50 protein-coding genes (1 of these 50 running past the window's edge) are annotated in these 57671 nt (G+C 56.6%); 32 read left to right on the forward strand and 18 right to left on the reverse strand.

Annotation, left to right across the window (positions count from 1 at the left end):
* Nucleotides 1–26: 26 nt before the first annotated feature.
* Together Mag101_RS13885 and Mag101_RS13890 are read left to right on the forward strand one after the other, a co-directional pair.
* Nucleotides 27–932 (forward strand): peptidyl-prolyl cis-trans isomerase, encoded by a 906-nt coding sequence (locus tag Mag101_RS13885; protein WP_077406241.1) that lies wholly within the window; start codon nucleotides 27–29, stop codon nucleotides 930–932.
* Nucleotides 929–1942, forward strand: coding sequence for a HupE/UreJ family protein (locus Mag101_RS13890; protein ID WP_157520386.1), 1014 nt, complete (start codon nucleotides 929–931; stop codon nucleotides 1940–1942). Before Mag101_RS13885 ends, Mag101_RS13890 begins: the two co-directional genes overlap by 4 nt.
* 77 nt (nucleotides 1943–2019) lie before the next feature.
* Here Mag101_RS13890 and Mag101_RS13895 read toward each other — a convergent pair whose 3' ends face one another.
* The 6 genes from Mag101_RS13895 to Mag101_RS13920 all read right to left on the reverse strand — a co-directional run bounded on the left by Mag101_RS13895 (nucleotide 2020) and on the right by Mag101_RS13920 (nucleotide 9473).
* Nucleotides 2020–2496, reverse strand: coding sequence for an Lrp/AsnC family transcriptional regulator (locus tag Mag101_RS13895; RefSeq protein WP_043317624.1), 477 nt, complete (start codon nucleotides 2494–2496; stop codon nucleotides 2020–2022).
* Nucleotides 2497–2622: 126 nt separating this feature from the next.
* A complete protein-coding gene (locus tag Mag101_RS13900; RefSeq protein ID WP_232325032.1) occupies nucleotides 2623–3828 on the reverse strand; it encodes a pyridoxal phosphate-dependent aminotransferase in 1206 nt (401 codons plus the stop codon).
* 202 nt (nucleotides 3829–4030) lie between these two features.
* Nucleotides 4031–6232 carry an autotransporter outer membrane beta-barrel domain-containing protein gene (locus tag Mag101_RS13905; protein ID WP_077406244.1) on the reverse strand — a complete coding sequence of 734 codons (2202 nt, stop codon included), beginning with the start codon at nucleotides 6230–6232 and terminating at the stop codon, nucleotides 4031–4033.
* A gap of 76 nt (nucleotides 6233–6308) precedes the next feature.
* Nucleotides 6309–6824: a DUF2878 domain-containing protein gene (locus tag Mag101_RS13910; RefSeq protein WP_077406247.1), complete on the reverse strand. Its 516-nt coding sequence runs from the start codon at nucleotides 6822–6824 to the stop codon at nucleotides 6309–6311.
* A gap of 92 nt (nucleotides 6825–6916) precedes the next feature.
* Entirely contained in the window at nucleotides 6917–8374 is a 1458-nt protein-coding gene (locus Mag101_RS13915) for a cryptochrome/photolyase family protein (protein WP_077406250.1), read from the reverse strand.
* Nucleotides 8375–8411: 37 nt separating this feature from the next.
* Nucleotides 8412–9473, reverse strand: a complete 1062-nt coding sequence (locus tag Mag101_RS13920) for a YbgA family protein (RefSeq protein ID WP_077406253.1) — start codon at nucleotides 9471–9473, stop codon at nucleotides 8412–8414.
* Nucleotides 9474–9808: 335 nt separating this feature from the next.
* On the opposite strand from Mag101_RS13920, the gene Mag101_RS13925 reads away from it, so the two are divergent.
* From Mag101_RS13925 to Mag101_RS13940, 3 genes are all read left to right on the forward strand, one after another.
* The gene (locus Mag101_RS13925) at nucleotides 9809–12880 is read left to right on the forward strand and encodes an FAD-binding and (Fe-S)-binding domain-containing protein (protein ID WP_077406256.1); all 3072 of its coding nucleotides are present in this window, start codon (nucleotides 9809–9811) and stop codon (nucleotides 12878–12880) included.
* 92 nt (nucleotides 12881–12972) lie between these two features.
* Nucleotides 12973–13695, forward strand: coding sequence for a tetratricopeptide repeat protein (locus tag Mag101_RS13930; protein ID WP_232325033.1), 723 nt, complete (start codon nucleotides 12973–12975; stop codon nucleotides 13693–13695).
* A 637-nt stretch (nucleotides 13696–14332) separates the two neighbouring features.
* The gene (locus Mag101_RS13940; RefSeq protein ID WP_077406265.1) at nucleotides 14333–14761 is read left to right on the forward strand and encodes a 3D domain-containing protein; all 429 of its coding nucleotides are present in this window, start codon (nucleotides 14333–14335) and stop codon (nucleotides 14759–14761) included.
* A 95-nt stretch (nucleotides 14762–14856) separates the two neighbouring features.
* On the opposite strand, the gene Mag101_RS13945 is transcribed toward Mag101_RS13940, so the two are convergent.
* Nucleotides 14857–15543: a hypothetical protein gene (locus Mag101_RS13945; protein ID WP_157520389.1), complete on the reverse strand. Its 687-nt coding sequence runs from the start codon at nucleotides 15541–15543 to the stop codon at nucleotides 14857–14859.
* A 219-nt stretch (nucleotides 15544–15762) separates the two neighbouring features.
* Nucleotides 15763–16071 carry a hypothetical protein gene (locus Mag101_RS13950; RefSeq protein WP_232325034.1) on the reverse strand — a complete coding sequence of 103 codons (309 nt, stop codon included), beginning with the start codon at nucleotides 16069–16071 and terminating at the stop codon, nucleotides 15763–15765.
* Between the two features lie 166 nt (nucleotides 16072–16237).
* On the opposite strand from Mag101_RS13950, the gene Mag101_RS13955 reads away from it, so the two are divergent.
* The gene (locus Mag101_RS13955; protein WP_077406272.1) at nucleotides 16238–17245 is read left to right on the forward strand and encodes a rhodanese-related sulfurtransferase; all 1008 of its coding nucleotides are present in this window, start codon (nucleotides 16238–16240) and stop codon (nucleotides 17243–17245) included.
* 87 nt (nucleotides 17246–17332) lie between these two features.
* On the opposite strand, the gene Mag101_RS13960 is transcribed toward Mag101_RS13955, so the two are convergent.
* Both Mag101_RS13960 and apbC read right to left on the reverse strand, forming a co-directional pair.
* The gene (locus Mag101_RS13960) at nucleotides 17333–17704 is read right to left on the reverse strand and encodes a hypothetical protein (protein WP_157520392.1); all 372 of its coding nucleotides are present in this window, start codon (nucleotides 17702–17704) and stop codon (nucleotides 17333–17335) included.
* A 210-nt stretch (nucleotides 17705–17914) separates the two neighbouring features.
* Entirely contained in the window at nucleotides 17915–19075 is a 1161-nt protein-coding gene (apbC, locus tag Mag101_RS13965; RefSeq protein WP_077406278.1) for an iron-sulfur cluster carrier protein ApbC, read from the reverse strand.
* Nucleotides 19076–19327: 252 nt separating this feature from the next.
* On the opposite strand from apbC, the gene metG reads away from it, so the two are divergent.
* From metG to Mag101_RS17890, 6 genes are all read left to right on the forward strand, one after another.
* Nucleotides 19328–21379, forward strand: coding sequence for a methionine--tRNA ligase (gene metG, locus Mag101_RS13970; RefSeq protein ID WP_157520395.1), 2052 nt, complete (start codon nucleotides 19328–19330; stop codon nucleotides 21377–21379).
* A 273-nt stretch (nucleotides 21380–21652) separates the two neighbouring features.
* Nucleotides 21653–22378: a hypothetical protein gene (locus tag Mag101_RS13975; protein ID WP_077406284.1), complete on the forward strand. Its 726-nt coding sequence runs from the start codon at nucleotides 21653–21655 to the stop codon at nucleotides 22376–22378.
* A 194-nt stretch (nucleotides 22379–22572) separates the two neighbouring features.
* The gene (locus tag Mag101_RS13980) at nucleotides 22573–23505 is read left to right on the forward strand and encodes a D-2-hydroxyacid dehydrogenase (protein ID WP_077406287.1); all 933 of its coding nucleotides are present in this window, start codon (nucleotides 22573–22575) and stop codon (nucleotides 23503–23505) included.
* A gap of 119 nt (nucleotides 23506–23624) precedes the next feature.
* Nucleotides 23625–23909: a DUF883 family protein gene (locus Mag101_RS13985; protein ID WP_077406291.1), complete on the forward strand. Its 285-nt coding sequence runs from the start codon at nucleotides 23625–23627 to the stop codon at nucleotides 23907–23909.
* 158 nt (nucleotides 23910–24067) lie between these two features.
* Entirely contained in the window at nucleotides 24068–24598 is a 531-nt protein-coding gene (locus Mag101_RS13990) for a hypothetical protein (protein ID WP_077406294.1), read from the forward strand.
* A 49-nt stretch (nucleotides 24599–24647) separates the two neighbouring features.
* A complete protein-coding gene (locus Mag101_RS17890) occupies nucleotides 24648–24809 on the forward strand; it encodes a hypothetical protein (RefSeq protein ID WP_157520398.1) in 162 nt (53 codons plus the stop codon).
* On the opposite strand, the gene Mag101_RS13995 is transcribed toward Mag101_RS17890, so the two are convergent.
* Nucleotides 24806–26161: a nitrate regulatory protein gene (locus Mag101_RS13995; protein WP_077406297.1), complete on the reverse strand. Its 1356-nt coding sequence runs from the start codon at nucleotides 26159–26161 to the stop codon at nucleotides 24806–24808. The genes Mag101_RS17890 and Mag101_RS13995 overlap by 4 nt on opposite strands.
* A gap of 194 nt (nucleotides 26162–26355) precedes the next feature.
* Between Mag101_RS13995 and Mag101_RS14000 the strand changes: the two genes are divergently transcribed.
* Nucleotides 26356–27246 carry an NAD-dependent protein deacetylase gene (locus tag Mag101_RS14000; protein ID WP_077406300.1) on the forward strand — a complete coding sequence of 297 codons (891 nt, stop codon included), beginning with the start codon at nucleotides 26356–26358 and terminating at the stop codon, nucleotides 27244–27246.
* Between the two features lie 54 nt (nucleotides 27247–27300).
* Here the strand turns inward: Mag101_RS14000 and yghU are convergent, their stop codons facing one another.
* From yghU to Mag101_RS14015, 3 genes are read right to left on the reverse strand one after another with little or no spacing between them, the layout of a single operon-like run.
* The gene (yghU, locus tag Mag101_RS14005; protein WP_077406303.1) at nucleotides 27301–28179 is read right to left on the reverse strand and encodes a glutathione-dependent disulfide-bond oxidoreductase; all 879 of its coding nucleotides are present in this window, start codon (nucleotides 28177–28179) and stop codon (nucleotides 27301–27303) included.
* A gap of 59 nt (nucleotides 28180–28238) precedes the next feature.
* Nucleotides 28239–28826: a transglutaminase-like domain-containing protein gene (locus tag Mag101_RS14010; protein ID WP_232325035.1), complete on the reverse strand. Its 588-nt coding sequence runs from the start codon at nucleotides 28824–28826 to the stop codon at nucleotides 28239–28241.
* A gap of 20 nt (nucleotides 28827–28846) precedes the next feature.
* Nucleotides 28847–29302: a GNAT family N-acetyltransferase gene (locus Mag101_RS14015; RefSeq protein ID WP_077406309.1), complete on the reverse strand. Its 456-nt coding sequence runs from the start codon at nucleotides 29300–29302 to the stop codon at nucleotides 28847–28849.
* Between the two features lie 327 nt (nucleotides 29303–29629).
* On the opposite strand from Mag101_RS14015, the gene rsxA reads away from it, so the two are divergent.
* The 8 genes from rsxA (at nucleotide 29630) to Mag101_RS14055 (ending at nucleotide 39388) form a co-directional block, all read left to right on the forward strand.
* Complete coding sequence (gene rsxA, locus Mag101_RS14020) at nucleotides 29630–30205, forward strand: electron transport complex subunit RsxA (RefSeq protein ID WP_010132630.1); 576 nt, start codon at nucleotides 29630–29632, stop codon at nucleotides 30203–30205.
* 10 nt (nucleotides 30206–30215) lie between these two features.
* On the forward strand, nucleotides 30216–30824 hold the full coding sequence (gene rsxB, locus Mag101_RS14025; RefSeq protein WP_077406312.1) for an electron transport complex subunit RsxB: 609 nt from the start codon (nucleotides 30216–30218) through the stop codon (nucleotides 30822–30824).
* The gene (rsxC, locus tag Mag101_RS14030; RefSeq protein WP_232325036.1) at nucleotides 30821–32998 is read left to right on the forward strand and encodes an electron transport complex subunit RsxC; all 2178 of its coding nucleotides are present in this window, start codon (nucleotides 30821–30823) and stop codon (nucleotides 32996–32998) included. Before rsxB ends, rsxC begins: the two co-directional genes overlap by 4 nt.
* Before the next feature lie 25 nt (nucleotides 32999–33023).
* Nucleotides 33024–34076: an electron transport complex subunit RsxD gene (rsxD, locus tag Mag101_RS14035; RefSeq protein ID WP_077406314.1), complete on the forward strand. Its 1053-nt coding sequence runs from the start codon at nucleotides 33024–33026 to the stop codon at nucleotides 34074–34076.
* Nucleotides 34076–34771 carry an electron transport complex subunit RsxG gene (rsxG, locus tag Mag101_RS14040; protein ID WP_077406317.1) on the forward strand — a complete coding sequence of 232 codons (696 nt, stop codon included), beginning with the start codon at nucleotides 34076–34078 and terminating at the stop codon, nucleotides 34769–34771. The genes rsxD and rsxG overlap by 1 nt, the downstream gene beginning before the upstream one ends.
* Nucleotides 34771–35484, forward strand: coding sequence for an electron transport complex subunit E (locus tag Mag101_RS14045; RefSeq protein ID WP_077406320.1), 714 nt, complete (start codon nucleotides 34771–34773; stop codon nucleotides 35482–35484). Before rsxG ends, Mag101_RS14045 begins: the two co-directional genes overlap by 1 nt.
* A gap of 573 nt (nucleotides 35485–36057) precedes the next feature.
* A complete protein-coding gene (locus Mag101_RS14050; RefSeq protein ID WP_077406323.1) occupies nucleotides 36058–36777 on the forward strand; it encodes a TetR/AcrR family transcriptional regulator in 720 nt (239 codons plus the stop codon).
* A gap of 175 nt (nucleotides 36778–36952) precedes the next feature.
* Entirely contained in the window at nucleotides 36953–39388 is a 2436-nt protein-coding gene (locus Mag101_RS14055; protein ID WP_232325037.1) for a transporter substrate-binding domain-containing protein, read from the forward strand.
* A gap of 86 nt (nucleotides 39389–39474) precedes the next feature.
* Here Mag101_RS14055 and Mag101_RS14060 read toward each other — a convergent pair whose 3' ends face one another.
* The 4 genes from Mag101_RS14060 to Mag101_RS14075 all read right to left on the reverse strand — a co-directional run bounded on the left by Mag101_RS14060 (nucleotide 39475) and on the right by Mag101_RS14075 (nucleotide 44441).
* Nucleotides 39475–40623, reverse strand: coding sequence for an SO2930 family diheme c-type cytochrome (locus Mag101_RS14060; RefSeq protein ID WP_077406329.1), 1149 nt, complete (start codon nucleotides 40621–40623; stop codon nucleotides 39475–39477).
* On the reverse strand, nucleotides 40616–41923 hold the full coding sequence (locus tag Mag101_RS14065; RefSeq protein WP_077406332.1) for a parallel beta-helix domain-containing protein: 1308 nt from the start codon (nucleotides 41921–41923) through the stop codon (nucleotides 40616–40618). Before Mag101_RS14065 ends, Mag101_RS14060 begins: the two co-directional genes overlap by 8 nt.
* Before the next feature lie 416 nt (nucleotides 41924–42339).
* A complete protein-coding gene (locus Mag101_RS14070; RefSeq protein WP_077406335.1) occupies nucleotides 42340–42939 on the reverse strand; it encodes a Yip1 family protein in 600 nt (199 codons plus the stop codon).
* A gap of 437 nt (nucleotides 42940–43376) precedes the next feature.
* Nucleotides 43377–44441, reverse strand: coding sequence for a branched-chain amino acid aminotransferase (locus tag Mag101_RS14075; RefSeq protein WP_077406338.1), 1065 nt, complete (start codon nucleotides 44439–44441; stop codon nucleotides 43377–43379).
* Nucleotides 44442–45045: 604 nt separating this feature from the next.
* Here Mag101_RS14075 and Mag101_RS17895 point away from each other — a divergent pair.
* The 11 genes from Mag101_RS17895 to Mag101_RS14130 form a co-directional block, all read left to right on the forward strand.
* Entirely contained in the window at nucleotides 45046–45291 is a 246-nt protein-coding gene (locus tag Mag101_RS17895) for a hypothetical protein (RefSeq protein ID WP_157520404.1), read from the forward strand.
* The gene (locus Mag101_RS14080) at nucleotides 45288–46583 is read left to right on the forward strand and encodes a hypothetical protein (RefSeq protein ID WP_077406341.1); all 1296 of its coding nucleotides are present in this window, start codon (nucleotides 45288–45290) and stop codon (nucleotides 46581–46583) included. The genes Mag101_RS17895 and Mag101_RS14080 overlap by 4 nt, the downstream gene beginning before the upstream one ends.
* 237 nt (nucleotides 46584–46820) lie before the next feature.
* The gene (locus Mag101_RS17900) at nucleotides 46821–48185 is read left to right on the forward strand and encodes a hypothetical protein (protein WP_157520407.1); all 1365 of its coding nucleotides are present in this window, start codon (nucleotides 46821–46823) and stop codon (nucleotides 48183–48185) included.
* A gap of 61 nt (nucleotides 48186–48246) precedes the next feature.
* Entirely contained in the window at nucleotides 48247–49443 is a 1197-nt protein-coding gene (locus Mag101_RS14095) for a hypothetical protein (RefSeq protein WP_077406350.1), read from the forward strand.
* Nucleotides 49444–49566: 123 nt separating this feature from the next.
* Nucleotides 49567–51147 (forward strand): hypothetical protein, encoded by a 1581-nt coding sequence (locus tag Mag101_RS14100; RefSeq protein ID WP_077406353.1) that lies wholly within the window; start codon nucleotides 49567–49569, stop codon nucleotides 51145–51147.
* Nucleotides 51148–51496: 349 nt separating this feature from the next.
* Complete coding sequence (locus Mag101_RS14105; protein ID WP_077406356.1) at nucleotides 51497–53587, forward strand: SUMF1/EgtB/PvdO family nonheme iron enzyme; 2091 nt, start codon at nucleotides 51497–51499, stop codon at nucleotides 53585–53587.
* Nucleotides 53588–53598: 11 nt separating this feature from the next.
* Nucleotides 53599–53961 carry a hypothetical protein gene (locus Mag101_RS14110; protein ID WP_077406359.1) on the forward strand — a complete coding sequence of 121 codons (363 nt, stop codon included), beginning with the start codon at nucleotides 53599–53601 and terminating at the stop codon, nucleotides 53959–53961.
* Between the two features lie 120 nt (nucleotides 53962–54081).
* On the forward strand, nucleotides 54082–54876 hold the full coding sequence (locus Mag101_RS14115; protein ID WP_010132654.1) for a MotA/TolQ/ExbB proton channel family protein: 795 nt from the start codon (nucleotides 54082–54084) through the stop codon (nucleotides 54874–54876).
* A gap of 96 nt (nucleotides 54877–54972) precedes the next feature.
* A complete protein-coding gene (locus Mag101_RS14120; protein ID WP_077406362.1) occupies nucleotides 54973–56277 on the forward strand; it encodes a hypothetical protein in 1305 nt (434 codons plus the stop codon).
* On the forward strand, nucleotides 56267–57349 hold the full coding sequence (locus Mag101_RS14125) for a vWA domain-containing protein (RefSeq protein ID WP_077406365.1): 1083 nt from the start codon (nucleotides 56267–56269) through the stop codon (nucleotides 57347–57349). The genes Mag101_RS14120 and Mag101_RS14125 overlap by 11 nt, the downstream gene beginning before the upstream one ends.
* Nucleotides 57346–57671, forward strand: partial view of a vWA domain-containing protein gene (locus Mag101_RS14130; protein ID WP_077406369.1) — the start only. 676 nt of this gene lie beyond the right edge of the window; only the first 326 of its 1002 coding nucleotides appear in the window; it begins with the start codon at nucleotides 57346–57348; its stop codon lies beyond the right edge, outside the window. The genes Mag101_RS14125 and Mag101_RS14130 overlap by 4 nt, the downstream gene beginning before the upstream one ends.

Raw genomic sequence — 57671 nt, forward strand, 5'->3', positions numbered from 1 at the left:
TAACATCAATAAGTTGGAGCTCATAGATGAAGCTGCATTGGATCAAGGATCCCAGTTTCCAGTTTGCCCTGATCGGGGCACTACTCTTTGGTGTCAGCAGTATTTTTCAGAGTGGCAGCTTCGCCCCTAAAGAAGAGATCGTCATCAGTGAGGCGCGCATTCGCAATATTTCCTCGATCTTTGAACGGGGCTGGCAGCGCCCGCCCAACGACCAGGAACTGCAACGCCTGATCGACGAGTATGTACGCGAAGAAGTGCTTTATCGGGAAGCGCTGAATATGGGGCTGGACCAGAACGACGCCGTAATCCGTCGCCGCCTGCGTACCAAGATGGAGTTTTTGGCAAAAGATCTGGTAGACGCCATCGAGCCGTCCGAGCAGATACTGCAGCAATTCCATCAGAAGAACTTGCAGGAATACACCAGCCCGGCGCAATACAGTTTTGAGCAGATTTTTCTCGACAGCGATAAGCGCGCCGAAGTCGCAGAAGACGCCCGTATCGTGCTCACCCGCCTGACCGCCGGGCGCGACCCGCGCAAGCTCGGTGATCGCTCGCTATTGGATTACCAATTCGAATCGGTAACACCGGACCGCATAGACCGGGTTTTCGGCAGCGACTTTTCCCTGCAGCTCGTCGACCTGCCCACCAGCGAATGGACCGGCCCCCTGACCTCTGCCTACGGCGAGCATTTGGTGCGCATTACCGAGTTGGTACCCGAGGTGCAGCCTGCGTTTACTGAGATCCGCGATCAGGTACTGAGCGACTGGCAGGAGGCAGAACGCAAAGACGTACTGCATGTCCAGTATCAAACCCTGCGGGACAAATACACCGTATCCATTGCGCCGCTATCGCCCACTGCCGAATCCGCGTCAGCACAGAACCGTTCAATAAGTACAGATGAGCCCACCGCCGGGGAGGTAGCCCGCCAGTGAAAAGCCTGCTTGCGGTGTTCATCCTGCTGATGTCACTCTCGCTGCACGCGCACGAGTTGCGCCCTGCGGCTCTGGCCTTGCAGGAAGTCGTTCCGGGAGAGTTCAACGTGACCTGGCGCGTGCCGGCTCAGGGCGACCTGAGATTGTCACTGGATGTGGTTTTTGACCAGCAAAGCCAACCTCGAAGTCTGCCCACCGCACTTTTTGCCGGCGGCTATTACGTGGAGCGCTGGCGCGCGAGCCATCCGAACGGGTTTGTAGACAGCACCATCACAATCGACGGCCTGGAAAACACCCTCACAGATGCTCTGGTACGAATCCAATGGCTGGATGGGCGCGAGCAGGTGGCGCGCCTATTGCCGGATAGCCCGCAAATGCGGGTAGAAAACAAAGCGGGCAAAAAGGAGATTGCCAACATGTACTTTGTTTTGGGGGTTGAACATATTTTGCTGGGAATCGACCACCTGCTGTTTGTGCTGGCCTTGATGGTGCTGGTCACCGGGACCAAGCAGCTGGTTACCACCATCACCGCCTTCACCCTTGCCCACAGTATTACCCTGGCGGCATCGGTGCTCGGGCTTGTGTCGATCCCACAGGGGCCGGTGGAAGCAGTGATTGCCCTGAGCATTGTGTTTATCGCGGTGGAAATTCTGCACAAACTGGAGGGACGCAGCACCCTCGCGATTCGCAAGCCATGGCTGGTGGCTTTCGCATTCGGCCTGCTGCATGGCTTTGGCTTCGCCGGGGCACTGTCCGACATCGGCGTACCCGCCCACGAAATCCCCCTGTCGCTGGCGGTATTTAACCTGGGCGTAGAGGCCGGCCAACTGGCCTTCATTGTCGCGGTCAGCATATTGATGCTGACCCTCAGAAAGCTGCCCAGCGTGCACCAATGGGAAGTCCGCACTGGCCATTCGGCAAGCGTCGCCAGTGCACTACCGGTCGCTTATCTGGTGGGGGGAGTCTCCGCGCTGTGGCTGGTGGATCGAACCATTGCTCTGGTGATCTGATTTGCAGATGCCTGAGCCAAGCGCGGTATTGGCTGGATGGTGTTTTGCTCGTCCAACAACAACGAGTTCTGAAATAACTAGTCCTGGAACAACAGCTCGAGCGGGTAACCGTTGAAGGGTTTGGTTTTCTCAATCACCAGATGTGAGGTCATGCGGGTAATAGCGGCATCTTCATCTGCCAGCAGTTGCTCCGACACCCGGTTAAAGTCCCCGGCGTCCGGGCACACAAACCGCAGCATATAGTCGAACTCACCGGACATTTTCACACAGGAAACAATCTGCTCAATCTTGTTGATGGCGCGGCGGAAGCTCTCGCTAGTACGCGCGTCCTGGCGTTTGAGCGCGACGTTTACATAAAACTCCGCGTGACGCACCTTATCGAGGTTCACCTCCGCCTGGTACTCACGAATAAACTTCTCACTGGTGAGTTTCTTTACCCGCGCCAGACAGGCGCTTTCCGACAAACCAATCTGATCCGCCAGGTTCAGATTGCTGATACGCGCGTTGGTCTGCAGGACTTCCAGGATTTTGAGGTTGTGGCGATCAATTTTCACGGCAAATGCTATCGACTGATTTTTAAAATAAGGTCAACTTCGAAACAGCATAGCGGGAAATACACGACACCGAAACACATGATCGGCAACTCGCTGTGATCCCGCCTTCTACTATCCCACGATCTATTATCCCGCTTTCAGGCAACCCCCGACCACAAAGCGCTCTATGCGGTCCAGCGCCCGCGAGAGGTCGGCCTCATCCGCTGCCAGAGTCAGGCGCACATGATTTACCGCACTCGGGCCAAACGGCTTACCCGGCAACACCGACACGCGCTCCGCGTCCAGCAAAGCGCTGGCAAACGCCTCGCCATCCTGGGCAACGGCGGAAACATTCACCATTACAAACATGCCCGCTTCGGGCGAGTAACAGCTCAGCCCTGGGATCTTGCCGATACGCTCCACAATCAGGTCGCGGCGGCGCTCGTAGGCGTCGCGCATCTGCTTTACAAAGTAGGTATCGAATTCCAGCGCAAACGCCGCGGCTTCCTGAATGAATTGGGGGCAACCGAAAATAGTCGCGCCGGCGTATTCGATCAGCCGCTCAACCAGTTCACCCTGTGCCACCGCCCAACCCAGACGCCAGCCACTCATGGCGTGGGACTTGGACAAGCCGTCAATCACCACCACGTTATCGAGCTTCTCCGCAGCAGTGCGCAGGGATGTATGGCGGCGCGCAAAGGTGATCATCGAGTACATTTCGTCGGAGATCAGCCACACACCGCGCTCGCGGCAATAAGCCGCCAACTCACGCAGCTGTTCCGGGGTCGCCATGGCGCCGGTGGGGTTGACCGGGGTATTAATCATCACCGCGCGGGTATCTTCGCCAATCGCCTGCTTGATGGATTCAATTTCAAAGGCAAAGCCCTTGTCCGCAGGGCAGGACACCTTTTTCACGTCCAGCTGTAATGCATCGGTGATCGGTACATAGCCGATGTACATGGGTTCGGGAATCACGATTTGTTCGCCAGGATTCAGCAGGCACGACAGCACCCCGAAAATGGCATTGGTTCCGCCGGGGAACACCACCACATCGTCCGGGCTACATGGGTGATCGCTCACCTTGCTTTCGATATCGGCGATCGCGCGGCGCAGCACAAGCTCACCGGCAGCGGGAGAATAGTGGGTGCGACCTACACCGAGACGGGCGCGGGCGAAATCCAGGATCGGCTCGGGGGTGTCGAAGTTTGGATCTCCGACACACAAGAAAATTACATCTTCACCTTTGTCTGCCAGCTGGTGGGCGCGGTCGCTCACTGCCCATACGTCGGCATCGGCGGAGTGGAGGGCCTGGCTCAATTTGCTAAAGCGCGGAGCGTACATCTTCAGATCCATGGTTTCGGTTGTTATCGATACCGCTAACTTAACAACCGATGGGGTAATCCATGCCGCTTCGGCCTAGCCGATTTCGCAGCAACCGGATTTTTTCGCCGCCGCTGCCGCAGATTATGCGGCGTTGTGGAAATGACTCCCTATCCAGGGGCGGAGGGTCACAAATTTCCCGCTCAGGCCGGACCTTGCGCCCCCTCCCAACACGTCAGAACCGATAATTCAGACTCAATCCGCCCACCGCGTCATCTGGCCGTACCAGTACATCTGCCGCAATGCGCAACTTCTCATTGATGCTGACACCGACCATAGCGCCTACGCCGTTCTGGAAGATGCCAGTGTTGTCGCTGCGATAGGACGGCAGCCGCGCCCAGTTATTGAAGATCGAATTGACCCCGATACCCAGGTCCGCGTAGTCATCACCACTAGTATGTTCGAGCCAGAACTCGCCGAACCACTGGTACTCCCCGACATCGTCACCGTTATAGAAGAAGCCCAGTTTCGACCGCAGGTATTCCCTGTCCTGTCCGTGTACCCACAAGCCCAGAGGATCGAGGCGCTGGCCCCAGGAGCCGGTGTAGGTCAACCGGTCGGCCGTGCGCTCGCGGAAGCCATTCACATCCACCTCGGTCCATTCAAAAGACACAAAGGGACCCAAATGGCCACAGGCCTGCAGCGCAGTATCGTAACCGGCGCGCAGGAATACGCTGTAGCCTTCGCCATCGGTGTCCCCATCGAGGCGATGACGGAATTTATTGCCGATGCGTATGGTGCGCTGTATATCGTCATAATCGATGTCCGAGAAGGTCACACCGCCATCCAGGAAAAAGAGTTCGTTATCCCAGCGGGCGAAGGCACTCAAGTTGAAACTGCGCGCCTTGAAAAAGAGATCGGTCGGCTCGTACTCGCTGCCCCCATAGGACATGCTGAGCCCCCACTCCAGGTGATCGAAGCCGGCAAAGCTCATACCCAGAAAGCCATCCCAGGTCGGATATTCGTCATTGACCGCAGGCGCCACCCCAAGCTCTGAGTGGCCGACACTGGCGCCAAAAAATACGGTGGTCGTTGGATCGCGATAGCGCTGGGATATCAAATGATGATCGATATTAATGCGGTGCTGACGCATGTTTTCATAACCGAGATCCGGCAACACACCGAAGTGAATCGCCGCGGTCAGGGTTTGATAGTAATAGTCCGCCAGCATCCGCTGAGCCGCCAACGTGGGGTGGACACCGTCATCGAAGATCAGCAAGTTCGCATTGGGATTGGTACCGTTCGCGCCGTAAATTGGGCTCGGTGTTGCGCAGTTTTCGTAGCAAAACGCACTCTGGTCAATGTTGGCGAAGCCAAACGCCGTCGGGTCTGCGATGGCAAGCTCGAGTATCCCCTCCATATCCAATAACAAAATGTTGCCGATCGCATTTACCTGGCGTCGCAGGCGATCGTTGAATATTTCGGTGCCGAGATTCGCATAGTTGATCGCCGCCTGCCCCTGCACATTGATCGCAGGAGTGTTACCAATACGCGGGGTGTTGGTCATAACGATGTATTTCGCACCGTATGCCTTGAGCACACCGCCGGCGGTCGAAAGAAACGTTGCCGCGCGCGTCATCGAATCAAAATTGATGGTGCCGGTGCTCACACCATTCAAGATGTTGTTGGCACCGCCATTCAGAAAATAAAGATTATTGGGCGATACCGCATTTTGCGGCAGGTAACCCTGACCAGTAGCGAAGGGCACGCCAGTCAAGGTGATATTGTTGTTGGGATCGTCCACCAGCGCCTGCAGGGCAGCCGGGTCATTAAATGCAGCGACGGCCGCCGCCACCTCGGCAGGACTGAGGTAGGGGCTCTCCCCCTGTGCCGGGTTGCAGATGCCATCGGGCCCGCAACGACTGGAGTCCGGCAATATCGTGGTCAGGGTATTGTGATCCGCCACCGTGGTGTCGGGAAACAGCACGCGGAATTGCTGTGGTCCAACAAGATCCAGCAACACATCCGCGGTTCGGTTGCCGCCAACCGCCCAGTTGGGGCCGTTGGTCAACACAGAGTCCACAATTTGCTGCAGCTGCTGATCGATGGTTCCGGGCGCCGGCGCGCAGGGAATAGGGCCACCGAATGCGGGTCCCAGCCCAAAACAGGAATTTTCCTTGGGCACGCCAAGCATATCCGCGAGAAAGGATACCGCGGGCTGGCGGGGATAGATTCCTTGAGGGTCTTCGGAGGTAAACACGCCGGCATTGCCGTTATCGGAAAGGCTATCGCCAAATACGATCAGGGAACCGTATATCGCCTCTTCGGCCTGCCCCTCCGTTGCAACGATTCCCATCCCCAACAGCAGGGCAATCGACGTCGCCAAACTCGCCCTGCCAACGTTGCCAGCACCCAAATCCTTTGTGTCTCGCCGCACTGGGTTCTCCTTACCTCCGCGAAATTTCGTGGCAAGTATAGGTTAATCGCGAGAAAGGAATTTCTTGTTGCGATGATCAGCCGACACGGTTTTCCACTGCATCCATCTGATTGACCAGCGGCGCCAGCACCCCACTGATCAGCGCAGCCAGCAGGCTCCACACCAGGGCAATACTCAACAGGCACTGCCATACCGGCCGCCCCCAGCCCGCCGGGCCAAAGTAGACACTGTTCAGGTAAAACACCGGCGCAATAAGCAAGCCCGCAAGCGCCGCATGCAGCGGTTTATGGATAAGCCAGGAAAGGGAATAGCGTACGGTGGTCGCCAGCATCGCCCAGATACAGATCACCCAGGCTGGCGGCAGAGTGGATTGATATTCCTGTACGCCATACAACATAAACGCCCACTCGACGCCAAAGCCACAGAAAATAAAACCGAGAATCAGAAAAATATCACGAATATCGCGCCATATAAAAAAGTGCAGCATAAGCACCACAAATAGCGCAATTAATGCCATGGCATTGCCACCGAGTAAGGCCACCCACCACCCGGCAACAAACAGCGCAAAGTTGGCCATTTTTTTATAGTGCATTTAGCAACACATCCGTCAGAAGATTCTGTATCGCGAGCGCAATCTCTCCGGCGACAAAAGCGCAGAGATATAGGGAATAAAACAGAGGTTTACTATTTCTTCAAGTTAGCGAAAGCTTCAATCGCGATTTTTCGCGATTCAGTCACATCGCAAATGGGCGGTGGATAGCTGTGGTCGGAAAAAAGATCTTGCGGCGGGCAATGAATATCCCGGTCTGACACCTCCGCCAGCTCCGGAATATACGCGCGAATAAACGCACCCTCGGGATCAAAGCGTTTCGATTGGCTATAGGGGTTAAACACACGAAAGTAAGGTGCTGCATCGGTGCCGGTGGATGCCGCCCACTGCCAGCCACCATTGTTGGCAGCGAAATCCGCGTCCACCAGTTGCTGCATAAAATATTGCTCACCCTTGCGCCAATCTGTGAGCAGATTTTTGGTTAGGAAGGAGGCGACCACCATACGCAGTCGATTGTGCATCCAACCCGTCTGATTCAGCTGTCGCATCGCCGCATCCACAATCGGCACGCCTGTTTGCCCGGCACACCAGCGCTCGAAATCCTCGGCTCGGTCGGACCAGGGTACCGCTTCAGTTTCGGGCTTGAACGGTTTATTGCGGCATACCCGGGGGAAATTTACCACCAGGTGCTGATAGAACTCACGCCACAGTATTTCACTGAGCCAGACCGTTGCTCCCTTGCTCGGCCCATCCCAGCGACCATCGTTGTGCGCCACCGCCAGCTGTACGCATTGACGTACGGAAACTGCACCACAGTTTAAATAGGGTGACAGCCGCGATGTGTTTTCGCGCGCTGGGAAATCCCGCCACTCTTCATAGTCGTCAATTATGTCGGCGAATTTTTTCAGCGTGCGCGCGCCGGCCACCGCTCCCACCGGCCAATCCAGCACCCGCCCTTCGCCACCGGCAGCCACCCCATAGCCAGTCAGCGTATCGGGAATGCTGCGCACCAGGTTGTGTTCGCCATCGAGTGCAATCCACTCCGGCCACTGCGACAGGTGATCTGCAGGCTGTGTGCGCGGTGTGGGCAAGCTGCCAAAAGCCTCGCCACTATTGCTGTGGGCGGAAATAAACGCACGCTTGAATGGGGTAAATACTTTGAAGCCGTCGCCACTGCCCGTGGTAAGGCTACCCGGCGGAATCAAGGTGCGGTCGGTGAAGTACTCAACCGTAACGCCCAGCTTGCCCAACGCGCTTTTTACCGAGTGATCGCGCGCCAGCTCGTTTACCGGGTATTCCGCATTGGCAAACAACGCATCTATCTGCAACTTCTGCGCAATTTGCGCCAGCGCAGCATGGACGTCACCAAACGTCGGCACCTCAAGAAAATACAGCGGAATATTTTTTTTCTGCAGCGTCGCCTGCAACTGGCGCAAAGAGCGCAGCCGCATGGCAACTACATTGTCGCCGTCGCCATGGCTCGCCCAGGTGTTTGGACAGGCGATAAATACCACGGCGAGCGCATCACAGCTTTTCGCGGCGCGGTACAGGGCAGTGTTATCCGCCATGCGCAAATCGTTGCGCAACCACATCAGGCCTCTTTGGATGTTTTTCACAGGTATGCCTGGGCTAGCTGAAATCACACAGACCAAGCTCTGCGGGCTCTGCCGCGAGTAGCACCTGGCTGTGGATAAAACTGTGGGGGCTGCGCGGAAGGTAATGACGGAGCAAGGTCAGGACTGCTGAAAGCGGCTTGTGCCCCACCCGATAGTCTTCGATCAAATCTTTGAGCTCGGCCTTTTCACGCTTATCCAGGAACTCGCTCAGGTGCCCGGCACTGTGCATCAAAGCGTTGGTCTTATCTTTGCGTGAGGCCGGCCGGGAAAGAATCTCCATAATGCGCCCGCGCACCTCAAATGCCAGCTCCGCCTCACTCATCGACTTGGCGTCAGCAAGCACCTTGCCCAGTGCACGGGTCTTGTCCTGATGATGTGCCATCAGCAGATATTTATATGCGGTGTAAAACTCGATAACCCGCGCAAGGAAAGACAGCGGCCTGCCGGAAATACCGGGACGCTTATCGCCGCTATTTTTGTCCACGCTGCCCTCGTCACCCTGCGCCACTGCATCCTCGCTCCCGTCGCTTTCGACGTAACGAAACCAGGCGTCATAGGCGAATACCCGGGTGAGAAAGTTTTCACGCAGCTCGTTGTTGTTCAGGCGGCCGACTTCTTCCATCGGCAAATGTGGGAACTGCTGTTGCAGACGGCGGGCAAATACACCGACACCCTCGCTGTCGATACCATGACCGTTAGCCAGATACCGACGCACACCGCGCAAGCCACAGCTGGGTGAGTTCTGCATAAAGATGTAACCGCGCACTTTTTGCAGCTCCGGCACCACCGAGTCGGCGTAATCCCGCAACGGCGCGGTCACATCCACACTGGCATCGTCGACACCGATCACCCGCACAGCGTCCACCGGAGCACCGTCCTTTTCTACCAATAGATGAATAGGTTTGCGCGGCACCCCCATGCCAATGGCCACCTCCGGGCACAATGGCACATAGTCAAAGCATTGACCAAGTAACTCGGTACATACCTTGCTGTGCTTGTGACCGCCGTTAAATCGCACGGCATCGCCCATCGCACACTGGCTGATCCCCACCGGAATTTTTCGCGAGAAATTCATTCTTGGCTGTGCCTCCCATACTACGGGCGCATGCGCACCCCAACGCCATGTAGACCTATACGACCAGCTACCCTGTTCAGATTAAGGTACACACCGCTGGGCGTACCCGCAAAGGATTCCCATCTTACTGACCGATAATTCATCAGCCATCGGCCCGTCGCGCAAATTCTTCACAGATTTCGCGTGTTTTCGACGATTTTGCGCAAAACGATCCGGCTCAGGCCGGCGAACAGCCGGTAATTGTTGCGCAGGCCGCCACCGTCGCTAAAATGCCAGTCCTTCATTAGTTGTACCGTGTGTACAGACACTCGTCTTACCAGACCCCGGGGCCCGGAATGATTCCAGCACTGCGCGAAATTAACGAAGTACAGGCGCTTTACCTGCAATTTCTCGAGACGCTCAAGCGGCGTGGTTTTCATGGCGACGCCAGCCCCAGCTACGCCAGCCGCACAGTGCTTTCCACCGACAACTCCATTTACCAGGTCCTGCCACAGGCGGTGGTGTACCCGCGGGACATTCACGACCTGCAGCTGCTGATGGAACTGGCCGAGTGCGAGGAATTCCACAAGGTGGTGCTGTCCCCGCGCGGCGGCGGCACTGGCACCAACGGCCAGTCACTGACCGACGGCATCGTGGTGGATATCTCCCGGCACATGAACCGGATCCTCGAGATCAACGTCGAGGAAGCTTGGGTAAGGGTACAGACCGGTGTGGTCAAAGATCAGCTCAATGCCGCACTCAAGCCTCACGGGCTGTTTTTTGCCCCGGAGCTGTCCACCAGTAACCGCGCCACCATCGGTGGCATGATCAATACCGACGCCTCCGGTCAGGGCTCCTGCCTCTATGGCAAGACCCGCGACCACGTGCTGGAACTGAAGACCGTACTGATGGGCGGCGAACTGTGGCACTCCCATGCCATCGACGACGAGGTCCTCAACGAAATTACCGCGCAGGAAAGCCGCGCCGCCAGTGTCCACACGCTGGTGGACGGTATCGAGCGCGACAAGCGCGACCTGATCGCGGCCAAGTTCCCCAAGCTCAACCGCTGCCTCACCGGCTACGACCTGGCGCATATCCGCGACCGGGAGAAAGATGGCCGCTTCAACCTCAACAACATTCTGTGCGGCTCCGAAGGCACCCTCGGCTTTATCGCCGAGGCCAAACTGAACCTGCTCAAGATTCCCAAGTGCGCCGCACTGGTAAACGTCAATTACGATCACTTCCAGGACGCACTCAAAGACGCCACCGACCTGATGAAGGCCGGCCCCACCTCCATCGAGACCGTGGACAGCAAGGTGCTGCAACTGGCGATGGACGACATCGTGTGGGAGAGCGTGAGCGAGTATTTCCCTCAGGATGAACGGCCGGTAAAAGGCGTCAACCTGGTGGAGTACACCGCCGATTCTGAAGAAGAACTGGATGCGGCACTGGCCAGATTCACCGCCCATGTCGACAGCGCAATCGGCCAGCCGGGCAAGAGTTTCGGCTACACCATTGCCCGCGGTCACGCACAGGTGAACAAGATCTGGGGCATGCGCAAACGCGCGGTGGGCCTACTGGGCAATGCCAAAGGCGAACAGCGCCCGATTGCGTTTGTAGAAGACTGCGCGGTGCCACCAGAAAACCTCGCGGACTTTATTGCCGAATTCCGCGCGGCGCTGGACGATGCCGGTTTTGCCTACGGCATGTTCGGGCATGTGGATGCCGGGGTACTGCACGTGCGCCCGGCCATCGACATGAAGGATCCAGAACAGGCCAAACAGGTACGTATCATCACGGAAAAAGTGGTGGACCTGGCGAAAAAATACAACGGCCTGCTGTGGGGTGAACACGGCAAGGGCGTGCGCTCTGAGTTTGCCCCGGAGTTCTTCGGTGAACTGTACCCGGAACTGCAAAAGGTGAAGGCGGCGTTCGACCCGCGCAACCAGCTGAACCCCGGGAAAATCGCTACCCCCAATGCCGCCTCCGGCCTGCTCAAAATTGATGAGGTCACCACCCGCGGCGAGAACGATCGGCAGATCCCGGTACAGGTTTGGGAAGGGTATTCCGAAGGCGTTTACTGTAACGGTAACGGCGCCTGCTTTAACTGGAACCCAGACGACGCCATGTGCCCCTCCTACAAGGGCACGCGCAACCGTATCCATTCACCCAAAGGCCGCTCATCACTGATCCGCGAATGGCTGCGCCTGTTGTCCGCGCAATCCATCGACCCGGAAACCGAAGCGCGCAAAAGCCGCGAAAAGTCATTCCTGCTGGGCCTGCCCGGGCGCTTCAAGAACAGTCTGGCCAAGGCCCGCGGTGAATACGACTTCAGTCACGAGGTGAACGAATCCATGCAGGCGTGCCTGGCGTGTAAGTCCTGTGCCGGCCAGTGCCCCATCAAGGTGGATGTACCCACCTTCCGCGCCAAGTTTCTGGAGCTGTATTACGGCCGCTACCTGCGCCCGGTGAAAGATTACTTTGTCGGCGGCCTCGAATTTATGATGCCGCATCTGGCGCGCGTGCCGCAGGTGTACAACTGGCCGCTGAAACTCAAGCCAATCCGCTGGGTAATGGAGCGGGGGCTGGGCCTGGTGGACTCCCCGTCCATCTCCGCTACCCGCCTGGACAAGGCGATGCGTGAGCTGGGTGTGCCCTACGCCAGCCGCGCCAGCCTGAGCGCCATGGGGCCCGCCCAGCGCGCCAAAGCCGTGGTGATCGTACAGGATGCCTTCACCAGCTATTTTGACGCGGAGGTGGTTGCCGACACCCTGCGCCTGCTCAAGCTGCTGGACTTCAACCCACTGGTGGCTCCGTTTCGCGCCAACGGTAAGCCGCTGCATGTGCACGGTTTCCTGCGCCAGTTCGCCAATACTGCGGCCAGCAACAGCGCCATGCTGAACAGCCTGGCGCAAAGCGGTGTGCCGCTTGTGGGCATAGACCCATCCATGACCATGACCTACCGCGCGGAGTACCAGAAACTGCTGGGCGACAAGGCGCCCAAGGTGCAGCTGCTGCAGGAGTGGCTGTCCGGGCACACCGAGCATCTGGCCACCAACAAAAATCGCCTGCAATCCGGCAGCTTTACCCTGCTGCCGCACTGCACCGAGCAATCCAACGCCGCCGGCTCCACCCGCCAGTGGCAGCAGGTATTCAGCGCGCTGGGTATACAGCTCAATACCCAGGCCGCCGGCTGCTGCGGTATGGCCGGCACCTATGGTCACGAAATGGCGAATCGCGAAACCTCGCGCACAATTTTCCAACAGTCCTGGGCACCCAAGCTGAGCGGTGATACCAGTACCATTCTCGCCACCGGTTACTCCTGCCGCTGCCAGAGCAAGCGCTTCGCTGACACCGAATTGCGCCATCCGTTGCAAGCTTTGCTGGCACAAATCGAAGATTCAGGGTTTACTGTCAGTAACCACTAACTAAGCCATCGGCCAGCGCCGGTGGTGCACTCTGATAGCGGATAGCGGATAGCGATACCAGAGCAGCGATACAGCGGCGGAGATCCATGGCAATGGCGAATACGACAACAAGACCCGGCCAGGCACTGCGCGCGCTTCTCGGCACAGCGCTGCTGGGCCTGCAGCTGTTGGTTGGCAGTGCAATGGCGGCCGGCTCTGAGCAATCCAAGGTGTCGCAGCTGATCACCACGGCCGAGGAGTACGCGCTCTCCGGCAACTACGATGAGGCACTGCCGCTGTATGAAATGGCTATCGCCAACTTGAGTGAGAAACCCCATCGTCAGAACCAGCTGCGCTACCGCTACGGCATCATTCTGAACGCTCTGGGTGGCCAGCGCCCGGACCTCTACCCACTGGCGCGCAGCCAATTCGATGTTGTGCTGCGCTATATCGAGTCCTCCCCCGGCATTCCCTTCGAGCACTCCGCCGCACGGGTGCGCTCGGCCCTCGCCCACACCTACCACCAGCACTCCGCGATGCAGGAGAACCCGAACCGCCGTGCGCTCATGCTGCGCAACGCCTACCAGCTGTATTCCAGTGCGATTAAAGACCTGCGCGCTGAAGGTGACTGGCAAAACCTGGCCATCACCGCATTCAATATCGGCCAGGTGTGCGAGTGGCAGGGTAATCTGGAAGAGGCCATTGAGTGGCTGGAACAGGCAGTCGCACTGGATCGGCAATATGGTTTTGCCGATCTGGAGGAGGATCAGGCCTACCTGACCGCCCTGCGTGAGCTGGTCAACCCCCAGCAACCAGTGGGCAACACGGCCATCTGAGCCAACAACGCCATCTGAACCAACACCCTGAGCTATGACCGGTCACGCCCGCCAGTTCCGGGATAAATTCCCGCTGGCGACACACCTAAAAATGGGTATGAGCGACCGCAAGCCACCTGATTCAGGTCATGTCACCCCGCGAAAAAGTCCGTGAACCGGAATTCAAAGCCGGCTGATCCCTGTGTAACATCGCTGTCAGCAGGGTATGTAGGCCAAATGAATTTACGGTCACAGAAAAATCAAATAAAAATCTTATTCCAGCGAATAGCGGGTCCACATACCCATACTGTCTATTCTTTCGCCAAACACAGAAGACATCGCTGTCAGGACACACCCTGTGACTGAGGCCCAGATACGAATGAAATGAGAACTTTCGTATTAAATTCAGTCTCGCCAGCCACTTTTCTGGTCCAAAAGTACTCAAAATCTGCCTTTGAGGCGGTGGAAATTCCTAATTCCACCGCAGAAACTCCTGCCTTCGCTGCGACCAGATAGTTCGCCGCACACGCTTGCGCAAAATCTCCCACGCTCTAATATTGCCCACCCTGATCAAAACTTGATCACTTATGAAGAAATCAACTTGGAGCCGCACAAACATCTTTTGTTTGTGATTACCGAGCTTCCGGAGGAGATACATATGCGACAGAGTCTTAAACAGTTTGCCATCGTGCTTACCGCTTCCTTTGCTGCCCTGGGTGGTGGAGAGGCCTTTGCCGCCATCAAAGAATCCCCGGAGAAGAAGAAAAAGAAGTCCATGACCGTCACCGCGACCGCCTACAACTCTGTTGAAGGACAGACCGATGACGACCCCTGGGTAGCGGCCTGGAACAACCGCCTGCGTCCGGGTGACAAGATCATTGCAGTGTCCCGTGACCTGGAAAAGCACGGCCTGACCAATGGCGCCAAAGTGAAAATTGAAGGTCTGTCTGGCACCTATACCGTGCGGGACCGTATGAACAAGCGCTACACCAACCGTATTGATGTATGGATGGAAGAAGACATCAAGAAAGCGCGTAAGTGGGGCAAGAAGAAGCTCAAGATCATCTGGAATCACGACAAAAAATAAGTGAACCGGAAGACAGGGCCTTGCCAACGCCAATCGATCGATAAAAAAGCCCCCGCAATTGCGGGGGCTTTTTCATTTGTACACGCGGGCATTATTCAGGGTTCCGTGGTGACTTCCACTCCCGGCACTTCACTGCAGCCAGCGTTGCCGATGAAGTAAAGGCTCGGTTGATGGGACTGGTTGTAGCGGTGCTCAATCCCCTCGTCACGAAACACCAGCAGGTACTCTTCCTTCACCCACCCTTTGTCGGTGCGATATTCACTGAGCCACAGCAACGCCGGCCCATCCTCGTGGCACTTGCCATAAAACATACGTGTTTTTTCCACCAGTTCTTTGGTTAGGTAATCGCGGTAGACGCCCGGGTAGGTAAAGCGCTCACCGGAAAGATCCATATTCAACACGCCATCTTCGTTACCTTCGAGTTCCGCCTGAGACCGATCGCGCTGCTCCGCCAGGGAGCTTCCCGTCGGTGCCTGTGCCGCAAACTGTTCCGGCTCGGGAATGTCATCGCCACCCTTATTGCGCGGCTGTCGCACCTGGGGTGGCCCACCCGGAGCGACCTCAATGCGCTCAAGAAAAATTGCCGTGTTCTCGTCGCAATCAATACAGGTGCGCCCGGCGATGATGGCATAACCATTTAGCTCGGAAATCAGTTTTGCTTCCGCGAGATCCACATCGATCACACGGTCATTGGAGATTTTTAGCTGGATACCGGACAGTGCCGGCATGGCGGGAGAAAACCCGCACAGGAAAATAAGAAGACAAAGAAGGAATATTTTCATGCAGAGCAACCACACTTAATACATCTGCAGACCGCGACCAGTTGGTGCCGCCAGGGCAACTTTCCTTGCTGCCCTTGGCGACACCGCGATTGGGTAGTGCTGTTACACTGTCGCGATTCCCTTCTATGTATAACCATAGCAGGCGTTGAAAATCCTGCTGCGCGGGGCCGTTACTTTTTACACACGCATCCCCGGTGTGCAGTCACATAATGTGGAGCGTCAGGGAGCCTTCCAACCACCATTCTCTTCTGCCGGGCCGATGAACGCTCCGACACCTTCTTCTTTCAAAGCATCTAGTGCCTCCTGCAACGCCTCGGCATCGCTGTCGAACACGTCTTCCCACACCGTCGTATTGCTATTTTCATCGACAATTTCCAGCAGCCAGCCGCCATCACCATCCTCGTAAATATCGATGTTCACGGTGTGGTTGCCGTCGCTATAAGCACGACTCAGGGGGGAATCTTGCGGGGTAACTTCTTCGGCCATGGGGATAACCTCGCTGGCAAAGGGGGATGCGGAAAGTGGCACTGCCGGTCTTATGGGGGGACAGTAAAGCGAACTCCTGAACGCCCGGTCAAGCTTTATTCAGCACTGTCGAAAAAGTGTACGACGCACGACAGAAAACTTGTTAAAATGCGCGGCGATTTTTACCCATGCCCCGGATTTACGCTCCGGCTTGCACAAGGAAACTCTCATGACCAATACCGCGTCCGTTGTGGTCTGCGCGCTGTACAAGTTTGTGCGCCTCGAAGACTTTGAATCCCTCCGCGATCCCCTACTCAAGGTAATGCTCGACAACGAAGTGCGCGGCACCCTGCTGCTCGCTGACGAAGGTATCAATGGTACCGTCGCCGGTAACCGTGCCGGTATCGACACTCTGCTCAACTACCTTAAGTCCGATAGCCGCCTGGCCGAGCTGGACTACAAAGAGTCCTACACCGAAAACATGCCCTTCCTGCGCAGCAAGGTAAAACTGAAGCGCGAGATCGTCACCATGGGCATCGAAGGCATCGACCCTCGCCGCACCGTTGGCACCTATGTGAAGCCCGCGGACTGGAATGCGCTGATTTCCGACCCGGACGTTGTGCTGATCGATACCCGCAATGATTATGAATATCAGGTAGGTACCTTCGAGCACGCGGTGAACCCGAACACCACCACCTTCCGTGAGTTTCCCGATTATGTGAAGGAAAACCTGGATCCGGGTAAACACAAGAAAGTGGCAATGTTCTGCACCGGCGGTATTCGCTGTGAGAAGTCCACGGCTTACCTGAAGGAGCAGGGTTTCGACGAGGTGTATCACCTGCAGGGCGGCATCCTTAAATACCTGGAAGATGTGCCCAAAGAAGAAACCCTGTGGAAAGGCGAATGCTTTGTGTTCGATGATCGGGTGACTGTGAATCACGATTTGGAGCAGGGCTCTTACCATCAGTGCAACGCCTGCCGTATGCCGATCACCGAAGAAGAAGTACAGTCTCCGCTGTTCGAACAGGGGGTAAGCTGCCCGCACTGCCACGATACGGTGACGGAAGCAGACAAGTCGCGCTTTCGTGAGCGTGAAAAGCAGATTCAGCTGGCCAAGCAGCGCGGTGAGCGCCACCTCGGCGAAGATGCCAAGGCTACGACGTTAAACCGTCGTCAGCACAAGCAAGCGCTGCGCCGTAAGCAAGCGGAACAGGCGCGCAAGGCCCAGGACGTATAGCCGACGCGTTTATTCAATCGCGTAAACACGATTGCGCAAAAAGCCTTCTCAAAAAACGATTCTTTGAGCCCCGCACTCGCGGGGCTTTTAGTGCTCATCCCCGATCAACCAGTGTTCCGCCGCCTGCTCGGTAACGAATTCCATCAGCGCCAGACCCTCTTTGCGGGCAGCGCTGTCGATCACCACGTTGGCGTTATATTCCGGTGCGTGTAACACCGCGAAACGACCCTGGCTAATTCCCGGTAGGTGCGCGATATAGCTACCTAATGCGCGCCGCTCCTCCAACGACATTTGGATATCCGCTTTACGCACGTCGGCAAGTACCAGCAGCGGGTGAAGATGGCCGTACTTCTCTGCCACCTGGCGCACGGCGGCATGTTTTTCCGCCCCGTCCACCCGGTCGAAAAAACCGATATTCACCACGCGGGTGGCCGCATTAAATCGAACCTGAAAACTCACTGCCTTCTCCTGTACCGGCTCACCAAGCGGCTCAATGCTGCTCGGCACTGGGCGAAGCCCGTTTAATTCTGATTGTTCCTATACCGACGCCGAAATAAGCTTCGGAACAGACTTCGGGCTACGCACAGGTGATCAAAGGAGTACATCATTTGCCGCCTACGAGTATATTCAGGCGTTGAGACGGAACCCAACGCGATTTAGCGGAACCGTTTACTCCATATCGATCTCTGGCAAACCTTCGTCTGCATCGGCGGCCAGCCACACCTGAGCGGCAGCGGCACGCGCTACCTGTTTGTACAGTGCCGCCACCGCGCCTTCTGGCTCTGCCGCCACGGTGGGTTTACCACCGTCTGTCTGCTGGCGAATCGACATCGCCAGCGGAAGCTGTCCGAGCAGGCGCGTATCGTAATCCGCCGCCATTTTGTCGCCGCCACCGGCGCCAAAAATCGGCTCCTGATGACCGCACTTCGAGCAGGTGTGTAGGGCCATGTTTTCCACAATACCGAGCACCGGCACCGATACCTTGCGGAACATCTCCACGCCCTTGATCGCGTCTACCAAGGCCAAGTCTTGCGGCGTAGTCACAATGACGGCACCTGCCAGCGCCACCTTCTGCGATAGCGTGAGCTGAATGTCACCGGTGCCCGGCGGCATATCGACAACCAGGTAATCCAACTCGCCGTCTTCCACAGCCTCACCCCAGAGTGTCTGGGTCAGCATCTGATTCAGCGCGCCGCTGGCCATTGGGCCACGCCATACCGCGGGCGTATCCTCGGTCAGCAAATAGCCCAGTGACATCGTCTGCAGGCCCTGTGCTGGAACCGGTACAAAAAACTTGCCAGCTTTTACCTCGGGCCGTGTGCCCTCGGTATCAAGCATGGTCGGCAGGCTAGGGCCGTAAATATCCGCATCCAGCAAACCCACGTCGGCGCCTTCCGCCGCCAGCGCCAGTGCCAGGTTTACCGCGGTAGTGGACTTGCCTACTCCGCCCTTACCGGACGCGACCGCGATAATGTGTTTCACCGCCTTCAGCGGCTCAGGCACCTCTCCAACATCAGTACGCGGGATGTCGAAAAACAGATCAAAGTTCAGTGTGCTGCCCGCCAGAGGCCCGCCTGCAAGGACAGGGGCGCAGGCCGCGCGCACACGCTCCGCCCATACCTGCTGCTGGCTCGCGCAGGGATACCCGAGGGTCACACTGGTAAATATGGTCTTGTCGCCATCAAAACCCACCTCAATATCAGCATCCAGTGCATCCAGTGGCAGAGCGGTGGCCGGGTCTTCGAGGGCGCCAATCGTTGCCGCTACCTGCTCGAGCTGTTCCGTAACCTCGGGAGAGAAGTCTTCATGGTCTTGGTGGTCGTCGTTCACGGCAGCATCCTCACTGGCTCTGGAATTTGGGCGGCATTGTGGTCAAGCTCTGGCGTGAACACAAGGGACGCCCCAGTACAGCATTCAGTACACACTATTGGGTGCACACCCGGCAGTCCCGCACAGCGCGGCGGGCGTCGCCGGCAGGTGCCTTACAAGCCCCATTTCTGCTATATTCCGCGCTCTTTCAGGCCCACGGCCGCCCAATCAAAGAATCCACACAGACTAATCTCGCAGCCTTTGGAATCCATGATGTCTCAAACCGACCATCAGCCCAGAAACATTCTCGTCACCAGTGCCCTGCCGTACGCCAACGGTTCCCTGCACCTGGGTCATATTCTCGAGTACATCCAGACCGATATATGGGCCCGCTTCCAGCGCGCCCGCGGCAACCAGTGCCTGTATATGTGCGCCGACGACGCCCACGGCACTGCCATCATGCTGAAGGCCGAACAACTGGGTATCACCCCGGAACAGCACATCGCCAACATGCAGGCGGAGCACGAGCGCGATTTCGCCGACTTCCTGATCGGTGTGGACAACTACCACTCCACCCACTCCGACGAGAACCGCGAACTGTCTGCAATGATCTACAAGCGCCTGCGCGAGAACGGCCATATTGCCTCCCGCACTATTACTCAGGCCTATGATCCGGAGAAAGAACTGTTCCTGGCGGACCGCTACATCAACGGCACCTGCCCACGCTGTAAGTCCGAAGACCAGTACGGCGATAACTGCGAAGTGTGCGGCGCGACCTACAGCCCCACCGAGCTGATCAACCCGGTATCGGTCATCTCCGGCGCGACGCCCGTGGAAAAAGAGTCCGAACACTTCTTCTTTACCCTGCCGGCCTTCACCGACTTCCTGAAACAGTGGACCCGCTCCGGCACCCTGCAAAGTGAAGTGGCGAATAAGCTGTCCGAGTGGCTGGATGAAGGCCTGCAGGAGTGGGATATCTCCCGCGATGCGCCCTACTTCGGTTTCGAAATTCCCGACGCCCCCGGCAAATACTTTTACGTATGGCTGGACGCGCCGATCGGCTATATGGCGAGCCTGAAGAACTACTGCGATGGGAAAGGTCTCGACTGGCAGGAGTACTGGAAAAAAGACAGCACCGCCGAGGTGTATCACTTTATCGGCAAGGACATCGTCAACTTCCACGCGCTGTTCTGGCCGGCCATGCTGGACTCTGCGCAGTTCCGCACCCCAACCAAGGTGTGTGTACACGGCTTCCTGACCGTTAATGGCAAGAAGATGTCGAAGTCGCGCGGCACCTTTATTAATGCGCGCAACTACCTCGACCATCTGAACCCGGAATACCTGCGCTACTATTTTGCGGCAAAGCTGACCGCTGGCGTGGACGACCTGGACCTCAACCTGGAGGACTTTATCGCCAAGGTAAACTCGGACCTCGTGGGCAAGGTTGTGAACATTGCCTCGCGCACCGCGAAGTTTGTCAGCAAGTCCGGCGGCGCTCTGTCCAGTGAGCTGGCCGACCCTGAGCTGTGGAATCAGTTTGTAGAAGCAGCCCCGCGTATTACCGAGTTCTTTGAAGCGCGCGAATACAGCCGCGCCACCCGTGAAATCATGGCGCTGGCGGATGCCGCCAATGCGTGGATTGCGGAAAAAGCCCCCTGGTCTCTGGCCAAGGAAGAAGGCAAGGAACAAGAAGTACTGGCGATCTGCTCGCAGGGCGTGAACATGTTCCGCGCGCTGATCAGCTGGCTGGCACCGGTACTGCCGGAAACCGCGAAGAAAGCCGAGGAGTTCCTCGGCGTGGCACTGGACTGGAATACCGCAACCACACCGCTGGCCGGCCACACCATCAATAAATTCAAGCCGCTGATGCAGCGTGTAGAAAAAACTCAGGTGGAAGCCGTGCAAGAAGCCGCGAAAGAATCCCTGGCACAATTGCAGGCTGAGACCCAATCCAACACCGAGGTTGCGAAAGGCCCGCTGGCAGACGATCCGCTGGCGGACGAAATCCAGTTTGACGACTTTGCCAAGGTGGACCTGCGTATTGCGCTGATCGCCAATGCGGAACACGTGGAAGGGGCCGGCAAACTGCTGCGCCTGACACTGGACCTGGGTGGCGAAACCCGCAATGTATTCGCCGGTATCAAGAGCGCCTACAGCCCGGAAGACCTGATCGGCAAGCACACTGTAATGGTTGCCAACCTGGCACCACGTAAAATGCGCTTTGGTGTGAGTGAAGGCATGGTTCTGGCGGCAGGCCCGGGTGGCAAAGACCTGTGGATCCTGGAGCCCCATGCAGGTGCTCAGCCGGGTATGCGGGTAATGTAAGCCACCCTCTTGCTTCCCGCCGTGGTGGGGCAGCCATACTGCCCCACCCGCTGTTTCGCCACCTACTCACCACCTAGTCGACGCCTACTGCCAGCAGCTTAGGTCCAGCACTGCCATCCCCTCCTCTCGGCTCCCCCAGCGACCGCCTCGCTTTTGACAAATGTCCTTGTCAGGACACCTCCCGCTGCTTCCAATGGAGTAACATCCTAATAACGCTGCCGTGTCGAGCAGATGCTGACGCTCAGCAACGGGACAAACGATTCGAGGCCAACAATGTCCGCAGTCATTTTTCCTACCTACGCACTCTGCCATGCCATTCTGTGTGCCTGGGCCTGCACTCTGTGGAAATCTCAGCGTGCCCCCGGTGCTGCACTGATCGCCCTTGTCTGCGCCGCGCTCACTTACGACAACATCATCCTGTCGATCGGTGCATCCATCGGCATCGGCCCACTACTCGAAAGCCTGAGCTGGCCGCGTTTTGTCATGCATGCCTTTCTCACCCCATTGCTGTTGATCGTGGCAAGCAAAGCCGCACAGGCCGCTGGGTTGCGCTGGGCCCAGGGCCCGAACTGGAACCGCTTTATCTGGCTGCTTGTTCCGATGATGATTCTGCTAGGTATTTATGAAGGGCTTATCGGCCTTAAACTGGTGCCCGCGTGCTTTGACGATACCCTGCGTTACACCTCCAACCTGCACCCAACCCAACTGTGCTTTGAGGGGCAGCAGCCGGTGGCCGGCAATGGCCCACCTATTCCTTCGATTGTCGCCACACTGCTCACTCTTATTGTCGGCATCGGCTTGTGGCGCCAGCTAGGGTGGCCGTGGATGACCCTCGGCGCAGCCGTCATGTTCTTTGCCGCCGCTATCCCCTCCAGCGTGCTGGGACTCGCCCCGGGCAACGGCGGTGAAGTACTGCTGCTGGCGAGTCTGGTATATAGCGTTGCCCACTTTGCCGGCAACGCGGCACCCTCAGTAGAACTGGCAGCGACAATGAAATAACCCGATCGCGCGCTGTGCACGATTGACCACACTGCAAGCACACCCAATCGCCAAACCGGCCTGAACCGTTTACCATCCCCGCCAGCAGTCCTACCCTGCCAACCAGCGCTGCGAACCCGCAGTGCTGGTTGGCAATAACACAGCCGGAAACCTTAAAACCTTAAACCCTAAAGCCTTAAACCTAGGAGCCAACAATGCGCGGTGTATTTCTCGATACCCTGACCATGAAGCTGGACGAGTTGGATATCTCCGCTCTGCAAAGCACACTGGATCAGTGGGAGTTTTTTGAAACCACGACACCAGAGCAGACCGAACAGCGCATTGCCGATGCCGATGTGGTGATTACCAATAAAGTAGTGCTCGACCGCGCGCTGATCGAAATGGCACCAAATTTAAAACTGATCTGTGTGTGTGCCACCGGTACCAACAATGTCGATCTGGATACGGCGGCTGCACGCAACATTCCGGTAAAAAATGTTACCGGCTACACCGGCACCTCCCTCGCGCAACATACCCTCGCCTTGATTCTGGCGCTCGCCACCCGCTGGCACCAATACCACAGCGACGTCGGTAGCGGCCGTTGGGCAGAGTCCCCGGTTTTCTGTCGCCTCGACTATCCGGTAATCGAACTCGACGGCAAAGTGCTGGGCATTATTGGCTACGGCGACCTCGGGCAAAAAGTCGCGCGATTGGGCGAGGCGCTCGGTATGAAGGTATTGATTGCGGAGTCGTTTACCGGCGAGAAAAGACAAGGACGTACACCGCTCGCGGAATTAATTAAGCAAGCGGATGTGATCAGCCTGCACTGCCCACTGACCAAAGAAACCGATCAACTGGTCAATCAGCAATTCCTGTCCGCAATGAAAGAAACCGCCTTCCTGATCAACACCGCACGCGGCGGACTGGTAGATGAGGCGGCCCTCGTCGCCGCATTAAAAAACTACGACATTGGCGGTGCCGCACTGGATGTGGTCAGCGTGGAACCTCCACCGGCGGATCACCCCTTGCTGGCAAACGATATCCCCAACCTCATCATCACTCCGCACAATGCCTGGATCAGCCGCGAGAGCCGACAACGCCTGCTCGACGGTGTAGTCGAAAATATTTTGAGCTGGCGAAAGTCCTAACAAGTCTAACGCCAACCCTGCTCATACAAATTACTTCCATAGGGCGGCTAAGCCTTCGCGGTCGCCTCTCCTCACCCTATCCTTCGCCCTCACCTTGATTGCTATCGGAGGGTAACACCATGGCAACAGCAAAAGCGCCGAACTCAGGTTCCAGTCACAACAAACTGCATCAGGCTTACAATCTTGCGGGCGAGGCTGCCCACGAGACCGCTTCGCAGTTAAAGTCACGTGCGCGTGAAACCGCAGATACCGTGAAAACTCGTGCCCACGATGGCATGGAGAAAGGTAAGCAGCGCGCGCACGACGTTGCCGAACGTGCGGAGAATCAGATCAAGGCTCACCCTCTCGTTAGTGTGGGCTGCGCTTTCGCCGCCGGCTGGCTGATCGCCAAAATCCTGAAATAACGATGATTGACCTAGACTTTCCTAGTGCACAACCAGTGCCAGAGCGATCAGTGCCTGTGCAATGAGCGCAGGCACTGATTGTAGTACCGAGTTCTACCCGCTATCGACTATCGAAAACAACCATCCAGCATCACGCAGATTCATCGAGGTATTGATTGATGGCAGCCCCCGGAAATCAAAATGACGATTCGAACCAATCGGCTGGCGCCAATCAAGATTCCGAAGTCAATGCATCCTCACAGGAGCCGACAGGCACATCGCCTCAGCAGACGGCAGACGCACCGCAAGTCGAATCACTGCTCGACGATTTCAATACGCTGCGCGACAGGGCCGAGGCCACCATGACCCTTGCGTCGGCTTGGGCAGAAAACCTGACGAGCCTGGTCCAGTTGGAATTCCAGCGTACCTTACAGGCGGGAAAGCGCATCGTCGTCATGCTGCTGTTCCTGTTCTTTCTGGCAATCGCCTTAATTGTCAGCTTGTGCGCGGGGCTAGGTTTGCTTGGCTACTACTATTTCCAGTCTATCTATATTGGGTTCGGCATTTTTATGTTGTCCCAGATCATCATCCTGACAGTGCTCCTGCTGTCGATCAACCGATTGAAAAATTTGCTGGGATTCGACGAGTCTCGCAAACAAGCTCAAGAGGCGCTCGATAATGTCACTGCGCTCTTTAAACAAACAGATTGAACAACGCCGGCAAGCTTTGGAAAAGCAACGCCGCTGCGCCCTGAGTTTAATGGAACAGCAAAAGGTCCAGGCGTTAACCCAGGCGAACCGGGTCCCATTACCCCTCGCGATGCTGGGCGCGTTTGCCGCCGGCTTTATTATTCAGCGGGTTTACAACAAACCTTCTACCCGTTCGCTGGTGAACTGGTATCTGACACTGCGGAATTTCTAGATATTGGCCCCGTGCTCACCATCCGTAACCGTAGCGCTTGTTGTTTTCACTGAAGCGGGACGCTTCTCGACACTGGCATCCACGATCCGTTGCGCGATATCGACCAGCTTGAGGTTCATGTCCATCGCGCGCTGCTGCATTGTTCGATAGGCGTCATCCTCACTCATGCGCAGGCTTTTCATCAATAGTCCTTTCGCACGCGCCACCAGCTTGCGCTCCACTAGCGTCTTGCGGGTTTCTTCCAGCTCGGCGCTCACTCTTTGGATATGTTCCACCTGCGAACGAATCAGGCCATAAAGTGAATGCGCCAGTGGTTGCCCGTGCAATGTGGATACTCCAGCAGACGCGCGGCCGCCGTAAAGCCCCGGCAACTGCGGATCAAACAATACCGCCAGTGTCGGTAAACGATTCCAGTCCATGGACTTCATTCGCTGTAATTGCGCATAGTGCTGTCCCAGTTCCGACTGGGCACCGGACACACGCTTGCGGCTCACTTTGAGCAATTGTTCGGTGAGCGCATCCTCAAGACCGTGCATGGCATCAATCCGTGCACTGGCCAATTGATACCATACCTCGCTGATCTCAGCCGCGATTGGCTCTCCATCCTTCAAACCCGCAATCACTTCTCGCAACCGCTGCAGGTCTCGACTCGGCTGACTCTGTTCGATGGATTTCCATTGCGCAGTATCCGTCTCGCCGGCGTACTCCAGAAATACATCCACGCTTTGCCGCTGGCATACCTGCAGTTGCCTGATACGCTCATGCAGGCTCTCATCGAAGCGGCTGCCAGCAAATCCAATTGCTCCCCAAGCGCGCTCTTGCCCGGAGAATTCCTTGGCTTGCATAAAGTTAAACAGGGCCACCAGTATGCGGGTAACTTCAGGATCATCGGCGACATCCGCCGCTTCCAGCACGACGGACAGCAGGCCCGCAATCAATCGGCAATAGGCATCGGTAGACTCCAGAGCGGAGATTTCAAACGCGGCGATGTGATCCCGAAGAATGCGCAATTCATCCAGGCCATGTAATGAGTAGGCAATGCAGTTGAGCAGGCGCATGTTGTGTACGCGCTCACTGTGCCCATCTTTCAAATAGCGCTCTCTCAATACATGTCGGAAGCGGCCTTCACTGCTCAGGCAATTCTGAATCTGGCTGGAACGCTGCTCGCGAAAATGATCCCCTGCAGAGACCAGGTAGATATTACTCATGCCACGCTCTCGCTGCAGCTGATGCACCAGATCGGACACCCGGATTACCAGCTCGCAGCTTCCCGCAAGATGTTCCAAGGTCTGGATTTCCGCTCGCTTGGCGGCGAGCAGGAATTTTTCTGCATCCTCTTGGTGGTCGGTCATAATCGTGGCTCCGTTTAAGGTTTCCTACACTGGGTATCCGCGCGAGAAATCCACAACATCTATCGAGTAATTAGCAATTTGCATTCCACATTGCATCGGGACCGAACCATTCGCTGACACACGTTGCGTCCACCCAACGCTGCCAGACTGGGTACAATAGCGGTTCCACAGCCACCCATGAGGCGCCGCGAACCATGAGTCTGAGCACACTATCCCCCTCTTCGCTCACCGGCGAAAACCTTGTTGCGGATTCCGTATTACCCAGTGCGGAAGCGGCAGCGCAGTTGGCAGACTTTATCCAGCGCCACCCGCGCCTGACGGTGTTGACCGGTGCGGGCGTTAGTACCGACTCCGGCATTCCCGACTACCGGGACCAGCACGGACAATGGAAACGCAAGCCGCCGGTGGACCATCGCGATTTCATGGCCAGCGCAGCCACGCGGCAGCGCTATTGGGGCCGCGCACTGATTGGCTGGCCGGTCATCCGCAACTCGGCGCCGAACGGTGCGCACTATCACCTGGCAGAGCTGGAGCGACGCGGGCATGTTCACTTGATGATTACGCAGAATGTCGACCGCCTGCATCAGCGCGCGGGCAGCCAGCAGGTTATCGACCTGCACGGGCGCGCCGATGAAATTCGCTGCATGCAGTGCGATTACCGCGCGGTGCGTCAGGAGATACACGATCGTAGTTACACGCTGAATCCGGAGTTTCGTCACTACACCGCGGAGGCCGCGCCGGATGGCGACGCCGATTTGGAAGTAGATTTCAGTAATTTTCGCGTGGCCGACTGCCCGGAATGTGCGGGAATCCTAAAGCCGGATGTGGTGTTCTTCGGGGACAACGTGCCGCGCGAACGCGTGGAAACAGCAATGGATGCGTTGCGCGCGAGCGACGCACTGCTGGTGGTGGGGTCTTCGTTGATGGTGTATTCGGGATTCCGCTTCTGCCGCTATGCAAAGGAATGGGGCAAACCCGTCGCCGCCCTCACTCTGGGACGCACCCGCGCCGACGATCTGCTGGACTTAAAACTGAATGCGGGCATTGGAGAAACCTTGCAGCATACGCTGACCAGGCTTGCCTGATTTTCTCCAAGACTCGCACGGCTCATTTAACAACAAACAGGTTGTGGATCGTCGTTATTCGTCGCTGCTTTCGCCGATCTTATCCTGCGTGCGCAACTCAAAATCAGTGGCGTCGTGCCGTTCATGCAGTTGCTTGGCCGGATCACCCCAGGCGCGGTTCACCATAGCGCCACGTTGCACCGCTGGACGCTCACCAATCTCGTCCACCCAGCGGTTTACGTTCTTGTAGGTGTGCGCCTCAATAAATTCGGCCGCGTTATAGGCTTCGTTTTTCAGCACCGCGCCATACCAGGGCCAGATAGCCATATCGGCAATGGTGTATTCACGACCCGCAATAAACGGGTGCTCCGCCAGCTGGCGATCGAGCACATCCAGCTGACGCTTTACTTCCATGGTGTAGCGATTGATCGGGTACTCGTATTTTTCCGGCGCGTAAGCATAGAAGTGGCCAAAGCCACCCCCAAGGAAAGGTGCCGCACCCATTTGCCAGAACAGCCAGTTCAGGGTTTCGGTGCGCTGCTCTGGGGTATGCGGCAGGAAGGCGCTGAACTTTTCCGCCAGATACAACAGGATGGAGCCGGATTCGAACACACGGATCGGCGGGTTGGTGCTGTGATCCACCAGCGCGGGAATCTTGGAATTCGGGTTGATGTCGACGAAGCCACTGCTGAACTGTTCGCCCTTGGTGATGCGGACCAGATGCGCGTCGTACTCCGCCCCCTCGTGCCCGAGCGCCAGCAGCTCTTCCAACATAATGGTGACTTTCACCCCATTGGGGGTACCCAGGGAGTAGAGCTGCATGGGGTGTTTCCCCTTGGGCAGCTCCTTGTCATGGGTCGCGCCGGCTGTAGGGCGGTTGATGTTGGCAAATTGACCGCCACTTTCCGAATCCCACTTCCAGACCGCGGGTGGGGTATAGCTCGCATCCGACATGATCACTCCTCGTTAGCATTCCGTTTGGTTGCCTAAGAGTAATCCGGTGGCCGTTTTTTTTAAACGTCCGGCAGGTTTTCGGTCACGCCCTCGTAACTGCACTGGCTTTGCAGCAACTCAATCACTTGTGGCAGGGGGTCTGCATAAACTTCCGGCAGGTCGCGCTCGCCATCGGCAGAGGGGACATAGGCAAGTCGCTCTTCCGGGGGAATAAACTCCGCGGTGATACCGGGCTTGTTGCCGCGGGCATCCACCCGAAACCAGCCGTAGCGCTCCAGATACACACTGTTCAGGCCATGCAGGCAAAAATGCGCGGAAGCTTTATCCAGCAGCAGGCGCTGGTAGCTGAAACCGGCGGGGATATCATTGGCCCGCAGTAACGCCGCCAGCAGGTGGCTTTTGGCAAAACAGAACCCAGTGCCCTCGCGCAACACATCCGAGGCCCGGCAGGTAACCGGGTTCAGCGCAAAGTCGCCACTGTGGCGAATTTCGTCGCGCACAAACTCAAAGCTGTTGCGCGTGGTGCCGAATTTGGCGCCCGAGGGACACTTCAGGTCGGCAGCGAGGGCCAGAATTTCCGGGTGCTGCCAGTCGATAATCGGAGTTTGCTGTAGATACGGCTGCATGATCGTGTTGTTCGTTTGCAATGCTCTTTCAGAGGGTCAACTTAGAGAATCAACCTCATATACACGCTGTTGGGGTCGTCTGTATATGCTGCGAAGGGCGGACATTCAGTGAATCCATGGCGCGAATAAAGTCGGCGCGCTGGTGCAAAGAAGTCCATGGAGCCGGTTTCCAGACTCAGGTGCTTATACCCTCTGGCGCGGGAGGTTTGAATGATAAATCGCAACATAGCTCCACCTACCCCTTTGCCCCGTGCCGCCGCTCCGGTACGCATGGACTTGATTTCACCGTGGTCTGGCGCCAACTCCTTGAGCGCGCCACAGCCCACTAGCGTATCGCCGTCATATACCGACCAGAAGGAGATCTCCGGCTTCCGCAACCCATCCAGATCGAGCGCGTGCTTGCTCTCCGGTGGTGAAGTGGCGCGCATATCCTCGATATGCTCTGCCAGAAACGCTGCAATGCGCTCCCCCGAAAGATCATCCAGAATGATGTTCATCGTGCATCCTCAACCTCAAATTCCGCTATTCCCGGGCACTGCAGCATATATGGCAAGTTGAACGCCTATAGCCTCTCCCCCATAATACCGCCTCTGATCAGGCAAAAATGACCTGCAACACTGGCCCGTGGCGCCGCTCGAAGGAACCCATCGAGAGGTCTGCAATCTTCGCGCCAATACAATGAGGACGGCGCCAGCTGCTTGTTAGGGCCTTGCCTTGAAAGAGCGCACACAAAAGAGCCTTCTATCTAGTGTGTGTTTAGCCAACCCCGCTTCTTCCTCGTTGTGCACGCCGCGGCCCGGCGCAGTGGGCAGAATGGAATCTCTATGACCGAATTTACCGTCATCCTGCTCTCCACCATCCTGGTGAATAACTACGTGCTGGTGCAGTTCCTGGGATTGTGCCCATTTATGGGAGTTTCCAACAAGCTGGAAACCGCCATCGGCATGGCCGGTGCCACCACTTTTGTCCTCACCCTGGCCGCCATCTGCTCCTATCTGGTGAACACCTACTTACTCGAACCCTTCGGGATGGAGTACCTGCGCACCATATCCTTCATTCTGGTGATTGCGGTGGTGGTGCAGTTTGCGCGCATGTTTATCGAAAAGACCAGCCCGCTGCTGCACCGGGTACTCGGTGTCTTCCTGCCACTGATCACCACCAACTGTGCGGTACTCGGTGTTGCCCTGCAAAACACCCTCAAGGCCAATAACTTTGTGCAGTCCACCCTGTATGGCTTCGGCGCCGCTGTGGGCTTCTCCCTGGTGCTGATTCTGTTTTCCGCGATGCGCGAGCGTCTCGCGGTGGCAGACGTGCCCAAACCTTTCAAGGGTGCCGCTATCGGCATGATGACGGCCGGACTGATGTCCCTGGCCTTTATGGGCTTTAGCGGGCTGGTATAAGGAGGCGACTATGGAATGGTTATCTGAAGTATCCACGCCCCTGCTGATCCTCGGCGGTATGGCCTTGGTATTCGGCGCCCTGCTCGGCTTCGCCGCGGTGCGCTTCAAGGTAGAGGGCGACCCCATCGTCGACCAGATCGACTCCCTGTTGCCGCAAACCCAATGCGGCCAGTGCGGCCACCCGGGCTGCCGCCCCTACGCCGAAGCCATCGCCAATGGCGAGGCTATCAACAAGTGCCCACCCGGCGGCCAGGCCACCATCAACGAGCTGGCCAACCTGCTGGATGTGGAAGCCACCCCGCTGGATGCCGAGCACGGCACTGAAGACGTTAAGAAAGTGGCGTTTATCCGCGAGGCCGAGTGCATCGGTTGCACCAAGTGCATCCAGGCCTGCCCGGTCGACGCCATTGTTGGCGCCGCCAAACAGATGCACACGGTGATCGTGGACGAATGCACCGGCTGCGACCTGTGTGTGGAGCCCTGCCCGGTGGACTGTATCGATATGGTACCGCTGGAAGCCAGCCTGCAGCAGTGGCACCCGAACAAACCCACAGACGGAGTGCTTCTGATCGCCAGCGACAGACCCGACCTGCACAGAGATGACCGGAGTGCAGCATGAGCCACACTGATGAAAGACAAAGCGCCGGCGAGCGCCGCGCCGCGCGTGAAGCACACCTGATTGCCAGCTCCAAGGCCCGGGATCTGTCCCGCGAACTGAAGATCAACGATTTCCACGGCGGCGTGCATCCGCCGGAAAACAAACACCAGTCCACCGGCGAGCCTATTGGCAGCATCCCCCTGGCGGAAGACCTTATAGTGCCGCTCAACCAGCATATTGGCGGCACCGCCATTTCGCTGGTGAAACTGGGTGATGAGGTATTGAAAGGGCAGAAAATTGCCGAGGCAGACGGCCCGGTCAGCTGCCCGGTACACGCGCCGACCTCCGGCAAAGTCGTTGCCATCGAGCCGATGGCGGTGCCCCACGCCTCCGGCATGGTGGCGGACTGTATCCAGATTCGCACCGATGGTCGCGACGAGTGGTGTGCGCTGGCTCCGGTGGCGGACTACCAGAACCGCGATATCAACGACCTGCTCGAGCAGATTCGCGAGTGCGGCATTGCCGGTATGGGCGGCGCCGGCTTCCCCACTGCGGTAAAACTAAACCCCCGCGGCGGCGCCGAGATAGACACCCTGATCATCAACGGCACCGAGTGCGAACCCTATATCACCGCCGACGACATGCTGATGCGCGAACGCGCCGACGAGATTATCGGGGGTGTGGAAATACTCGCTCACCTGCTGGAACAGCCAGAGCGAGTGCTGATCGGTATCGAGGACAACAAGCCCGAAGCCATCCAGGCCATGAGACAGGCTGCGGAAGGCACCCGCTTCCATGTGGTGACCTTCCCCACCAAGTACCCTTCAGGTGGTGAAAAGCAGCTGATCGAAATCCTGACCGGACGCGAAGTACCCAACGAAGGCCTGCCGGCCAATGTCGGCATCGTGTGTCAGAACGTGGGCACCGCGCGTGCGGTGTACCGCGCCATTACCCTGGGTGAACCGCTGATCAGCCGCGTAACCACCGTGGTGGGTGAATCCCTCAGCCGCCAGCGCAATATCGAGGTTCCCCTCGGCACACCGATCCAACACATTCTGGAGTGCCACAGTATCGATCGCGGTGTACTGCAGCGCATTGTGATTGGCGGCCCGATGATGGGCTACACCGTCGAGGATGAGGCGTCGCCGGTGGTAAAAACCACCAACTGTATCCTCGCGCCCACGGACAAAGAGTTACCGCCACCGCCGCCGGCCCAGGCCTGTATTCGCTGCGGACTGTGCGCCGAAGCCTGCCCGGCCAGCCTGCTGCCACAACAGCTTTACTGGTATGCCCGCGCCGAGGACCGGGAAAAGCTGCAGGCCTACAACCTGTTTGACTGTATCGAGTGCGGCGCCTGTTCCTACGTGTGCCCATCCAGTATCCCACTGGTGCAGTACTACCGCGCCGCCAAGGGCGATATCCGTGCGGCGCGACAGGAAAAGGAAAAGGCAGACCGCGCCCGCGAGCGCTTCGAGTACCGCAAGCTGCGCCTGGAAAAGGCCGAACAGGAAAAAGAAGCCAAGCGTCTGGCACGCAAGAAAGCCGCCGAAGAAGCGCGCAAAAAGCGCGAGCAGGACGCCAGCAGCCCGGAAGCCCAGGCTGCCAAACAGGAGTCCGACGTTGTCGCCGCCGCGCTGGCTCGGGTGAAGGCCAAACAGGCCACCCCGGAACAACAGCTGGCCCGCGCCCAACGCACCCTTACCAGTGCCGAGCACCGGGTAGAGCGCATGCAGCAGAAACTCGCCGACGCGGAAGAAGCACAGAAGGCACAACTGGAAGCGCAACTAAAAACCGCCGAACTGAAACTGCAGGAAGCCCGCGACAAGCTGGCGGAGGCGGAAAAGCTGCAGGCAGCTGCGCCGGCGCAGGAGCAGCCCCCAGCAGAAGGTAAAGGTGGAAAGGCCGAGCCATCGATCACCGAAGACAAGCTGACGGTGGCCAGCGCGTCATCCTCCGCCGCGGGCGCCGCCATCGAGCGGGCCAAGGCGGCAGCCGCTGCCCGCGCCAGTATGAGCCCCGAAGAAAAGCTCGCGTCGGAGATCGAGGCGCTGAAGAAGCGCGTAGAAAAAGCGGAGGCGCGCCTGGCAAAGGCCCGCAGCGAAGACGATCCGAACACCGGCGCCTTTGAAACCGCACTGGAAAAAATGCAGGCCAAGCTGCAGGAAAAACTGGCCCAGCAGGGTTCCGGCGAGTAACGCCGGGCGCAATACGAGAATTCCCATGTCCCTGATGCGAATCACATCTCCCCACGCCCACTCCGGCCAAAGCACCTCGAAGGTGATGGCCCAGGTGGCCGCGGCGACCATTCCCGGCGTGCTGGCTCTGGTGGTCTATTTCGGCCCCGGCGTACTGTTCAATATCGCCCTGTGTGTCGCCGCCGCCTGGCTGACTGAGGCTGCCGTGATGCGGCTGCGCAACCGCCCGGTGGGTTTTTACTTGAAGGACAACAGTGCACTGGTTACCGCGCTGCTGCTGGGTATCGCCCTGCCGCCCTACTGCCCCTGGTGGGTGCCGGTTATCGGCAGCGTGAGCGCCATCCTACTGGCCAAACAACTCTACGGCGGCATGGGCTACAACCCATTCAACCCGGCGATGGTCGGCTACGTGGTGCTGCTGATCAGCTTCCCGGTGGAAATGACCCGCTGGGTCGGCGCTTCCGATCTGATCCAGGGCGCACCGGACCTAAGCGAAACCTTTGCACTGATTTTCGGCAACATGAACGTGGATGGCTTCACCCGCGCCACGCCGCTGGAGATCGTGCGCCACAACGAGTCCACCATCCTCGCGCAGCTGTACGAGATGGAACCGGCCTTCAGCAAAGGCAGCGTGGCGGGACTCGGCTGGGAAATGGCGAATTTCGGCTTTCTGCTGGGCGGACTGTTCCTGCTGTTCCGCCGTCTGATCACCTGGCATGCGCCGGTGGCCATGCTGGTGACCTTGACCGCACTCTCTATTGTCTTCTACGACGGCGGCAGCTCTCTGAGCGAGGGCTCCCCCATGCTGCACCTGTTCTCCGGTGCCACCATGCTCGGCGCTTTCTTTATCATCACCGACCCAGTGAGCGGCTGTACCAGTAACAAGGGCCGCCTGATCTTTGGTGCCGGCGTCGGCATCCTGGTGTTTGTGATCCGCGCCTGGGGCGCCTATCCGGACGCGATCGCGTTTGCGGTGCTGCTGATGAACTTCGCCGCTCCGTTTATCGACAACTACACCCTGCCCCGCACCTATGGCCACAAGGCAGCACGCAAAGCCACCGACCTGGAGGAACAGTAATGCTGAAACGCTCCATCGGTAAAAATGCGGCCATCCTGGCGCTGTTCGCACTGGCTACCGCCGGCACCCTGGCGATCACCCAGATCACCACCAAAGAGCCTATTGAGCGCGCCATACGCGAGGCATCCGCCAAAGCCCTGCTCGAGATCATCCCCATCGAGCGCCACAGCAACGATATGCTGGTGGATACCTACCCCATCCCCAAGCAGTACTGGGCAATGCTGGGACTGAAAGAGGGCGGTGACATTAACCTCGCACGGGAAACCGACGGCACCATCGATGCGGTCATTATCCCCACCGTCGCCCCGGACGGTTATTCCGGTCCGATCCAAATGCTGGTTGGGGTAAACCGCGATGGCACCATTGCCGGCGTACGTGTCACCAACCATGCGGAAACACCGGGCCTCGGCGATAAGGTGGAAGTGAAAAAGAGCGATTGGATCCTGGCGTTCAGCGGCCAGTCCCTGGACGACCCGGGCCGCGATATGTGGAAGGTCGAGAAAGACGGCGGCGCCTTTGACCAGTTTACCGGTGCCACCATCACACCGCGGGCGGTGGTGAATCAGGTGCGCACGGTTCTGGACTTCGTCGCCGAGCATCAACAGGCAATATTCAGTGCTCCGGTCTCCAAGCGTGCGGTTGAGGTCAAACAGCCCGAGAATTCGAATGAGACACCCAAGGGGGAACAAAACTAATGGCCACCCCAGATTATTCGGAAATCTCCCACAACGGTTTGTGGAAAAATAATCCCGCGCTAGTCCAACTGCTGGGCCTGTGTCCGCTACTGGCCGTGACCGGATCCGTGGTTAACGCCATCGGCCTCGGACTCGCCACTACCGCAGTACTGGCCTGCTCCAACCTCGCGGTATCGCTGGTGCGCCATCAAATGCCGGAGACGGTGCGCCTGCCCGCGTCGGTCATGATCATCGCCACCTTTGTAACCTGTGCCGAATTGTTGATGAAGGCCTTCACCTACGAACTGTATCTGGTTCTCGGTATTTTTATTCCGCTGATCGTGACCAACTGTGCGATCCTCGGCCGCGCCGATGCCTTCGCCAGTAAAAATCCGGTGCTACCGTCTCTGGTGGATGGCCTGATGATGGGAATCGGATTCAGCGCGGTACTGATTGTCATTGGTGCGGTGCGGGAAGTCATCGGCCAGGGCACCCTGTTTAGCGATATGGACTTACTGCTCGGCCCCATGGCCGCCAACTGGACGCTGCCGGTACTGGGTCAGGACTACTCCGGCTTCCTGGTTGCCGTACTCCCTCCCGGTGCCTTCCTGGTTACCGGCCTTTTAATCGCAGCCAAAAATGCGATCGACGCGAACATTGAGCGCCGCCAAAAGGCAAATACCAGTATTGTCACCGGCAGCAAGCGGGTGCGCACCACCGGAAAGATTTCCTAAGAAACCTCAAGAAAAATACTTTATGAAGTGAAAGGTAACTTTAGGCAACCAAAAAATCCCACTTTGGAAGCACAAATATAAAAGCCGGCACACTGCCGGCTTTTATATTTTCGCTTTCCCAAGCGATATCCTGCTACCGCATTGACCAATCACGCCAAACAGCCCTGACCAATTCAGTCACACGAATAAACCACTCAGTGTAATTTTGCTCTAGTATCCGAAGCATCATTCAATACAATCCGAAGTATTATTCAACAACCACCCTTTGTAAGTACCCGTAATGGGATTTTTCTCACAAACCGCAATTCCCGGCTGGCCAAGCGGGGATACATAGATAAAATAGCGCGCACGTCCAAGATGCGTCTGACCAGTCAAACCTACTCGTAGATTCAACGAAGTAATTTTCGTTAGACTCTCAACATAAACACAATAAGACCGAGTCAGACCGGGACCAATGACAGTGAATAGGCAACGCAGCCCACTTTCAATCACTCACGCTATTTTCATCTGGATTAAGCATTACCTGATTTCCAATAGCTTTTTGCCCTCCATTGCAAAGGAAGTCTCGCAACCATGACTTTAGACAACGGAAAGTCTGAACTGGTTTACCAAGGTCGTCGCGCGCAGCGCGCCGATAGTCGTCAACGCCGTAAAGCTATTTTGGAAGGCACCCTTCGCCTTATCGTGAAAGAAGGCATTCGCGGTATTCGCCACCGCGCCGTTGCCAAAGAAGCGGAAGTTCCTCTCGCCGCAACCACCTATTACTTCAAAGACCTGAACGACCTAATCAGCGACGCGTTTACCTATTTTGTCGAGAAAAATGTCGACGAGACGCGCGCTCTCCAAGAGGAGAGTTTCACGGCGGTGCGCCAGCTTCCCAAAGAACAACTCCATTCTCCGGAAGGTCGCCGACAACTAACACAGCAGTTGACCCGCTTCGTGTTGGCCCACATACGTACGCAGGTAACCAGTCGCGACAACCGTATCATTGAATTGGCCTTTAAAAATGAAGCACTGCGCAATCCGCAGCTGACTCGTGCGGTGCGAATGGCCAGTCAGTCGATTGAAAACCTGATCGTGGAGTTCTTTGAACTGCTGCAGCTCACCGACCCATTGGCCACCGCGCAAATTGTTTACGGCACTATTCTGAACCTCGAGTTCCAGATTTTGAACGGTGCCATTGCGATAGACTCGCCGCTGCTCGAACGGACAGTCTCTTTGATGGTGAAGCGACTGATCCCGGCTCAGACGGTAGCACCAGTCGTTCAGACTGCTCGCCCACAATTCGCATAGAAGCCCCTTTCTGGTAGTGGGCAGGTGATCCCGGGTCACCTGCTCCTCCTCTCTTCTTATCCACCCCCTACCCTCTCCAAACATCCTCCTGCGCCAATTTCACCGCATCCAAACCGCACTCCGAGTGACGAGCTAGACTGATAAAGACGTCATTGGAAGTGTTAGAAGCATGGTCATGGAACTGCTGTCTGCCCGCCCCCCGAGCAAGTGTTTCCCGCGTCTTGCGGTGACTTTCTGTCTTGTCGCCTTTTTCACATTGCTGACCCTGGGCTGCAATCGCCAGGACGCACCAGAAGGCAAGCAAACAGACCAGAGCTCTCCGCCGTCGGAGCAAGCCGAAAGCACCGACGGCTCGACCGGAGACGACACAACAGATGAGGCCTCCGCCACATCGGATGAAGCAGACACAGAGGAAGAACCTCTCATGCCGGCGGCAAAGGGAGACCTACGCCCGGAGGCACCCTGGCCACCAGAGACATCCGGCGAATTTCCAATTAACGCCTACAAAAATTACGAAGAAACAGGAGACCTGCCAGCGATTGAGGAGCGCGGTACGCTGCGCATCCTCGTCGATATTTCCAATGTGGATTCCCTCCACCGCGAGGCCACCCAGCAAGATATCGAAATGGAAGAAGCGAAACGCTTTGCCAGGATGCTGGGTCTGGAACCTGTCGTGCTCTATGCGGAAAACTTTGACCAGTTGATTCCATTACTGAATAGCGGCAAAGGTGACATCATCGCCAATAACATGGTGATCACCGATAAACGTGAAGCTCTCGTCAACTTTTCCACGCCTACCGCAGATACCCAACTCATCTTGGTGTCTCGCACCGATGCCCCGGAATTCAAGAAAGGCGGAGACAACAGCAAGCTGTTTTCTGGCAAGACAATGAAAGTAACGAAAGGTACGGTATTTGAGGTTGCCGCCCAAAAACTTATCGAAAACAATCCTGAGCTAAAACTCGAGGTGGTTGAAAAAAACTATGTCGAGTTGATGGTCGATGTTGCCGAAGAAAACCTCGACTTCACCATCGTCGAGCAGCAGACCTTCGATCTGGTTACGCAATTCAAGGACAACGTTAAGGCCAATTATGTATTGCCGACAGAATTCCAGTTGGCGTGGGCCGTACGCAAGGACTCGCCCAAGCTACTGGAAGCCATCAATAAGTTCGTGCGCGACAGCATGCTCACCCGGGTGGTCAAGCGCTCGGTTGGCGACCTCGATGAAATCCGGAAGCGCGGTTATATACGCGTGGTAACCCGCAACCACCCCGGCACCTACTACATGTGGAAAGGTCGCATTCTTGGCTTCGAATATGAGCTGGCGCAAGACTTTGCCAAGAAAGAAAACCTGCGACTCGAGATCGTCGTCGCCCCCACGCACAAAGGGCTTCTTACCATGCTGAAAGATGGTAAGGCTGATATTGCCGCGAGCCTGTTGTCCGTCACCGAGCGCCGCGACAACAGCGGTATGGACTTCGGCCGCCCCTACATGAAGGAAAGAGTTGTTGTCGTAGGGACAGACGACGACCAAATCGACAGTATCGAAGAGCTCGATGGCAGAACCATCCACGTGCGCAAGTCAGCGAACCATTATGACATTGCCCTCGAGCTCCAGAAAAAAGTGCCCGGGGTCAAGATTGAGCTCGCACCTGAAGAACTCAATATCCAGCAAGTTATCGATAAGGTCGCCGATGGCGACTATGACCTTGCCATTGCCGACGACGTGTCGGTCAAACTGGAACACAGTTGGCGAAAAAATATCGACGCCCTGATCGACCTGCATATCGATGACAACGTATATGCGTGGATGGTTAGGGAAAACAATCCTGAGCTGCTCAAGGCCGTTGAGAAATTCTTTGACAGCAAGGGCACACAAAAGAAAATCGCCATACTCTACAACAAATACTTTGACTCACCGAAACGAACCCGCTCCGAAATTAATGAATTGAACGCTGAGGGCAACATTTCGCCCTTCGACGAGTACGTGAAGAAATATTCAGACGAATACGATTTTGACTGGCGCCTGATCGTCGCGCAGATGTTCCAGGAGAGCACCTTTAACCCCAAAGCCAAATCCTGGGTGGGCGCACGTGGCCTGATGCAGGTAATGCCCGATACGGGCAAACAGGTGGGCGAAAAAAACCTGTTTGACCCGGAAACCAGTGTGCGCGCTGGCCTGAAGTACCTGGAATGGCTGCACCGCAAGTTCGAGGACAAGGGCATCAGTCCCGAGAATATGATGTGGTTCACCCTGGCCTCCTACAACGCCGGCCTCGGCCATGTGTATGACGCACAGGACCTTGCGGAAGAAAAAGGCTGGGACCGCAACGTCTGGTTCGACAACGTGGAAAACGCCATGCTGTTGCTGTCGGAAAAGAAATACTATGAAAAGGCGCGCTATGGCTATGCGCGAGGGCAGGAGCCCTTTGACTATGTGCGCAAGATTCAATCGCGCTTCCGCACCTACGTCGCACTGCTTGAAGACTACGAACGGCGCAAGCAGGAGCAGGAAGAAGAGACTGGACAACTACTCGATACCCTATACCCGCAATTCAGCCAATGGGTTGGTACGCGGCCGCATCACGTCGCGAGTGCTGGCAGGCCCTAGGTAATTTGCCCGGTATGAGGCACAAACAAAAAAGGCGACGGTTCTCACCGTCGCCTTTTTTTTCGCTGCTGTAACGCTTTCGGCGTTTAGCTGCAGTTACCTGGCATAGACGCAATCCACTCTTTCAGCAGCGCGGTACCTTCGTCATGGACCAGGCTGCGTCCCAGCTCCGGCATCATCGCACCAGGGTCGGTGGACTCCACGCGGAAGTTGAGAATGGAATCGTCCGGGCTACCCGGGACAATCGCAAACAGGCGGTCACCGGAACCGGTACCGGCCGCAACTGGCGGCTTACACACACCCAGTCGACGCATATCGTGCTCGGCAATGTTGAGCATCAAACCGGAAGTATCCGCCGGGCCAGCGGGGTTGTGACAGTGACCGCAGTTGATGTCCAGGTAAGAGCGCGCACGCTCTTCCAAAGAGGCCGTTTCCTCTTTGAAGTTCACATTGCGCGGTACTGCCGCCAGTTCAGGCAAACCGGTGAGGAAGCCCATTTGCTGCCAGTACACCAGCTGATTCTGCGCACCGTCCTGAATCGGGCTTTCGCGATACTCGTAATCCTTGTTCAGGTGGCGAGCACGGGGACCAATCGGACGTACCGCTTTTTTGGAGTGGTTATCCGCATGGCAACCCGCACACTGGTTTGCATCGGGCACCACATAAGTGAAGGCTTCCTGAGTGCGGTCCTCACTGACCAGCTGCATGCGCGTAGCATCGCCGGCAATTTCGAGTACGGCATCGGTCTGCGCTTCGTTCCATACGTAGGGCAGCGCCTGCCAGCCGTCCGCGCGCTTAACCAGTACGCGGGTTTCAACGAGTTTCACCTTGGACAGATCGAGACCAGAGCCGGCAAAATCATTGCTGTGATCGTCGGTACGGATCACCGCGCCGCCTTCGCCACGAGGGTAGTAGAAGGTTTTGCTGATGACGGTACCTACCGGATAATCGAACTCCGCTTCACCGTATACCGCAGAGGTACCCTCGGGCATCCATACGGTGCGCAGCTTGTGCGCATAGTCAGTGAACAGTGCGGTGTTCAAGTCAAACGGCACGACCCGATCATTCAATGACAACTTACCGTCGATGGCCTCGACCAGATGCCACTCGCTCAGGTTATCCGGAACAGCGTTACGTTCGTGTACTGTTACCTGCTCACGAGGTGCCTCACACCCCGCAAGTATGAGGGCCAGTACAGCACCCCCAAATAACCTGGATGAAAACAGCTTACGCATCAGCTACCTCATTTGCTACGTGTTGCTCTTCCTGAGAGGGCTCCTTTTCTTTATCAAACTCAAGGACAACCTGGGGTAACTTCTTCAAGTTACAGGTGTGAGCACTGATGTCGGTGGTGATATTTTTGAAGCCACCCTGCAGGTCGACATTAATGATGCCCGCGTCGCCGTTGTCGATACATAGCTGCAGGTTTTCTGGCAGTTTGCCATCGACCATTTTGCTCTTATCGATGGCACCGTCCCACAGTACGTCTGGAAGACTGCCGCCGAGTCCGAACTTGGCAAGCTTCAACGCTTTCAACTGCATATCGTCGGGGGATTCACCACCACCAACGAAGGTGTTGTCGTAGATGTAGATACCTTCCGGGTACGGATCGAAATCTTCCTGGGTGGACTTGTCGCTGTAGTAGCCCGCCGCGTAATAACTGCTGACGATGACGTTAGCAGTGTCGTTATCGGAAATTTCGTTGTTGAAAATTTCCACAAAGTCATTGGAGTTGATCACCACACCGGAACCGGCAGGGATAGCGGCAACCGGAGTACCTTCGTGGCCGAAGTTCTCGTAGTTGTTTTTGAAGATCTTGTTGTCGTACACGCGGGTGCTGTGGCCCGGCTGCGGCAGGTTCGGCATGTTGAATACCAGAATACCGCCGGTGTTATTGGTGGCTACGTTGTCGTAAACATCGGCACCAATGGTGTTTTCAATTTCGATACCGGCAACATTAAATTCCGCGCGGTTGTTACGCACAATCACGTTGCGGCTCTGGCCAACATAAATGCCGGCGTCGGACGCGCCAATCGCCACGGTGCCTTCAACCAGAGTGTTCTGAGTCTGCACCGGGTAGATACCGTAGGCGCCATTTTCGGTGGACGGGCCATTGGTCCATTCAACACGAATATCGCGAATGATGATGTTCTTGCCTTCGTTGACCTTCAGCGCGTCACCGATGGTGTCTTCGATAGCAAGGCCTTCAATAGTGAAGTCACTGGCATTGACCAGCAGGCCTTCGGCGCCTTGAATCTGATCCTTAAAGGAAAGGATGGTTTTGTCCATACCCGCACCGCGGATGGTAACGCCGTCGACGTTCAGAGACAGGCTGCGGTTCAGCGCGTAGCGTCCTTCCGGAATTTCGATTACATCGCCAGGTTGCGCCTGGATCAGTTGCTTCAGCAACTGCTTTTGAAACTTAGCCGCATCACCTGCAGCTGCGGGGCTCTCGGTGCTGGCTTCCTCTTTTTGCGAACACGCGGTTGCCAATGCTGCCAACAGGAGCGCGCCAAACTTAGCCGATGTCTTCATTTTCTCTCCAAACATTTTTATTCGTATTGATCTGTTGCCCACGGAGTTCTGGTACGAAACGCTTGCCTTGCAGTGATCTGCACACTGCGCAACGGGCAAAGCCGCTCCCCCATTCGTGACCAAAGCTTACTCTCCATTCTTAATTGGTACGACTGTACCAATTAAAGGGTGCAAAGCACGTCAACGACCCTTGGCTGGATACTATCTGCTCCCCAGCCTGCGAGCAATTCAGGAAATGGAACTTTGTCTCAATTTAACCAGTGGATTTGCGACCGGCAGGTCTCGACATGCTTTCGAGCGACTGCCCCCAGAAGAATGGCGCACGCCATTCACAGAAATGCTCCGGGGAAAACCTGGGCTAAGGCATCAACCCGAGAGCCCGGTGTATGGCCGGGCTCCAGGGTAAGCAGCGCAGATCAGCTGAATACGGGGGCGGCCACGAAGCTCCAGAAGAGCACCGTTCCGACCATGACCACCACAGCCATCACCAGACATACGGTAACCACGGCGCTGGCAAACAGAAAACCGCGCTCCTCGGAAACGTTCATCACGATGGGGATGCCCACATACAGCAGGTAAACGGCATATGCGACGGCCAGCGTGGCCACCAGGATATCAAGCCACAGGATTGGGTAGAGACCTGCCGCACCGGCGATAAAAATCGGGGTTGCAGTAAACCCGGCGACCACAATCCCTTTCATAGGGTGTGTCTTGGCGCCGTAGGTTTTCGCCATCCAGTGAATAAAATAACCGACGGCAACCACCGCCAGAATCATGGTGACGTAGAACACGGCCACCAAGGAAAGCGCACTATTGTTGGTAAGCGTGCGGACCTCTCCGCTGCCGCCGATGTTCCAACCAATTTCGGTCGTACCGAAGTACCAGCATAACGCCGGCACCAGCGCCAGGATAATGACGTAAGGAATCTGGCGGTTGACCCCTTTTTCGGATAAACCGGCAATTTCCTGCCACTGCCTGCGCGGTTGTACCATCAGGCCGTAGAGATGATTCAGCATTCCCATTCTCCTCACTCACGAGGAACCACACGGCTTTTGGCCGCAGGGGAGAGCCTTTCAGGGAGTCACAGACGCAATTCGACTCCTGTGTCTCAATTTGATCTGGATACTACTTATCAAAGTGAGGGATACCGCCAAAGGCTTTTCCCAAAAGTTCCAGTTTCTTATTTTTTCACCGGCAATTAGCTCTTAGCCATTGATACCAGTGTATTGCACAGTGCCTGTTTCTCTCAGGCACGTTGTTGTTGTAACACCTCCGTCATGCAAGTCAACGGACGCTCTGTATTTCGCAGAAATAAAAATGCGGTCGTTCCCCATGGAAACAACCGCATCCTGAATAGTGCTACCGAAACACTCGAACCCCGGTTTTCGGCGGCGGTTCACTCAGCGACGCAAAGGCAGCCGCCAAGCAAATTGCGCGAAAGTGCCAAAAGACGTCACAAGCTGGCCATTTGCACCATTTGCATCCAACCGAAACGATCCTCGACCCGCCCCTCCTGAATATCCAGCAGTGCCGCACGCAATTGCGCGGCAACCGGGCCGGGGGCACTGGCCAGGCGGTAACGGTTTTCGCTATCACCAAGTTCGCTGATAGGGCTTACAATGGCGGCGGTACCGCACGCAAATGCTTCGCTACAGGTGCCGGAGGCGACCAGCGCCAGCAGGTCGTCAATATCGATTTCCCGCTCGTGGACTTCGATACCCAGGTCCCGTGCCAGCGTCAGCATCGAGTCTCGGGTCACGCCTTCCAGGATGGAACCATTCAGCGCTGGCGTATGTAGAGCGCCGTCCATCACCGCGAAAAAGTTCATGCCTGACAGTTCGTCTACCGTGCGCCGGTTACCCGGATTCAGCCACAGGGACTGGTCGTAGCCCCGCTCCTTGAGGCGCGCAATACTTAACAGTGAGGCCGCGTAATTACCGCCCACCTTCGCATCGCCGGTACCCCCAACCGCCGCGCGGCTGTCTTCCCGCTCGACCCACAGGCGCATATTGCCCGCATGGTAGGCCTCGGAAGGGCTGGCGATGACATAAAACTCGTACGCCTTGCTGGCGGTCACCGAAAGGTCTGGCTGGGTTCCGATCAAAAAGGGTCGAATATAGAGAGATTCACCAGTACCCACAGGGATGAGTGTTGCGCAGTGAGACACCACCGTGCGCACCGCATCCATAAACAAGTCTTCCGGTACGGGAGGCATACACAAGCGGCGGGCGGAATGAACCATACGCTCCGCGTTGCGCTCCGGTCGGAACAGGCCGATCTCACTGCCACAACGATAGGCTTTCATGCCTTCGAAACAGGTTTGCGCGTAGTGCAGAACCTTAGCGGCGGGATCCAGGGCCAGCGGTCCGTAGGGCACCAGCTCACCATCACTCCAGCGTCCATCCTGATACCGGGCACGAAACATAACTGGCGCCATCACGGTTCCGAATCCCAATCGCTCAGGGACTTCATACCCGCGCAGGCTGGTAATGGCTTCTGGTTGTATTTTTATGCTCACAAAGCTCTCCCACGGTTTCTGGTGCGGTCAATCCTGAGAATTATGGCTGCAACAGGGCCACTTTCCAAACCCCCAGACCAACAAGAAGCCAAATCATGCAACGAAACAAACAAAAATAGACATCTCTTAGGATAAACCACACCCGAACAACCAAAAATTCCGCCAGAGACGAAACCGCCAGCCGTGATGACATCTTCCCCTGCCTGCCGACACCCTAGACCACCCCAGGCAGACAACAACACACTTCGTCACCCGCTTCCTCAACAAGCGCGAATTATTGGCACTGGGATAATTCACAACGCCCTCTTCCCCACCGTCAAAATGCCAGACTGTTTTAAGCAAAATTTGCATCCGGTTCGGCAACCCGAGCGATACCCGGCACCAGGAAAAACTGCAGAGAAAATTACCGCCAACATCGACATCCGGAATTGCAGCACCGACGTACGAATGCCAGTTCGCGCCGAGACCAATGCGCGCCAATCAGTGAAGTAAAAGCCGAGTGGCGCGCCTGCCTACGCGAGGAGGCAAAGCACGAAATATCCTTGGCTATACTGAAAACACATGGACGGTAATCGCCGTATACAAGGAAAACCACCGCCAATGATTGGCAAAAGATTTTCCGGCGACACCAAAGTCCAGCGTCGATATCGACAACACACCGGGAAACCGGCAGGAAAGAACACGAACCACACTTCAGGGAGAGAAGTTCCGCGCGGAATCGTCGGCGGCAGAGAATTGCATGACTGCCAACGATGGAAGTAGCCACGTGGATATCGAGCTTGTCGAATTTTGTGTTGCACAAAATTCTTCAGGTCAGGCAAAACATGTAATGGAAGTGGTTCTATCGTGACACAGACAGATACCAGCAACGCTATTGCTATCGGCTTGATGTTTACAGCCTCAGCTCTGCTGTGTGGCTCTGTTGCGGCGGAAGAAAAATCCGCTCTCGACAATGCCAAGGCTCCACCTACGGCGTATATAGAGGCCGCGTCAAAACCACTGGAGAAACCCAAGCGACGACTTCGCCGCTCAGTGGCCATCGACGAGTACCGCCAGCGCATTGAAGACATGGAAGCCGAGCACGGTGCCTACGGCGCGGGCATTGACGAACAATTAATGGGTTTGGGCCATGCCCTGCAACGACAAGGCGCCCACGACGAAGCGATTTCACAGTTTCGCCGCGCAATGCTCATTAACCGTGTTAATGAAGGGCTTTACTCGCTCAACCAGGTGCCGATGATCGAACGCATCATCGAAAGCCAAGTCGCACTGAACGAGTGGGAAGGCGCCAACGACAACCACCAGTATTTATTCTGGTTGCACGCAAAAAACTATGGGGAAAAAGATCCACGGATGCTCCCCATCATCAATCAGCTAAGCAGCTGGCACCTGCAAGCGTACATTGATGAGAAAGGTGCAACCATGTTCGAGCACCTGATCAATGCAACGAATCTCTATGCGTTGGCAGTGGATATTATTTCGAACAATTTCGGCGCAAACGATTTGCGACTGGTCGAAGCTCTTCGAGGTTTGAAAGCATCGAACTATTACCTGGCGACCTATTCCGGTGAGCCGCAGGAGGCCATCGTAATCAACACCGGGTTCGCCGGTGGCAACATGTCGAATGAGCGCCGCATGCAGCTGGATCACTATCGCATGAATAGTTTCAGCTCCGGAAAAACCGCGATCACCAAGATCATGGATGTGTACCAGAAAAATCCCGCCTCGCCACCGGCGGCGTCCGCCAAAGCCAAGGTGGAACTGGGAGACTGGTATATGCTGTTCAACAAGTGGCACTCGGCGCGCAAAACTTACGGAGAGGCCTACCACGCACTCTGGGATAACGGCGCGACCAACCAGGAAATCGATGAGATCTTCGGACGCCCGGCGGCGCTACCCAGCTTGCCCTTGCTCGATGAAGATCGCGAAGCACTGGCGAATGCCTATGTGACCGTCTCTTACGATGTCACCGCTTTTGGCAAGGCGCGCAATATCCGTATTCTCAGCGCTCAGCCGGAAGGCAAGGTAAGCATCCGCTCGCGGGTTCGTAATGTGCTTAAGCGCGCGAAATTCCGTCCCCGCTTTGAAGATGGTGAACCAGTGGAAACGAAAGGCATCGTCCAGCGATTCGTTTTCGACTAAGCACTTTGTCAGCAAGTTTATCGGGATTCGAGTACACAAAGCCGTAGACATAAAGGAAACACGACGTGTTCGACTGATGTATCGAGGTAAGTGGAAGCGGCACGAACAACAAGGGAAAAAGTGGCATGAAATCTAGCCACTCCTCTAAACCTAGTGTTGCTAACACTGTCGAACAGACAAGGAACACGCGGGCCGCAGCGCAATCGCTGCGGCCCGTGAACGCATCAGGAGAAAGCAATGACTTTAAGGACGCTCGCACGTCGTTTCGACGCTTCCAACAGTGGCGCGCATAGCCGCAACTGGAAAACCCTCGCTTCGGTACTGGTCCTCGCTGCGGTGATCAGCGGCTGTAAAAATCAACAGACACAGCAACAGCCTCCGGCACAACCACAACAGCCATCCAGTTCGAGCCCTTCAAGCCCCTCGCAGTCTCAGTCGCAATCTCAATCGCAGTCATCGAGTTCGTCGAGCAGCCGCTCGCAGTCCAGTCCGTCCACGGCCAGTAGCATGCCGTCGCCGAGTTCACCGAGCAGTAGCCGCAGCCCGAGCGTGTCGACCTCGAGTAGCCAGGCACAACCTAACACCTCCTTCCCCAGTATTGAGTCCGGGGATCGCTCCAGCGAGCAAGCGTCTAGTGCCTCTGACCAGGGTGAGGAATCCAAGCGTCGCTCCAGTGCTCAAAGCAGCAGCGACGCAGACCCCACTGCCAGTCGCAACCCCTCCTCGCCTGTGTACAGCGATTCCGACCAGCGTCCGGAAGAATCCCGTATGCCACCGGACCCCTCTTCCAATAGCGAGGGGGAACCGCCGGATGAAATCGACTTTTCCGAGGAACAAAACACGGCCAGCAGCGCGTCCAGTAGTAGCTCCTCAAGCGCTTCGTCCAGCGCATCCAATAGCTCTTCGAGCAGCAGCGCATCAAGTAACAGTTCGCAGGCTAGTGCCAGTGCCTCTGGTGCGCCAAGTAGTGCGTCCAGTAGTTCTCCCAGCAGCGCCGCAAATGGGGCCCCAGCCTCTGCGCAGGGTGGTCAGAGCGGCGGACAAAGTAGTGCACAGCAGTCGAGTGCCTCAGCCAGCGCGGGAGGCCCCGCCGGCGGCAGTAGCGCACCTAATGAAGCGCCGATGAGCAGCGCAGAACGCGTCGCCGAACTCGAAGGGCAATTCGAATCCACCATGGTCAGCTACGACGGCATGATCCTGCGCGAGCGGGATTACGTGCGTAACCGCCCCGCTTCCGAGCAGGAAGAGGAAGCCATGGAGGACGAGGCTCCGGCAGGTGAATCCCTCGAAGACTTGATCCAGTCCGCTGAAGCAGAGTTACCGGCACCGCCGCCCCCCGGCGGTCAGGGTGAAGGTGGCTCAGGCCCCGAGCAAAGCAATTCCAGTGGCCAGGCAACCGGCCCGGGTCTTCCGACCAAGGGGCGCATGGGTGAATTTGATCACGGCGGCAGCCCAGCAGTGGTACCGGAAGACATTCCGACCGGAGACGATGACGATGTTGTCGCGCGCCAGATCCGTGAAGCGGCCACACGAGAAACGGATCCCGAGTTGCGCGAGCGACTCTGGGAAGAGTATCGGAAATATAAAAAATCACAGAAATAACAACGAGTAATCATCAGGGACACTTGAGAGAGTTCGGAGAAAATAGGGAGAGAGTGACGTCATGTTTTTCTCACATTTACGCAGTACCGTGTGCAGTCTGGCTTTTGGTCTTTTGACCATCACCGGTTGCACAACCACCGAAGTACGTACCACCGCCTATACACCGCTGACGGTAGAAGACCATGCCATCGCGGAAAATCGGTTATTGGATGTGGGTATCGTTCAATTTAATGCCGGGCTTGATCGAGAGGATGAGCCAGAAGAGGACGAACTGGTTTTTCCTGAACTCCGCCGCGCGGAATCCCGCTATATCGCCGTCACTCTTGCTGATGCACTGCAGTCCAGCCAGGGCTGGGGCGCGGTACGGGTAATTCCCAGCGAGCGAACCAATATCGATGTCACCGTTTCGGGCACCATTGTGCAGTCAGACGGAGAGACCCTTACCGTTGAAGTGACAGTGCGCGATTCTCGCGGACAGCTGTGGTTTACCAAGGAGTACACCGAGCTCGCGTCGCATTATGCATACGACCGCAAACACCCTACCGAAGGCGATGCGTTCCAGGGTATTTACAACCGCGTTTCGAACGACATGCTGATGTACCGACAGGGCTTGTCGGATCAATACATTGCCGAGTTGCGCACTATTTCGGAAATTAAATTTGCCCAGAGTTTCTCACCCAGTGCATTCCAGCGTTATCTGGTCCAGGACCAGAACGGTATGTACCAGCTGACGTCCCTACCTGCGGACAACGACCCCATGCTGCAACGTGTGCGCCAGATTCGCGAACGGGATTATCTGTTTGTGGACACGCTTCAGGGTTACTACGGGACCTTTGTCAAAACCATGAAGGCACCCTATCAGGAATGGCGCGCCATGAGTTTTGAAGAAGTGAAGCAAATGCGCGAACTCAAACGCAAAGCGCGCAACAACACCATCATGGGGGTTGCCGCAATCGTCGGTGGCATTGCCGCTGCTGGTGCTGGTGGTGGTGCCGCAAGCCAGGCGGGTAACGTTGCCGTTGCCGGCGGTGGCTACCTGGTGAAGAGCGGCTTCGATCGACGCTCCGAAGCCAAGATGCATATCGAAGCCCTTCAGGAGCTTGGCGACTCGATGGAAGCAGAGGTGGAGCCGCAAATTGTAGAACTGGAGGACCGCACCGTTACCCTGTCAGGTTCGGTGGAAAACCAGTATCAGCAATGGCGCGAAATCCTCAGAGAAATCTATCAGGCAGAAACCGGCGGCCTGCAGGATATTTGACTGTCTTTCCGCGGGTGCCCATTTCTGTCGGGTACCCGCAACGCGGAACAGTACAGGGCGCGGTTATAAGTTAATCACCGCCGCCAATCAATAGACAATAACAGCGAGCACAGCGGAATACACATGCAACACCGCGATTCCAATTCCAAAGATCCGTCCTACATCCAACCCGCAGAATTTTCTTTTGGTGGCGCGGAAGATGGCAATGCCCCCCAAGGTAATGTCAGCTCGGCGGACAAAAAAAACCCACAACACCACCCGCGGAAAAATGCGAGAAAATGGGGTCCACTACTCATTGGCAGCGGCATGCTGACCGGGTTGATCACCGTATTCTGGCTACTGCCGAAAATGGTCGATACCCCCGAGCCGCCGGTAATTACGACGACCGCTCAGGCACCGACTGACCCCAAAGCCGCTCAACCCAAGGTTGAAGCATCGCCTTTTACCGAAGCGGAGATCATGCAACAACGCCGGGATGTCCAGCAGGTGTTGCAGGAAATTCTCCAGCTACAGGAAGAGCTCCTTGAACGACGTGTAGAAACCTGGGCACCAGAGGACTACTTCGCGGCGCGCACCCTCGCAGAAGGCGCCGATGGGATCTATCGCCAGCGCAAATTTATGCAGGCACTGGAGCAATACCGACAGGCATTGGCGGCGATGCAACAATTGCGTGACAGTATTCCTGCGCGTATCGAGCAGCATCTGGCCGAAGGCAATAGCGCACTGGACATTGGCGACGACAAGGCCGCACACACCGCATTTGATCTGGCGCTCACTATTTCCGAGGGGCACCCGCGCGGGGCAAAAGGCAAGGCCCGTGCAGATCTATTGCCCGAAGTATGGTCACACTTCACCAGCGGCAAAGAGGCATTTGAAACACTGGAGTTGGATCTCGCTAAAACCGAGCTGGAAAAAGTACTGGCGCTCGATGCCGATACAGCGCCAGCCAAAGCCCTGCTACCGAAAGTGAAGGCGGCTATTCTCGAGCGTGATTACAGTGAAGCCATGTCGGCAGGTTATGCCGCGATTGATCGCAATGAATTTGAAAAAGCCAAAGGGCTTTTTTCCAAAGCCAAAAAACTGAAACCTAAGGCGACCGATCCGGATGCCGGCCTGCAACAAGCAGAGAATGGTATCGCCCAGACAAAAATTGATCGTCTATTTGCCAGCGCAAGGAAAAATGAAAAAGCGGAGCAATGGCACAAGGCTACAGCACAATACACGAAACTCATTGAGTCTGACGGTAGCCTGGTGGAAGCTATAACCGGTAAAGCACGTGCCAGCGCACGGGCGGAGCTCGATGATCAGTTGCAAGAACTATTGGGAGACCCGTTAAGCCTGAGCCAGGCGAAGCGCAACCAGTATGCACGCAAGGTACTTGCCGACGCGCGTGGACTGAATGCAGGGGGTACGCGTATCAGCGGTCAGATTGAATCCCTGGAAATCGCACTGACCCGATCGCTGATTCCTATTACCGTAGTGTTACAGTCAGACGCCAGCACCCAGGTCACCATTTACCACGTAGGTAAGCTCGGCAACTTCTCGCAACGGGAAATCGCGTTGAAGCCGGGCCGCTACACCGCCGTGGGTACCCGCCAGGGTTACCGCGATGTGCGCCAGGAATTCATTGTCGATCCCAAGTCCGACTCACCGGTTGTCACCATTCGATGCGCAGAGAAAATTAACAGCGCCAATAATTCCTGAATAGGGAAACCCTTCCCCGGCGAACAGATCAAAAAGTACAAGATTTTTCACGTTGTACACGCTGTTCGCTGGCATCGCCACCTCCGAAAACCTGACCCATTGGGCGCGTATTTTTTAGCTATTTTGACGAAGTCATCAGTGGACGAAATTGTCGTCTCAGTATCGCCAAAACAAGTAAAGCTACGCCAATCATCCGGCGATTCAGGTCGCACAGACGAGAGCAGACTAAGCTGAAATGCGCGGCTTTGTGTCTCTTGCCCAGAGGTGTCTCCGCCGAAACTGCATGCGGATAAAAATGCGACAGCCGCGACGGAAAAATCAATAAGTACGCAGTAACAGGGAATCATAAATGACAGCCAAGGAAGCGGTATCCGCTCGCGATAGTGAGCCGTCCAACGAAGATGCACCCGTTATTCAGCCGATTGGCTTCACCCCTGCTCCGGTGTCTTCCGGCAGTAAGAAACTGCTGCTGTCCCCTAGAGCGATCATCGTCGCCAGCTGCCTTTTCGCCGGCGCGTTGATGCTGGTGTACCTGCTGATCGCCCGCTCACTTATTTTCGAAACCCAACCCGGCGATGCCGACGTCACCGTAAGCGGTATTGCTCTGCCTCTGGGAGACGGACATCTGGTGCTACCGGGCCACTACAGCTACACCGTGAGCGCCACAGGGTATGTGCCACAAAGTGGCGAGGTGGAAGTGCGCAGCGATCGCAACAGTCGCCACGCGGTCAATCTGGAGCGCCTCCCTGGCCACCTGCAGGTGGTCACTGATCCCAATGTACCGGTACGTATTTTGGTAAACGGCGCGGAAGTGGATAGCAACGCCGGACTGGCGTCTGCTATCCCAGCGGGCCGCAAACGCATCACCATTCTTACCGAACGCTACCTGCCATTTAGCAAAGAGCTCGAAATCGAGGGGCTGGACAACACCCAGACACTCACTGCGAATCTGCGCCCTGCCTGGGCCAATGTGTACATCACCAGCAATCCGGCCGGTGCCACGGTGAGCGTCGAGGGAAAAGTTCTCGGCATCACACCGCTGACCGCGGAACTGGTACAAGGCGACCGGATGGTGGACATTTCACTGTCACAATACAAGACCATCCAGATTCCGGTGCCGGTAACCGCCGGTGTCGACCAGACTCTGCAAACGGTCGACTTGTCTGCCGCCGATGGCACCCTGCGTGTTGTGAGTACACCTTCCGGAGCCAGTGTCACAGTCAACGGCGAGTACCGGGGCCAGACACCAATGGATTTGGATCTCGCATCCAACAGCCGGCATAAATTGCGCTTCTTTATGGACGGCTACAGTACCGTTGAGCGTTCGGTGGATGTGCGTGCCGGCGACCTGCGCGACATGAACGTTGAGCTGACCGCAGTATTCGGCAAGGTATCGATTAGCAGCAGCCCCGCGGATGCTCAGGTGTTCATCGATGGCAAACTCGCCGGCGTTGCAGGCCAGACCTTCACCCTGCCCACCCGCAGCCACAGCATCCTAGTGCGCAAGGCGGGCTATGAGGATTACCAGACCACCATTGTCCCCTCCAACAAGTTGAAACAATCCGTTCGTGCCGTCTTGTTAACCGGCGAACAGGCCCGCTGGAGTAATGTCCCCACGGAGATTACCCATGGGGCAGGCGGCAAGATGCTGCTTATGCGCCCGAAGGCGGAATTCACCATGGGCTCCTCTCGCCGTGAGCAAGGGCGACGCGCCAATGAAGTGCTGCGCAAAGTTGCACTTAACCGTCCGTTTTACATTGGCACAACGGAAGTCACCAATCGTGAATACCGTCGCTTCCAACGCATGCACAACTCCAGTCACGCCAACGGTGTCAGCCTGGATAATGACAGACTGCCGGTCGTCAATATCAGCTGGAACGACGCCGCGCTGTTCTGCAACTGGCTCAGTGCGCGCGATGGACTCAAAGAGGTATACCGCAACGAGGGCGGCCGCGTTACGGGATTTGATGCCAGCGCCGACGGTTACCGCTTACCCACCGAAGCTGAGTGGGCCTGGGCCTCGCGCTTTGAGCGCGGTGCCATGCGCAAATTCCCATGGGGGGACGCACTTCCCGTAGGCAAAAACTCCGGCAATTACGCGGATAGTAGTGCAGGGCAAATCGTTCCCGCTGTACTGCGCACCTACAACGATCGCTACCCCGCAACGGCCCCCGTCGCCAGCTATGGCCCCAACCACATGGGCCTGTTTGATATGGGCGGCAATGTATCCGAGTGGATTCACGACATGTACAGCATCGGCACCGGTCTCTCCCTCAAACAAGAGGAAAATCCTGTGGGCACCCAGGACGGCGACTATCACGTGGTGCGCGGTTCCAGCTGGAAACACGCGGGTCTGACCGAGCTACGCCTGTCTTACCGCGATTACGGTGCGGATCCCCGCAATGACATCGGTTTCCGTGTTGCCCGCTGGGTCAAATAATTGGAGGGCATATGACACAAGAAAAATCGCAAAACAGTTCTGCGCCCATTGCACAAACGCTACTTGTGGCGAGTTCCAGCAAGAAACGCATAGCGCTCATTCTTGCAACAGCCTTCGCTTGTGCACTCGCCTTGCAATCCGCTCCGAGCATCGCGCAACAAGAGGCCGCCGACACCGCCAGCGAAAAGACGCAGCAGAGTGACGATTCAGAGAATACGGCAGCCCCGAAAACCGCCGTAGACACCGAGGCAGCACCAAAACCGAAGAAAGTCAAAACCACGATTAAAGCGCAAAGCGCACAAAGCGCAGACAGTTACGAAGCAACGGAAGAAATTTCCGAGGACCTTTCCGTTTCGTATCCGGTGGATATCTGAAGGGAACACGGACATTGCACCTAACCCAGATAACGGACAGGTGCGCAGAAGAGCACACACAGACAATAGCAATACCGGGCCAATCACCAATGGAAGGCCCCCAAAAAAGCGGGAAATCTCATGAAATTCAAGTCTTCAGATTTTATGTTCCAGCTGTTTGCCCTGCTCGGGGCCATCATCCTGGTCCATGCCATCTATGTAGCAATCATCCGTCCAAATGCGGACGCCTTGATTGCAGAACAGATGGCGCGTGAAGAGGCCGGGGAAACCTACGCGCAACAGCGATCACTCTACATTGTGATGCGCGACTACGAGCAAGAAGCCTGTTTTGTCCTGATGCTTTGGGCCATGGCCATCATGGGGCTCAAAGCCCGCCGCTCAATACGTGAACGCAAACTGCTGGATGAAGCACTACTCAATGTCAGCGAGGGCACGCCGATACTCCCGGAAGACGCCCGGGATCTCTCGCGACCGATCCAGGCGCTGCCTGAAGACGAACGTAACTTTTTGCTTCCACGTGCACTACTCACTGCACTGCAACGTTTTGGCTCGACCCGCAACGTGGCTGCGGTTTCAAATTCCGTAAAAGAAGTCTGTGAGACAGAAGGTGATCGTCTGGACAGTGAACTAGCCATGGTGCGGTACATCACCTGGGCCATCCCGTCGATCGGATTTATCGGCACCGTACGCGGTATTGGTGAGGCCCTGGCACAGGCCCACCGTGCAGTGGAAGGCGATATTGCCGGCGTCACCGTAAGCCTGGGTGTGGCTTTCAACTCCACCTTTGTGGCACTGGTAATCAGCATCGTCATTATGTTTTTCACCCACCAGCTGCAGCTAATGCAGGAGCGCTTGGTACTGGATACACAGAACTATTGCGACAACAAATTACTCCGCTTCCTCAAGGTGAGTTAAAGCGGGAGAGAAGATTTGAGCAACACCGGCAACCCCGGTTAACCAGAGATTCGGCAAGTCACGGACCTGACTGCCCAGAGCAAAACAGGAATTGGCATGAGCAAGGGTGTACTGGAAATTAACGACTGCGGCCTGCGTGTTTTTGATAGCACAAACGAAATCCTCGAAAGCCCGGGGGTCGCGATTATTAACAGCCACGAAATCATTACCGGAACCGCGGCACTGATGCGTGCGCGCAGCCACCCCACCGAGGTTAATCATCAGTTCTGGCGGCGGCTGAGCCTGGAGTCGGTGAAGTCAAACAATCCGGGATGTCGTCACCATGCGGATCTCGCTTTTTGCCAGCTCAAGCACATTGCAGAACTTTGCGACCTGCCAGATGAAGTCGCCCTTGCGGTGCCCGGAAATTTTACCCATGAACAGCTAGCCCTGTTACTCGGCGTCGTGAAGGAAAGCGCATTTAACAGCGTCACACTCATTGATAGTGCCGTTGCCTGTATCAGTAGTTGCGCGCCACGCGGTGGTCATCTGCACGTGGAACTGCACCGTCATCAGACCCTGGTGAGCCGTGTACAGGTACACGAACACGCGGAACTGGAGATTGCGGAAACCGTTACCGACTCGGGTCTGCAGCATTTCCAGGAAGCCTGGGCACGAGTGTTTAGCGATGCCTTCGTGATGCAGTGTCGCTTCGACCCGTTCCATTCGGCCGAGGCAGAGCAGCAGTTGTATGACCTGCTGCCCCAGTGGATAGCCCGCGCGATGCGCCAGGGTGAAGTCATGGCAGAACTGGACGACCGCACCGCAAAGGTCAGTCTGCGCCAACTGCAGGATGCGAGTACCCCCATTCTCTCCCGGGTGCGCGCGATGATCGACAATCTCGGCGATGCCAACAGCGTGGTATTCGTCTCCCATCGCTGGGCAGAAATCCCGGGCGGCGCACAACTCGCCGAACGTATCCATTTGCTCCCCCACAATGCGGTGGCCCAGGCAGTGGAAACCCACTGGCAGGAACTGCACTCGGAAACCGGCAATCTGCGGCTGATTACCAGCCTGCGTGCAGCGGAGGCCCACGATGTCGCAGTACAGATCAATGCGGCCGCAGAAGCAGGCGCTACCCATCTGCTGCATGGGCACCGCGCTCTCGCCGCACAACAGCCGCTGTTTGTGAGCTGGCAGAACGGCAAGCTGGACGTCACTCCTACGCCACCCACTCACCCTGCGGCCACCATCACCAATCACGCCGGGCGCCTCGCGCTGCGCGTGGATGCCGGTGCGGACTTGATGCTAAACGGCGAATCCATTGCCGCCCCGGTGAACCTCACTGCAGGAGATCGCATTGGTGTGGCGGACTTCGACGGCGTAATAACTGCGATTAGCGTGGAACAATATGGCGCGTAAAAACCGGCGTTTTACAACGTTCAGCCTGTCATTCCTCGACATCATGTCCTGCGGGTTTGGCGCCGTGGCGTTGATCTTCCTGATCATCAAACATGGCTCGGATCACGACGTCGAGGCGGAAAACCAGGACCTGTCGGCGGAAGTAAACCTTCTGCAGGAAGAAGTGCAATTCGGTCGTGAGCACATGGTGCTCGCCCGTAACACCCTCGACACCACTAGTGACGAGCTTGCCGAAGCTCAGGGGCTGGCGCGGCGAATCATGGAGCAGATCGAAGAGGTAAAAGGCAACCTTGCCGAAGTGGATAGTACGACCGATGAGATGGACATCGCCCGCCTGCAGAAAAAACTGAAAAAGCTGGAACAGGCCAAGAAACAGCTCGAAGAAGAAAACAAAAAGCTCGGCAATAACGTGCGTAAATTTGTCGGCGATGGTGACCGGCAATACCTCACCGGCTTGCGCCTCGGCGGCGACCGGATTCTGATCCTGCTGGACTCCTCTGCCAGTATGCTCGCCGATGAGCTGATCAAGGTTATCCGTACCCGCAACATGTCGGATTCGGTGAAGCGCAATACGGAAAAGTGGCGCCGGGCCAAGCAAACTGTCAACTGGCTGGTGGCTCAGTTCCCCCAGGATAGTCAGTATCAAATCTATACATTCAACACTGGTTTTCAGGCCGCCATTGTCGGCACCGAAGACCGCTGGCTGAATGTCGACGATCGCGACCAGATTGATGAAGCCATGAAGTCGCTGGATAAAGTTGTCCCACAGAATGGCACCAGTCTCGAGCGGGTTTTCCACGCGGTGAACAATATGTCTCCGCTGCCCGACAACATCATCCTGATCACCGACGGCTTGCCCACCCAGGGCATGAAAGCGCCGCGTGGCAATACTGTATCCGGCAAGGACCGACGGAAGCTGTTCCGCAGCGCGGTGAAGGTGCTGCCCAAGAGTATTCCGGTCAATGTGGTACTCGCCCCGATGGAGGGTGACCCCTTTGCCGCTAGTGAGTTCTGGAAGCTTGCAATGAGCAGCCAGGGATCCTTCCTCGCACCCTCTAAGGACTGGCCATGAGTAGACGTAGTAAACGACAGCAAGAAGAGTTCAGCATTTCTTTTCTCGACGTCATCTGTTGTGGATTCGGCGCAATCGTCCTTCTGCTGATGATCGCAAAAACCGTGGAGCCTATCGTGCTCGAAGAAGCGGAACTGGATCTGGACGGCCAGGTACAGGAGCTGCAGGAACAACTGGCAGAAATCCGCGGCGAAACCACCGTTTTGAACCGTGACCTGAACGCGAAGAAAGAGCAACTGGACATTGAGACCAAACGCATTGCCAAGCTGAAAGGCGAACTGGAAACCTTACAAGCCGTCTACGCCCGTAAAACCGAGAGCGA

Origin of the sequence: Microbulbifer agarilyticus (genome assembly GCF_001999945.1) — a bacterium.
Lineage (GTDB): Bacteria > Pseudomonadota > Gammaproteobacteria > Pseudomonadales > Cellvibrionaceae > Microbulbifer > Microbulbifer agarilyticus_A.

Bases quoted from the DNA above. Each gene is read 5' to 3' on its own strand.
- Mag101_RS13885 (WP_077406241.1), top strand. From the start codon at position 27: ATGAAGCTGCATTGGATCAAGGATCCCAGTTTCCAGTTTGCCCTGATC.
- Mag101_RS13900 (WP_232325032.1), bottom strand. From the start codon at position 3,828: ATGGATCTGAAGATGTACGCTCCGCGCTTTAGCAAATTGAGCCAGGCC.
- Mag101_RS13910 (WP_077406247.1), bottom strand. From the start codon at position 6,824: ATGCACTATAAAAAAATGGCCAACTTTGCGCTGTTTGTTGCCGGGTGG.
- Mag101_RS13915 (WP_077406250.1), bottom strand. From the start codon at position 8,374: ATGTGGTTGCGCAACGATTTGCGCATGGCGGATAACACTGCCCTGTAC.
- Mag101_RS13920 (WP_077406253.1), bottom strand. From the start codon at position 9,473: ATGAATTTCTCGCGAAAAATTCCGGTGGGGATCAGCCAGTGTGCGATG.
- Mag101_RS13925 (WP_077406256.1), top strand. From the start codon at position 9,809: ATGATTCCAGCACTGCGCGAAATTAACGAAGTACAGGCGCTTTACCTG.
- Mag101_RS13930 (WP_232325033.1), top strand. From the start codon at position 12,973: ATGGCGAATACGACAACAAGACCCGGCCAGGCACTGCGCGCGCTTCTC.
- Mag101_RS13940 (WP_077406265.1), top strand. From the start codon at position 14,333: ATGCGACAGAGTCTTAAACAGTTTGCCATCGTGCTTACCGCTTCCTTT.
- Mag101_RS13945 (WP_157520389.1), bottom strand. From the start codon at position 15,543: ATGAAAATATTCCTTCTTTGTCTTCTTATTTTCCTGTGCGGGTTTTCT.
- Mag101_RS13955 (WP_077406272.1), top strand. From the start codon at position 16,238: ATGACCAATACCGCGTCCGTTGTGGTCTGCGCGCTGTACAAGTTTGTG.
- metG (WP_157520395.1), top strand. From the start codon at position 19,328: ATGTCTCAAACCGACCATCAGCCCAGAAACATTCTCGTCACCAGTGCC.
- Mag101_RS13975 (WP_077406284.1), top strand. From the start codon at position 21,653: ATGTCCGCAGTCATTTTTCCTACCTACGCACTCTGCCATGCCATTCTG.
- Mag101_RS13980 (WP_077406287.1), top strand. From the start codon at position 22,573: ATGCGCGGTGTATTTCTCGATACCCTGACCATGAAGCTGGACGAGTTG.
- Mag101_RS13985 (WP_077406291.1), top strand. From the start codon at position 23,625: ATGGCAACAGCAAAAGCGCCGAACTCAGGTTCCAGTCACAACAAACTG.
- Mag101_RS13990 (WP_077406294.1), top strand. From the start codon at position 24,068: ATGGCAGCCCCCGGAAATCAAAATGACGATTCGAACCAATCGGCTGGC.
- Mag101_RS17890 (WP_157520398.1), top strand. From the start codon at position 24,648: ATGGAACAGCAAAAGGTCCAGGCGTTAACCCAGGCGAACCGGGTCCCA.
- Mag101_RS13995 (WP_077406297.1), bottom strand. From the start codon at position 26,161: ATGACCGACCACCAAGAGGATGCAGAAAAATTCCTGCTCGCCGCCAAG.
- Mag101_RS14000 (WP_077406300.1), top strand. From the start codon at position 26,356: ATGAGTCTGAGCACACTATCCCCCTCTTCGCTCACCGGCGAAAACCTT.
- yghU (WP_077406303.1), bottom strand. From the start codon at position 28,179: ATGTCGGATGCGAGCTATACCCCACCCGCGGTCTGGAAGTGGGATTCG.
- Mag101_RS14015 (WP_077406309.1), bottom strand. From the start codon at position 29,302: ATGAACATCATTCTGGATGATCTTTCGGGGGAGCGCATTGCAGCGTTT.
- rsxA (WP_010132630.1), top strand. From the start codon at position 29,630: ATGACCGAATTTACCGTCATCCTGCTCTCCACCATCCTGGTGAATAAC.
- rsxB (WP_077406312.1), top strand. From the start codon at position 30,216: ATGGAATGGTTATCTGAAGTATCCACGCCCCTGCTGATCCTCGGCGGT.
- rsxC (WP_232325036.1), top strand. From the start codon at position 30,821: ATGAGCCACACTGATGAAAGACAAAGCGCCGGCGAGCGCCGCGCCGCG.
- rsxD (WP_077406314.1), top strand. From the start codon at position 33,024: ATGTCCCTGATGCGAATCACATCTCCCCACGCCCACTCCGGCCAAAGC.
- rsxG (WP_077406317.1), top strand. From the start codon at position 34,076: ATGCTGAAACGCTCCATCGGTAAAAATGCGGCCATCCTGGCGCTGTTC.
- Mag101_RS14045 (WP_077406320.1), top strand. From the start codon at position 34,771: ATGGCCACCCCAGATTATTCGGAAATCTCCCACAACGGTTTGTGGAAA.
- Mag101_RS14050 (WP_077406323.1), top strand. From the start codon at position 36,058: ATGACTTTAGACAACGGAAAGTCTGAACTGGTTTACCAAGGTCGTCGC.
- Mag101_RS14055 (WP_232325037.1), top strand. From the start codon at position 36,953: ATGGAACTGCTGTCTGCCCGCCCCCCGAGCAAGTGTTTCCCGCGTCTT.
- Mag101_RS14060 (WP_077406329.1), bottom strand. From the start codon at position 40,623: ATGCGTAAGCTGTTTTCATCCAGGTTATTTGGGGGTGCTGTACTGGCC.
- Mag101_RS14065 (WP_077406332.1), bottom strand. From the start codon at position 41,923: ATGAAGACATCGGCTAAGTTTGGCGCGCTCCTGTTGGCAGCATTGGCA.
- Mag101_RS14070 (WP_077406335.1), bottom strand. From the start codon at position 42,939: ATGCTGAATCATCTCTACGGCCTGATGGTACAACCGCGCAGGCAGTGG.
- Mag101_RS17900 (WP_157520407.1), top strand. From the start codon at position 46,821: ATGACTTTAAGGACGCTCGCACGTCGTTTCGACGCTTCCAACAGTGGC.
- Mag101_RS14095 (WP_077406350.1), top strand. From the start codon at position 48,247: ATGTTTTTCTCACATTTACGCAGTACCGTGTGCAGTCTGGCTTTTGGT.
- Mag101_RS14100 (WP_077406353.1), top strand. From the start codon at position 49,567: ATGCAACACCGCGATTCCAATTCCAAAGATCCGTCCTACATCCAACCC.
- Mag101_RS14105 (WP_077406356.1), top strand. From the start codon at position 51,497: ATGACAGCCAAGGAAGCGGTATCCGCTCGCGATAGTGAGCCGTCCAAC.
- Mag101_RS14110 (WP_077406359.1), top strand. From the start codon at position 53,599: ATGACACAAGAAAAATCGCAAAACAGTTCTGCGCCCATTGCACAAACG.
- Mag101_RS14115 (WP_010132654.1), top strand. From the start codon at position 54,082: ATGAAATTCAAGTCTTCAGATTTTATGTTCCAGCTGTTTGCCCTGCTC.
- Mag101_RS14120 (WP_077406362.1), top strand. From the start codon at position 54,973: ATGAGCAAGGGTGTACTGGAAATTAACGACTGCGGCCTGCGTGTTTTT.
- Mag101_RS14125 (WP_077406365.1), top strand. From the start codon at position 56,267: ATGGCGCGTAAAAACCGGCGTTTTACAACGTTCAGCCTGTCATTCCTC.